General features: G+C 64.6%; 53 protein-coding genes and 1 pseudogene (1 of these 54 running past the window's edge). 52 read left to right on the top strand and 2 right to left on the bottom strand.

Translation table 11 applies throughout. The features are described 5' to 3' along the window. The 11 genes from plsX to H7C19_RS32945 all read left to right on the top strand — a co-directional run. Positions 1 to 2, top strand: partial view of a phosphate acyltransferase PlsX gene (gene plsX / locus H7C19_RS32995; protein ID WP_185673339.1) — a 2-nt sliver only. The gene continues 988 nt to the left of window position 1, outside the view; only 2 of the gene's 990 nt are visible here; its start codon lies off the left edge, out of view; only part of the stop codon is in view: it crosses the left edge, with 2 bases visible at positions 1 to 2. A gap of 10 nt (positions 3 to 12) precedes the next feature. Continuing rightward, positions 13 to 999 carry a beta-ketoacyl-ACP synthase III gene (locus H7C19_RS32990; protein ID WP_221469602.1) on the top strand — a complete coding sequence of 329 codons (987 nt, stop codon included), beginning with the start codon at positions 13 to 15 and terminating at the stop codon, positions 997 to 999. Between the two features lie 24 nt (positions 1,000 to 1,023). Continuing rightward, positions 1,024 to 1,953, top strand: coding sequence for an ACP S-malonyltransferase (gene fabD / locus H7C19_RS32985; RefSeq protein WP_185673338.1), 930 nt, complete (start codon positions 1,024 to 1,026; stop codon positions 1,951 to 1,953). Positions 1,954 to 2,027: 74 nt separating this feature from the next. Then, positions 2,028 to 2,780: a 3-oxoacyl-[acyl-carrier-protein] reductase gene (gene fabG / locus H7C19_RS32980; protein WP_185673337.1), complete on the top strand. Its 753-nt coding sequence runs from the start codon at positions 2,028 to 2,030 to the stop codon at positions 2,778 to 2,780. Positions 2,781 to 2,924: 144 nt separating this feature from the next. Beyond that, positions 2,925 to 3,158: an acyl carrier protein gene (gene acpP, locus H7C19_RS32975; protein ID WP_090117455.1), complete on the top strand. Its 234-nt coding sequence runs from the start codon at positions 2,925 to 2,927 to the stop codon at positions 3,156 to 3,158. A gap of 183 nt (positions 3,159 to 3,341) precedes the next feature. Next, on the top strand, positions 3,342 to 4,583 hold the full coding sequence (gene fabF / locus H7C19_RS32970; protein WP_185673336.1) for a beta-ketoacyl-ACP synthase II: 1,242 nt from the start codon (positions 3,342 to 3,344) through the stop codon (positions 4,581 to 4,583). Between the two features lie 92 nt (positions 4,584 to 4,675). After that, entirely contained in the window at positions 4,676 to 5,401 is a 726-nt protein-coding gene (rnc, locus tag H7C19_RS32965) for a ribonuclease III (RefSeq protein ID WP_185673335.1), read from the top strand. Positions 5,402 to 5,417: 16 nt separating this feature from the next. Beyond that, positions 5,418 to 8,987 carry a chromosome segregation protein SMC gene (gene smc / locus H7C19_RS32960; protein WP_185673334.1) on the top strand — a complete coding sequence of 1,190 codons (3,570 nt, stop codon included), beginning with the start codon at positions 5,418 to 5,420 and terminating at the stop codon, positions 8,985 to 8,987. Positions 8,988 to 9,084: 97 nt separating this feature from the next. Next, a complete protein-coding gene (ftsY, locus tag H7C19_RS32955; RefSeq protein ID WP_185673333.1) occupies positions 9,085 to 10,080 on the top strand; it encodes a signal recognition particle-docking protein FtsY in 996 nt (331 codons plus the stop codon). Positions 10,081 to 10,262: 182 nt separating this feature from the next. Then, positions 10,263 to 10,715, top strand: a complete 453-nt coding sequence (locus H7C19_RS32950) for a MarR family winged helix-turn-helix transcriptional regulator (RefSeq protein WP_185673332.1) — start codon at positions 10,263 to 10,265, stop codon at positions 10,713 to 10,715. Continuing rightward, positions 10,708 to 12,225: a DHA2 family efflux MFS transporter permease subunit gene (locus H7C19_RS32945; RefSeq protein ID WP_185673331.1), complete on the top strand. Its 1,518-nt coding sequence runs from the start codon at positions 10,708 to 10,710 to the stop codon at positions 12,223 to 12,225. The genes H7C19_RS32950 and H7C19_RS32945 overlap by 8 nt, the downstream gene beginning before the upstream one ends. 820 nt (positions 12,226 to 13,045) lie before the next feature. Here the strand turns inward: H7C19_RS32945 and H7C19_RS32940 are convergent. Both H7C19_RS32940 and H7C19_RS32935 read right to left on the bottom strand, forming a co-directional pair. Beyond that, positions 13,046 to 14,770 carry a glycine betaine ABC transporter substrate-binding protein gene (locus H7C19_RS32940; RefSeq protein WP_185673330.1) on the bottom strand — a complete coding sequence of 575 codons (1,725 nt, stop codon included), beginning with the start codon at positions 14,768 to 14,770 and terminating at the stop codon, positions 13,046 to 13,048. After that, positions 14,763 to 15,971: a quaternary amine ABC transporter ATP-binding protein gene (locus H7C19_RS32935; protein ID WP_185673329.1), complete on the bottom strand. Its 1,209-nt coding sequence runs from the start codon at positions 15,969 to 15,971 to the stop codon at positions 14,763 to 14,765. The genes H7C19_RS32940 and H7C19_RS32935 overlap by 8 nt, the downstream gene beginning before the upstream one ends. A gap of 294 nt (positions 15,972 to 16,265) precedes the next feature. Between H7C19_RS32935 and ggt the strand changes: the two genes are divergently transcribed. From ggt to H7C19_RS32730, 41 genes and pseudogenes are all read left to right on the top strand, one after another. Further along, positions 16,266 to 17,861: a gamma-glutamyltransferase gene (gene ggt, locus H7C19_RS32930; protein ID WP_185673328.1), complete on the top strand. Its 1,596-nt coding sequence runs from the start codon at positions 16,266 to 16,268 to the stop codon at positions 17,859 to 17,861. A 43-nt stretch (positions 17,862 to 17,904) separates the two neighbouring features. Then, a complete protein-coding gene (locus tag H7C19_RS32925; protein WP_185673327.1) occupies positions 17,905 to 19,332 on the top strand; it encodes an 8-oxoguanine deaminase in 1,428 nt (475 codons plus the stop codon). A 44-nt stretch (positions 19,333 to 19,376) separates the two neighbouring features. Then, positions 19,377 to 20,234, top strand: a complete 858-nt coding sequence (locus H7C19_RS32920) for a C45 family peptidase (RefSeq protein WP_185673326.1) — start codon at positions 19,377 to 19,379, stop codon at positions 20,232 to 20,234. Then, positions 20,231 to 20,968 (top strand): SDR family NAD(P)-dependent oxidoreductase, encoded by a 738-nt coding sequence (locus tag H7C19_RS32915; RefSeq protein WP_185673325.1) that lies wholly within the window; start codon positions 20,231 to 20,233, stop codon positions 20,966 to 20,968. The genes H7C19_RS32920 and H7C19_RS32915 overlap by 4 nt, the downstream gene beginning before the upstream one ends. Positions 20,969 to 20,994: 26 nt before the next feature. Next, complete coding sequence (locus H7C19_RS32910) at positions 20,995 to 22,332, top strand: amidohydrolase (RefSeq protein ID WP_185673324.1); 1,338 nt, start codon at positions 20,995 to 20,997, stop codon at positions 22,330 to 22,332. A gap of 108 nt (positions 22,333 to 22,440) precedes the next feature. Beyond that, positions 22,441 to 23,649 carry an aromatic ring-hydroxylating oxygenase subunit alpha gene (locus tag H7C19_RS32905; protein ID WP_185673323.1) on the top strand — a complete coding sequence of 403 codons (1,209 nt, stop codon included), beginning with the start codon at positions 22,441 to 22,443 and terminating at the stop codon, positions 23,647 to 23,649. Positions 23,650 to 23,654: 5 nt separating this feature from the next. Further along, the gene (locus tag H7C19_RS32900; RefSeq protein ID WP_185673322.1) at positions 23,655 to 24,470 is read left to right on the top strand and encodes an alpha/beta fold hydrolase; all 816 of its coding nucleotides are present in this window, start codon (positions 23,655 to 23,657) and stop codon (positions 24,468 to 24,470) included. A 66-nt stretch (positions 24,471 to 24,536) separates the two neighbouring features. Further along, positions 24,537 to 25,895, top strand: coding sequence for a RidA family protein (locus H7C19_RS32895; RefSeq protein ID WP_185673321.1), 1,359 nt, complete (start codon positions 24,537 to 24,539; stop codon positions 25,893 to 25,895). A 5-nt stretch (positions 25,896 to 25,900) separates the two neighbouring features. Further along, entirely contained in the window at positions 25,901 to 26,623 is a 723-nt protein-coding gene (locus H7C19_RS32890) for a maleate cis-trans isomerase family protein (RefSeq protein WP_185673320.1), read from the top strand. 29 nt (positions 26,624 to 26,652) lie between these two features. Beyond that, positions 26,653 to 27,906 carry an amidohydrolase family protein gene (locus H7C19_RS32885; protein WP_185673319.1) on the top strand — a complete coding sequence of 418 codons (1,254 nt, stop codon included), beginning with the start codon at positions 26,653 to 26,655 and terminating at the stop codon, positions 27,904 to 27,906. A 178-nt stretch (positions 27,907 to 28,084) separates the two neighbouring features. Beyond that, positions 28,085 to 29,698 carry a PucR family transcriptional regulator gene (locus tag H7C19_RS32880; protein WP_185673318.1) on the top strand — a complete coding sequence of 538 codons (1,614 nt, stop codon included), beginning with the start codon at positions 28,085 to 28,087 and terminating at the stop codon, positions 29,696 to 29,698. A 134-nt stretch (positions 29,699 to 29,832) separates the two neighbouring features. Continuing rightward, positions 29,833 to 31,164: a 5'-deoxyadenosine deaminase gene (locus H7C19_RS32875; protein ID WP_185673317.1), complete on the top strand. Its 1,332-nt coding sequence runs from the start codon at positions 29,833 to 29,835 to the stop codon at positions 31,162 to 31,164. A gap of 12 nt (positions 31,165 to 31,176) precedes the next feature. Continuing rightward, the gene (locus H7C19_RS32870) at positions 31,177 to 32,214 is read left to right on the top strand and encodes an XdhC family protein (protein ID WP_185673316.1); all 1,038 of its coding nucleotides are present in this window, start codon (positions 31,177 to 31,179) and stop codon (positions 32,212 to 32,214) included. Continuing rightward, a complete protein-coding gene (locus H7C19_RS32865) occupies positions 32,174 to 32,752 on the top strand; it encodes a nucleotidyltransferase family protein (protein ID WP_221469601.1) in 579 nt (192 codons plus the stop codon). Before H7C19_RS32870 ends, H7C19_RS32865 begins: the two co-directional genes overlap by 41 nt. Positions 32,753 to 32,948: 196 nt before the next feature. Then, on the top strand, positions 32,949 to 34,121 hold the full coding sequence (locus H7C19_RS32860; RefSeq protein WP_185673314.1) for a BMP family ABC transporter substrate-binding protein: 1,173 nt from the start codon (positions 32,949 to 32,951) through the stop codon (positions 34,119 to 34,121). Between the two features lie 127 nt (positions 34,122 to 34,248). Continuing rightward, entirely contained in the window at positions 34,249 to 35,793 is a 1,545-nt protein-coding gene (locus tag H7C19_RS32855; protein ID WP_185673313.1) for an ABC transporter ATP-binding protein, read from the top strand. Continuing rightward, positions 35,790 to 36,905, top strand: coding sequence for an ABC transporter permease (locus tag H7C19_RS32850; RefSeq protein WP_185673312.1), 1,116 nt, complete (start codon positions 35,790 to 35,792; stop codon positions 36,903 to 36,905). The genes H7C19_RS32855 and H7C19_RS32850 overlap by 4 nt, the downstream gene beginning before the upstream one ends. A gap of 17 nt (positions 36,906 to 36,922) precedes the next feature. Further along, complete coding sequence (locus tag H7C19_RS32845) at positions 36,923 to 37,852, top strand: ABC transporter permease (RefSeq protein ID WP_185673311.1); 930 nt, start codon at positions 36,923 to 36,925, stop codon at positions 37,850 to 37,852. 78 nt (positions 37,853 to 37,930) lie between these two features. Continuing rightward, on the top strand, positions 37,931 to 38,848 hold the full coding sequence (locus H7C19_RS32840) for an FAD binding domain-containing protein (RefSeq protein WP_185673310.1): 918 nt from the start codon (positions 37,931 to 37,933) through the stop codon (positions 38,846 to 38,848). A 7-nt stretch (positions 38,849 to 38,855) separates the two neighbouring features. After that, the gene (locus H7C19_RS32835; protein WP_185673309.1) at positions 38,856 to 41,255 is read left to right on the top strand and encodes a molybdopterin cofactor-binding domain-containing protein; all 2,400 of its coding nucleotides are present in this window, start codon (positions 38,856 to 38,858) and stop codon (positions 41,253 to 41,255) included. 67 nt (positions 41,256 to 41,322) lie between these two features. Then, positions 41,323 to 41,829, top strand: a complete 507-nt coding sequence (locus H7C19_RS32830; RefSeq protein ID WP_185673308.1) for a (2Fe-2S)-binding protein — start codon at positions 41,323 to 41,325, stop codon at positions 41,827 to 41,829. Then, entirely contained in the window at positions 41,826 to 42,311 is a 486-nt protein-coding gene (locus H7C19_RS32825) for a nucleoside deaminase (protein WP_185673307.1), read from the top strand. The genes H7C19_RS32830 and H7C19_RS32825 overlap by 4 nt, the downstream gene beginning before the upstream one ends. After that, complete coding sequence (gene uraD / locus H7C19_RS32820) at positions 42,308 to 42,823, top strand: 2-oxo-4-hydroxy-4-carboxy-5-ureidoimidazoline decarboxylase (RefSeq protein WP_185673306.1); 516 nt, start codon at positions 42,308 to 42,310, stop codon at positions 42,821 to 42,823. The genes H7C19_RS32825 and uraD overlap by 4 nt, the downstream gene beginning before the upstream one ends. Positions 42,824 to 42,851: 28 nt before the next feature. Next, entirely contained in the window at positions 42,852 to 43,856 is a 1,005-nt protein-coding gene (gene pucL / locus H7C19_RS32815) for a factor-independent urate hydroxylase (protein WP_185673305.1), read from the top strand. Beyond that, complete coding sequence (uraH, locus tag H7C19_RS32810) at positions 43,853 to 44,206, top strand: hydroxyisourate hydrolase (RefSeq protein ID WP_185673304.1); 354 nt, start codon at positions 43,853 to 43,855, stop codon at positions 44,204 to 44,206. The genes pucL and uraH overlap by 4 nt, the downstream gene beginning before the upstream one ends. A 12-nt stretch (positions 44,207 to 44,218) precedes the next feature. Continuing rightward, the gene (gene allB / locus H7C19_RS32805) at positions 44,219 to 45,616 is read left to right on the top strand and encodes an allantoinase AllB (RefSeq protein WP_185673303.1); all 1,398 of its coding nucleotides are present in this window, start codon (positions 44,219 to 44,221) and stop codon (positions 45,614 to 45,616) included. After that, positions 45,613 to 46,905, top strand: coding sequence for a Zn-dependent hydrolase (locus H7C19_RS32800; protein WP_246470177.1), 1,293 nt, complete (start codon positions 45,613 to 45,615; stop codon positions 46,903 to 46,905). The genes allB and H7C19_RS32800 overlap by 4 nt, the downstream gene beginning before the upstream one ends. Next, positions 46,902 to 48,140: a (S)-ureidoglycine--glyoxylate transaminase gene (locus H7C19_RS32795; RefSeq protein WP_185673302.1), complete on the top strand. Its 1,239-nt coding sequence runs from the start codon at positions 46,902 to 46,904 to the stop codon at positions 48,138 to 48,140. Before H7C19_RS32800 ends, H7C19_RS32795 begins: the two co-directional genes overlap by 4 nt. Before the next feature lie 271 nt (positions 48,141 to 48,411). Next, positions 48,412 to 48,546: pseudogene (locus tag H7C19_RS35845) on the top strand (hypothetical protein); the annotation flags it as partial. 135 nt (positions 48,547 to 48,681) lie between these two features. Further along, positions 48,682 to 49,515, top strand: a complete 834-nt coding sequence (locus tag H7C19_RS32785; protein WP_185673300.1) for a sugar phosphate isomerase/epimerase family protein — start codon at positions 48,682 to 48,684, stop codon at positions 49,513 to 49,515. 158 nt (positions 49,516 to 49,673) lie between these two features. Next, positions 49,674 to 50,003: a YlxM family DNA-binding protein gene (ylxM, locus tag H7C19_RS32780; RefSeq protein WP_221469603.1), complete on the top strand. Its 330-nt coding sequence runs from the start codon at positions 49,674 to 49,676 to the stop codon at positions 50,001 to 50,003. Between the two features lie 33 nt (positions 50,004 to 50,036). After that, the gene (gene ffh, locus H7C19_RS32775; protein WP_185673298.1) at positions 50,037 to 51,422 is read left to right on the top strand and encodes a signal recognition particle protein; all 1,386 of its coding nucleotides are present in this window, start codon (positions 50,037 to 50,039) and stop codon (positions 51,420 to 51,422) included. Between the two features lie 50 nt (positions 51,423 to 51,472). Continuing rightward, positions 51,473 to 51,745, top strand: coding sequence for a 30S ribosomal protein S16 (gene rpsP / locus H7C19_RS32770; protein ID WP_185673297.1), 273 nt, complete (start codon positions 51,473 to 51,475; stop codon positions 51,743 to 51,745). Positions 51,746 to 51,772: 27 nt separating this feature from the next. Further along, positions 51,773 to 52,006, top strand: a complete 234-nt coding sequence (locus H7C19_RS32765) for a KH domain-containing protein (protein ID WP_185673296.1) — start codon at positions 51,773 to 51,775, stop codon at positions 52,004 to 52,006. A gap of 111 nt (positions 52,007 to 52,117) precedes the next feature. Further along, positions 52,118 to 52,639: a ribosome maturation factor RimM gene (gene rimM, locus H7C19_RS32760; protein ID WP_313732056.1), complete on the top strand. Its 522-nt coding sequence runs from the start codon at positions 52,118 to 52,120 to the stop codon at positions 52,637 to 52,639. 1 nt (position 52,640) lies between these two features. Then, entirely contained in the window at positions 52,641 to 53,459 is an 819-nt protein-coding gene (gene trmD / locus H7C19_RS32755; protein WP_185673294.1) for a tRNA (guanosine(37)-N1)-methyltransferase TrmD, read from the top strand. A 230-nt stretch (positions 53,460 to 53,689) separates the two neighbouring features. Further along, entirely contained in the window at positions 53,690 to 54,031 is a 342-nt protein-coding gene (rplS, locus tag H7C19_RS32750; protein WP_185673293.1) for a 50S ribosomal protein L19, read from the top strand. Between the two features lie 194 nt (positions 54,032 to 54,225). Further along, positions 54,226 to 54,879 carry a signal peptidase I gene (gene lepB / locus H7C19_RS32745; RefSeq protein ID WP_185673376.1) on the top strand — a complete coding sequence of 218 codons (654 nt, stop codon included), beginning with the start codon at positions 54,226 to 54,228 and terminating at the stop codon, positions 54,877 to 54,879. A gap of 90 nt (positions 54,880 to 54,969) precedes the next feature. Continuing rightward, positions 54,970 to 55,842, top strand: a complete 873-nt coding sequence (ylqF, locus tag H7C19_RS32740) for a ribosome biogenesis GTPase YlqF (RefSeq protein ID WP_185673292.1) — start codon at positions 54,970 to 54,972, stop codon at positions 55,840 to 55,842. Between the two features lie 138 nt (positions 55,843 to 55,980). Then, positions 55,981 to 56,835, top strand: coding sequence for a ribonuclease HII (gene rnhB / locus H7C19_RS32735; RefSeq protein ID WP_185673375.1), 855 nt, complete (start codon positions 55,981 to 55,983; stop codon positions 56,833 to 56,835). A 66-nt stretch (positions 56,836 to 56,901) separates the two neighbouring features. Beyond that, positions 56,902 to 57,671 (top strand): TP0910 N-terminal domain-containing protein (locus tag H7C19_RS32730; protein WP_512698982.1); only part of this gene is annotated, 770 nt, incomplete at its 3' end.

The following is a 57,671-nucleotide window of genomic DNA, read 5'->3' as shown; positions in this document are numbered from 1 at the left end:
GAGAGATAACGGATGAATGGAATTCCCGTCGGCATTCTGGGGACCGGCAAGTACGCTCCCGAACGCCGCTTAACGAACCAAGATCTCGAACGCATCGTCGACACGAACGACGAGTGGATCGTCAGCCGCACGGGGATCCGGGAGCGCCGGATCGCGGCGGAGCACGAAGCGACTTCCGACCTCGCCTACGAAGCGTCCGTCCGCGCGCTGGCGGCGGCCGGCATCACGGCCGACCAATTGGACCTGATCATCGTCGCGACGATCACGCCGGACATGTTCTTCCCGTCGACCGCCTGCATCCTGCAGGACCGGCTCGGCGCGAAGAAGGCGGCGGCCTTCGATCTGTCGGCGGCCTGCTCGGGCTTCATCTATGGTCTCGCCAACGCTTCCGGCTTCATCGCGCTCGGGGCGTACAAGTATGCGCTGGTCATCGGAGCGGACACGCTCTCGCGCATCACGGACTACACCGACCGCAACACCTGCGTGCTGTTCGGCGACGGCGCGGGCGCCGTCGTCATCGGCCAAGTGCCGGAGGGACGCGGCTTCCGGTCGTTCGAGCTCGGCGCCGACGGCTCCGGCGGCGAACATCTGCGCCTGCCCGGCGGCGGATCGCGCATGCCTTCCTCGGAACGCTCGATCGCGGAACGCCAGCACTTCATGCAGATGAACGGGCGCGAGGTGTTCAAATTCGCCGCCCGCATCATGGGCAACGCGGCGGACGAAGCGCTGCGGAAGGCGGGCGTGGCCAAGGAAGAGATCGATCTGCTCATCCCGCACCAGGCGAACATTCGCATCATTCAAGCCTCGCTCGAACGGCTCGATCTGCCGCAGGAGAAGTGCGTAATCAACGTGGACAAGTACGGCAACATGTCGGCGGCGTCCATCCCCCTCGCGCTGGCGGAAGCCGTAGAGGACGGCCGCGTGAAGGAAGGCGACCGGATCGTGCTCGTCGGCTTCGGCGGCGGCTTGACCTGGGGCGCCTCGGTATTGGTCTGGTAATCAAGTTCAGGAGGCTCACGACTGATGGGTAAAATCGCATTCGTATTCCCGGGGCAAGGGGCGCAAGCCGTCGGCATGGGACAAGACGCGTACGCGCAATTCGAAGCGTCCCGGCGCGTCTACGATACGGCGGACCGGGCGCTGGGCTTCCCGATCTCCAAGCTCTCGTTCGAAGGGCCGGAGGAAGAGCTGAAGATGACGGCGAACACGCAGCCCGCGCTCCTCGCGACGAGCATTGCGCTGCTCGAAGCGTTCAAGGCACGAGGCGTGAAGCCGGATTACGTAGCCGGGCATAGCCTGGGCGAGTACAGCGCGCTGGTCGCGGCGAACGTGCTGGACTTCGAAGACGCGGTGCGGCTCGTTCGCGCGCGCGGCCAGTTCATGGAGCAGGCCGTGCCCAGCGGTCAAGGCGCCATGGCGGCGACGCTCGGCGCGGACCGCGAAGCGCTGGACGCGCTGTGCCGGGACATCTCGGCTAAGGTCGGCCAGGTCGAGCTCGCGAACGTGAACTGCCCCGGCCAGATCGTCGTATCCGGCACGGCGGCGGGCGTCGCGGCCGTCGGCGAGCGGGGCAAGGAAGCGGGCGCGAAGCGCGTCATTCCGCTCGACGTGAGCGGACCGTTCCATTCGTCGCTGATGAAGCCCGCGGCCGATCGTTTGGCCGGCGAACTGGCCGACGTCGCGTTCCGCGATGCGGCCGTGCCGGTCGTGGCGAACGTAAGCGCGACGGCGGTCTCTTCCGGCGAAGCGCTGCGCGGGCTGCTGGTCGATCAGGTCGTCTCCCCCGTCCTGTGGGAGGACGGCATCCGCTACCTGATCGGCGAAGGCGTCGATACGTTCGTCGAGATCGGCTCGGGCACCGTCCTGGCCGGTCTCATCAAGAAGATCGACAAGGCCGTTCAGGTCATCTCGGTGAACAGCGCGGCTGCGGCCGCCGAAGCGGCGCTGGCTTAAGCGGCTGCGCCCCGCGGCTCCGCGCCGCGAACGGCCGCCGCTCCTGAACGCCCAAAGCGAAAGGGGAAATTCACATGGCACAGTGGGATTTGACGGGCAAGACCGCGCTCGTGACGGGCGCTTCGCGCGGCATCGGCCGGGCGATCGCCATCGCGCTGGCGGAAGCGGGCGCGGACGTCGCCGTGAACTACGCCGGCAGCGAAGCGGCCGCCGCGGAGACGGCGAAGGCGATCGTAGCGCTGGGACGCCGAGCGATCCTCGTCCAGGCGAACGTCGGCAAAGCGGCGGAATTCGACGCGATGGTCCAGACGACGCTCGAATCCTTCGGCAAGCTGGACATCCTCGTGAATAACGCCGGCATCACGCGTGACAACCTAATCATGCGGATGAAGGAAGAAGAGTTCGACGCCGTCATCGAGACGAACCTCAAAGGCGTGTTCAACGGCATCAAAGCCGTGACCCGCCCGATGATGAAGCAGCGCGCCGGCCGGATCATCAACATCTCTTCGGTCGTGGGCGTGCTCGGCAACGCCGGGCAAGCCAACTACGTCGCCGCCAAGGCCGGCGTCATCGGTCTCACCAAGTCGGCGGCGCGCGAGCTGTCGTCGCGCGGCATCACCGTCAACGCGGTGGCGCCGGGCTTCATCGAGACCGATATGACGGACAAGCTGTCTCCCGAGCTGCGGGAGGGCATGCTAAAGGACATCCCGCTCGGCCGCATGGGCAAGCCGGAAGAGATCGCGTCCGCGGTGCTCTACCTCGCGTCCGATGCGGCGGCGTACATGACCGGCCAGACGATTCACGTCGACGGCGGCATGTACATGTAAACGCGGCGGGAAGCAAGGCTGCCGTACCCCGGCGACTCCGTTCGCGGGCGTGCGGCGCAAGGCAATAGGGCATACGCGGTAACCGTTTACGCTATGGCTTTTTGTCCCTCAATCTCGTATAATACGAAAAGGGAGGTGAACCGGATGTCCGATGTATATGATCGCGTGAAACGCATCGTGGTCGAACGCCTGGGTGTTGAAGAGGCGGAAGTAACCAATGAAGCGAACTTCAAGGATGACTTGGGCGCTGACTCTCTCGACGTGGTTGAACTCGTGATGGAGCTCGAAGACGAATTCGACTTGGAGATCTCCGATGAGGATGCAGAGAAGATCACAACGGTGGGAGAAGTCGTAAATTACATACAATCTCATGCCTAATGATCTGCCTAGTCCCGTTCGTCGTAACGGGACTTCTCCACATTCAAGCGTCATTTTTTGACGGTTCCGGGAGGATATGCTTCACCTATTCTTTTCTGAATCGACTTCGATAAAAACGCGCTCGTCCTCCTTTCGAGGAGGGCGACCCCGTTTTTACTTGCTGCCGAAGAGGTGAATGGAGCTTTGAATCAACGCGTCGTGGTTACCGGCATGGGGGTCGTGACTTCCCTCGGTACCGATTTAGATACGTTCTGGAACAACCTGCTCGAAGGCAAATCCGGCGTCAGCCTGATCGAAGCCTTCGACACGAGCGATTACCCGACGAAGATCGCGGCCGAAGTGAAGAACTGGGATCCGGAGGCGCACGGCGTCGACAAGAAGGAAGCGCGCCGCATGGACCGCTTCGTCCAGTTCGGCATGGCCGCGAGCCTTAGCGCGGTGCGGGACGCGGGTCTTGCCATCGGCGAGAACGCGGATCCCGAACGGGTCGGCGTCATCGTCGGCTCCGGCATCGGCGGGCTCGGCACTTGGGAAGACCAGCATACGATTCTGATGGAGAAGGGCCCGCGCCGCGTCAGCCCGTTCTTCATTCCGATGATGATCGCGAACATGGCGAGCGGCCAAGTGTCCATCGCCACGGGCGCCAAGGGTCCGAACACGACCGCGGTGACCGCCTGCGCGACGGGGACGCACTCCATCGGCGATTCGTACAAGATGATTCAGCGCGGCGACGCGGACGTCATGATCTGCGGCGGCGCCGAAGCGACGATCCGGCCGATCGCCGTCGCCGGCTTCTCGAATATGCGGGCCATGAGCACGCGCAACGAAGAGCCGGAGAAGGCGAGCCGTCCGTTCGACGTCGACCGCGACGGCTTCGTCATGGGCGAAGGCGCGGGCGTGCTGATCCTCGAATCGCTGGAGCACGCGCAGAAGCGCGGCGCCCGCATCTACGCCGAAGTGATCGGGTACGGGATGAGCGGCGACGCCCATCACATGACCGAGCCCGATCCGGACGGCGCGGCCCGCTGCATGACGCGCGCGATCAAGGACGCCGGCATCGCGCCGGAGGAGATCGGCTATATCAACGCGCACGGAACGTCCACGCCGGTCGGCGACAAGTCGGAGACGACGGCGATCAAGACCGCGTTCGGCGAGCATGCCTACAAGCTGGCCGTCAGCTCGACCAAGTCGATGACGGGCCATATGCTGGGCGCCGCCGGCGGCGTGGAGGCGGTCATTCTCGGCCTCGCGCTGAAGAACGGCGTTTTGCCGCCGACGATCAATCTGGATCAGCAGGATCCGGAGTGCGATCTCGACTACATTCCGAACGTGCCGAGACAGGCCGACATCAACGTCGCCTTGTCGAACTCGTTCGGATTCGGCGGACACAACGCCACCATCATTTTGCGTAAATACGAAGCCTAATCGGCGCGAACGTGTGACGCAGGCGGCGCAGCCGCCTGCGTCTTGTTCGTCTAAGGCGCCGGCAAGGACCGAACGATGAGGAGGTTGCCGATATGAGCGACGCTTTTCGCCGGCTGCAGGAGCGGGCGAACGTCCGTTTTCGCAGCAGTGCGCTGCTTCGCCAAGCTTTTACGCATACGTCTTACGTGAACGAACAGCGGGGCTCGCGCGTCGAGCATAACGAGCGGCTCGAATTTCTGGGGGACGCGGTGCTGCAGCTCACGGTATCCGAAGCGCTGTATCGCATGTATCCCGACCGGCCCGAAGGGGAGCTCACGCGGCTGCGCGCGGGCATCGTCTGCGAGCCGTCGCTTGTCCGTTTTGCCGAGGCGCTCGATTTCGGGCAGGTCGTGCTGCTGGGCAAAGGGGAGGAGCAAACGGGCGGACGGACCCGGCCGTCGCTGCTCGCGGACGCGTTCGAGGCGTTCGTGGGCGCGCTGTACCTGGACCAGGGCCTCGACGAGGTCCGGACGTTCCTCGACCGCCATCTTTTCGCCCATCTGCCCCGAGAAGGACAGGCGCCGCTGAAGGACCACAAGACGGAGCTGCAGGAGCGGGTCCAGCATCTGAGCCTGGGGCCGCTGGACTACCGGATCGTCGAGGAGCGGGGGCCGGCGCACGACCGCGAATTCGTGGCGGTCGTGCACGTCGGGGACAAGAGCCTCGGCCAGGGCGTGGGCCGCTCGAAGAAGGAAGCCGAGCAGCAGGCCGCGTCCAAAGCGCTGCGCTACTTGCGCGAAGAAGGCGCGCAGGGCTTCGGGAATGCGAAGGGAACTTGAGAGGTGAGAGACCGACATGTACTTGAAAGGGATCGAGCTTGCCGGCTTCAAGTCGTTCGCCGACCGGACGCAGCTGGAATTCGGACGCGGCATCACCGCCGTCGTCGGACCTAACGGCAGCGGCAAGAGCAACATCTCGGACGGCATCCGCTGGGTGTTGGGCGAACAGAGCGCGAAGAGCTTGCGCGGCGGCAACATGCAGGACGTCATCTTCGCCGGCAGCGACGCTAGGCGCCCCGTGAATTTCGGCGAAGTGTCCATTACATTCGACAATACCGACAAGGCGCTGCCCCTCGATTTTGCCGAGGTGACCGTCACCCGGCGGGTCCACCGCAGCGGAGACAGCGAGTACCTGATCAACAAGCAGCCCTGCCGGCTGAAGGACATCACCGAGCTGTTCATGGACACCGGCATCGGCAAGGAAGCGTACTCGATCATCGGGCAAGGCCGGATCGAAGAGATTCTCAGTACCCGCTCGGAAGACCGCCGCGGCATCTTCGAGGAAGCGTCCGGCATCGTGAAGTACAAGGCGCGCAAGAAGGAAGCCCAGAAGAAGCTCGAAGACACCGAGTCGAACCTGCTGCGGATCAACGACTTGGTCGTCGAGCTGGGGGATCAGGTCGAGCCGCTGCGGATTCAGTCGGAGAAGGCGGAGACGTTCAAGCGGCTGAAGGAAGAGCTGAAGTCCAAGGAGATCGCGCTGTACGTGCATCAGATCGAAGGCGTGCACCGCTCCTGGGCGGAGACGAACGAGAAGCTCGCGAAGCTGAAGGAAGAAGAGCTGCGCCTATCGACCGAAGTCAGCGCCCACGACGCCAAGCTCGAGGAAGATCGTCAGGCGCTGCAGCGGCTGGAGGAGACGCTCGAGAAGCTGCAGGACGAGCTCCTGCACACGAGCGAAGAGACCGAGAAGAGCGAAGGATACGGCGAGCTGCTCAACGAGCGGCAGACGAACCTGGAGCGTACGCGCATTAGCTTGGCGGAGAGCCTGACGGCGGCCGAAGAGCGGCTCGCGGCGGCCTCTACGGAGGGCGAAGGGCTCATGCAGCGCCAAACCCAGGTCGAAGCCGAATTGGCCGAGCTGGGCGCGAAGCTCGCGTCCGAAGAAACGAAGCTCAGCTACGTCGACGGAAGCGGGGACGCCGAAGAGCGCTTGAAGGCCGAGCTATTCGATACGATGAACGCGATGGCGCAGGCGCGCAACGACATTCGGTACTGCGAGCAGCAGCGCGAAGCGCTCGAACGCCGCCTCTCGCGGGCCGAGGGCGAACGGGCGAAGTGGCAGGAACAGCACGAGGCGCTGCTCGCCCGCCGCGCGGAGCTGGAGGAGCGGATCGCGGCCTGCGCGGCATCGGTCGCCGAAGTGCGAGACCGCTACATCGCCGAGGGGACGCGCTCGTCCGACCTGACGCGCCGGCTGGAGGAAGCGCAAGGCGACGCCCGCCGCTGGGATCAGAAGCGGGAGTCGCTCGTGTCGCGGCGCGATACGATCAAAGAGCTGCAGAACGACTACGACGGGTTCCAGCACGGAGTCCGCGAGGTGCTCAAGGCGGCGAAGCGCGGCCAGCTGCACGGGGTGCACGGAGCCGTCGCGGAACTGCTCACGGTGCCGGCCCATCTCGAAGTCGCCGTCGAAACGGCGCTCGGCGCGGCGATGCAGAACATCGTCATGGAGAACGAATCGACGTCCCGGACGGCGATCGGCTATTTGAAGCAGCGGCAATCGGGCCGCGCGACTTTCTTGCCGCTCGACGTCATCAAGCCGCGCAGCGTCGGCGAAGGGGACCGGCGCGCCATCGGCGACATGGAGGGGTTCGTCGGGATCGCCTGCGAGCTGGTCTCCTTCGAATCGCGGTACGCCGGCATCTTCGGCAGCATGCTCGGCAACGTGCTGATCGCGCAAAAGCTGGAGCATGCGAACCGCATCGCCTCGAAGCTGCAGTACCGCTATCGGGTCGTCACGCTGGACGGAGACGTCGTGAACGCGGGCGGTTCGATGACGGGGGGGAGCCTTGCGCGCAAGGCGTCCAATCTGCTCGGCCGGCAGCGTCAGCTCGAAGAGCTCGACAAGGAGATCGGCGAGGCGGACCAAGCCCGCACGGCCGCCAGGGAGACGGCCGACGATCTGAAGAAGGAGCTCGCGATCGTCGGACAGAACATCGAACAGCTGCGCGAAGCGGGCGAGCGGGAGCGGCTGGCGGAGCAGCAGGCGGTGGCGGAACGGCAGCAGCTGTCGGTCGAAGAGAAGCAGCTCGGCGAGCAGCTCGCGGCGCTCAGCGGCGAGCGCGAAGGGCTGGGCACGGAGACGACGGATCTGGATGCCGCCCGCGCCGAAGCCGAAGCCCGGCTCGCCGCGCAGGCGCTCGAAGAAGCGCGTCTGCAGGAGAGCATCCGCGAGGCCGAGGAGCTGCGCCGCCGCAGCCAGTCCGCGAAGGAGGAGCTCCAAGCCTCGCTCACCGAAGTGAAGGTCGCGATCGCCCGGATGGAGCAGGAACGGCAGTCCATCGGCGAGCAGACGGCGCGCTACCGCGGCGAGCTGTCCCGGCTGCAGGCCGAGAAGCGGCAGCTGCAGGAAGCGCTGGCGCAGAACGCGGCCGACGCGGAGCGCACGGCGGCGGAGCTCGTGGCGCAGCGCGAGCGGCTGAACGAGCTGCGGCTCGCGAAGCGGGAGTTCACGGAAGGGATCGAGTTCAAGCGGTCCGACCGCGCGGAACGCCACCGTCAGCTGGAACTGAAGGAGAGCGAGACGAAGGAGCAGCGGGCGGCGCTGCGCCAAGTCGAAGAGCAGCTGCGCCAAGCGGAGATCTCCTCGAACCGGATGGACGTCGAGCTCGACAACCTGCTGCGCAAGCTGAGCGAGGAGTACGAGATCGGCTTCGAATGGGCGAAGGAGAAGTACGCGGTCCCGGACGACGTGCCCGCCGCGCAGAACGAGGTGCGGGAGCTGAAGCGTCGCATCACGATGCTCGGCGACGTCAACATGGGCGCCATCGAGGAGTACAAGCGGGTCAGCGAGCGCTACGAGTTCCTGGACGCGCAGAAGAACGACCTCATGGACGCGAAGTCGAAGCTGCACGCGATCATTCGCGAGATGGACGAAGAGATGTCCAAACGGTTCCGCACGACGTTCGACGAGATTCGGGGACACTTCGTCGTCGTCTTCTCGAAGCTGTTCGGCGGCGGCCGGGCCGATCTGATCCTGAGCGAGCCGGACCGTCCGCTCGAGACGGGCATCGAGATCGTGGCCCAGCCGCCGGGCAAAAAGCTGCAGAACCTGCAGCTGCTGTCCGGCGGCGAGCGGGCGCTGACGGCGATCGCGCTGCTGTTCGCGATCCTGAACGTGAAGCCCGTCCCGTTCTGCGTGCTCGACGAAGTCGAGGCGGCGCTGGACGAGGCGAACGTGGCCCGCTACGCGCACTACATGCGCGAGTTCTCGGAGCTGACGCAGTTCATCGTCGTCACCCACCGCAAGGGGACGATGGAGGAAGCGGACATGCTCTACGGGGTGACGATGGAGGAAGGTGGGGTGTCGAAGCTCGTCTCCGTGAAGCTGGAGGAAGGCGAAGCGATGACGGCGACCGCTTGACGCGCAAGACCGCAAGCATAGATAGACAACGCCAAAGGGATGGGAGACGGACCGTTCGCGCAAGCCGGACGGCCGCCCTCAGGAGGTAGGAAATCGAATGAGCTTTTTCAAAAAGCTGAAGGAAAGCATCGCGGCCAAGACGGAAGCGGTGACCAGCAAGTTCCGCGATGGCCTCGCGAAGACGCGGGACGCGTTCGTCGGACAAGTGGCCGATCTGTTCTCGCGCCGCAAGAAGATCGACGAAGCGTTCTTCGAGGAGCTGGAAGAGATTCTGATCGGCGCGGACGTCGGCGTGAATACGGTGATGACGCTGATCGACGAGCTCCGCGACGAAGTGAAGAAGCGCCGCATCGAAGAGCCCGCGCAGCTGCAGCCGATTCTGTCCGAGAAGCTCGTCGGCCTGCTGAAGGGCAGCGGCGAGGAAACCGGACTGAAGATGAACCCGGACGGCATCACGGTCATTCTGTTCGTCGGCGTCAACGGCGTCGGCAAGACGACGACGATCGGCAAGCTGGCGCACCGCTTCAAGCAGGAAGGCAAATCGGTCCTGTTGGCCGCGGGCGATACGTTCCGCGCGGGCGCGATCGAACAGCTCGAAGTATGGGGGCAGCGGGTCGGCGTGGACGTCATCCGCCAGGCTGCGGGCTCGGACCCGGCCGCGGTCATGTTCGACGCGGTACAGGCCGCGAAGCAGCGGAACGTGGACGTGCTGCTCTGCGATACGGCCGGACGGCTGCAGAACAAGGCGAATCTGATGGAGGAGCTCTCGAAGATCTACCGGGTCATCCAACGTGAGATCCCGAGCGCGCCGCATGAGACGCTGCTCGTGCTGGACGCCGCGACGGGCCAGAACGCGCTGCAGCAGGCCAAGCTGTTCGGCGAGAAGAGCGGCGTATCCGGCCTCGTGCTGACGAAGCTCGACGGCACGGCCAAGGGCGGCATCGTCATCGCGATCCGCAATGAGCTGTCTCTGCCGGTGAAGTTCGTCGGCCTCGGCGAGAAGATGGACGATCTGCAGGCGTTCGACGCCGAGCAGTTTGTGCACGCGTTGTTCGCGGGTCTGGCGGCGGACGAACCGGAAGCGAGCGAATAACGACGTTAGAACGCGATTCGGGCACTTTACGGGCCGTGACATTCCCTTTCATGAAGGAATGCCACGGTTTTTTCGTTATTTTTGAGCAAACTATGGGTTGACGGTTGTGCGCTTTCACGATTAAGATAGTTCGTATGCGAAATATTCGTAGCATAACTATTGAGAAGTAAAGGATGGGGCATATGGAGGAGCAGCAGCGAATCCTTGCGATCTTCACGTCTTTTCGGGAGGTCAACCAAGCGTTCTACCATTCGATGTCGAAGTCCGCATACAATCAGGGCATCACCCCGATTCAATTTCTGGTGATGAAAGCTTTGGCGGAGCAGCCGCAGATGGGGTTGTCCGAGCTGTCGGAGTGTCTTCACACCGGGAAGAGCACGATGAGCGGCGTCGTCGATCGGTTGGTAAGAGCGGGGTTCGTCCTCCGCGAACGACCGGAGAATGACCGCCGCGCCATCGCTTTAAGATTGACTCCGAAGGGGGAGGAGCTCTGGAAGCGAACGAACACGATGCGCGTTAACCGTTTAGCGCCCATTTTGGAATTATCCGATGAAGACCAGGCGCATCTGCTCCGCATTCACGGACAGATCGTCGACATCCTACAGAGAGTGAGAGAGGAATCCAACGATGAGTAACGCAATCACAAATACGATAAAAAGAGGGCCGATCGTCGCGGCGCTGCTGATCGGCGCGTTCGTGGCGATCCTGAGCCAGACGCTGTTGAACGTAGCGTTGCCGAAGATGATGGAGGATCTGAATATCGGGCCTAACACGATTCAGTGGCTCTCCACCGGCTACATGCTGGTGAACGGCGTCGTCATCCCGGTCACCGCCTTCCTGATCGCTCGGTTCAGCACGAGACAGCTGTATATGGTCGCGATGGGGCTGTTCACGATCGGGACGATCGTCGCCGCCGTCGCGCCGGGCTTCGAGCTCGTCCTGACGGGCCGCCTGATTCAAGCGGTCGGCGCCGGCATCATGATGCCGCTCATGTCCGTCGTCTTCCTGACCATCTTCCCGATCGAGCAGCGGGGCAAGGCGATGGGGATGATGGGTCTCGCGATGATCTTCGCGCCCGCCGTAGGACCGACGCTGTCCGGTTGGATCGTCGAACACCAATCCTGGCGCGTCCTGTTCTATATCATCCTGCCGATCGCGGTATTCTCCCTGATCTACGGCGCGTTCGCGATGAAGAACGTCACCCGCAATTCGAAGCCGAAGCTGGATACGCTTGGCGTCGTCTTCTCGACGCTCGGCTTCGGCGGTCTGCTCTACGGCTTCAGCGACGCCGGCAACGACGGCTGGGGCAGCACCCGCGTCATCGTCAGCCTGGTCGTCGGCGCCGTCGCGCTAATCTTGTTCGTCTGGCGCGAGCTGGTCATCAAGTCGCCGATCCTGGAGATGCGCGTTTTCAAGTACGGCATGTACTCGCTGACGACCGTCATCAACGTCGTCGTCACGATGGCGATGTTCTCCGCGATGATCCTAATGCCGATCTATCTGCAAACCATTCGCGGCTTTACGCCGCTTGAGGCGGGCCTCCTGCTCTTGCCGGGCGCCATCCTGATGGGCATCATGTCGCCGATCACGGGTATGATCTTCGATAAAGTCGGCGCACGTTGGCTCGCAGTCGTGGGTTTGCTGATCACGGCGTTCACGACGTTCGAGCTAAGCAGGCTGGCGCTCGACTCCAGCTACGGCCATGTCATCTTCCTCTACACCCTGCGCATGTTCGGGATGTCGATGCTGATGATGCCGATCCAGACGGCGGGGATGAACCAGCTGCCGCAGACGTTGAACTCTCACGGCTCCGCGATGTCGCAGACGCTGCGGAACGTCGCCGGCGCGCTGGGTACCGCCCTGTTGGTGACGATCATGTCGAACAAAGCGGCCGCGCACGGCAAAGAGCTCGTGCTGGCCGCGAAAATCGATCCGCAGGATGCCGCCAACGCGGCGCAAATGGCGGAGATCGGCAAGCAAGCGACGCTCTACGGCATTCAGCACGCTTTCGTCGTCGCAACTTGGATTACCGTTCTTGCGCTGGTGCTCGCCTTCTTCATCAAGAAGGTGAAGCCGCATCACGAGACGGTGAAGAGCCTCGATGCCGAAGGCAAGAAGGAAGCGGCTGCGCAGCCGGCCAGATAATCGATAGCAAGGAAAAACGGGCTCGCCTTCTTGGATGAAGGCGAGCCCGTTTTTGATTGAAGGGCGGTTCGGAGGCGGCGGATCGAGGATGGACGCCCCAGCCGTGCCGTCGGCCCAAAGAAGTGCCAGCGGTCAAGTGATGTACGGGGTTGTTAACCAAATTACCTACATTGGCGGTTGGCGGGCTGAAGCGGCGAATGTACGGAAATAAATGACCTACATTGGCGGTTGGCGGGCTGGAGCGGCGAATGTGAGGAAATATATTACCTACATTGTTGGATAGCGGGCTGGAGCGGCGAATGTGCGGAAATAAATGACCTACATTGATTGGCGGTTGGCGGGCTGGAGCGGCGAATGTGAGGAAATATATTACCTACATTTTTGGATAGCGGGCTGGAGCGGGCGAATGTGCGGAAATAAATGACCTACATTGGCGGTTGGCGGGCTGGGACGCGATCGTTTGCATCTGCTGCGGCAAGTTCGATCCAGCCTTTCCATTGCTCGCCGAGCCGACTCTTGTCCGTGCCTGAACCTCCACCGCTTTGATCATGCTATTTTGGCAGGCGCGGCAGGGGATGAACAGGCGGCTGAGGTATGACGTATAGCGCCGTCGCGGGCATTCGCCTCTTTCCGCACCCAGCACTCTCGCACCTCCGCACCCGCACGCCGCGCGCCCCCGCACCCCCGTATCCCCGCACCCCCCGCACCCCCGTATCCCCGCACCCCCCGCACCCAGCACTCCCGCACCCAGCACTCCCGCACCCCGCACCCCGCACGCCGCATCCGCGCCCGCTGCGCCAACGGCGCCTCCTTCATCCCCTCACTTCAAATCCTCGATCGATTGAACGTCCATATAGGAAGGAACGACCAGCCCGAGCTTGGTGCCGGACAGATTCGCGCCCAGATCGTCGACTTGGCCCTTGTACTTGTCGTAATAATCCTTGGACGTCGTCGGCAGCCAAGCGGCGACCATCGCATCCGCGTCTCCGCCCGCGATGCCGGCCCACATCGGGCCGATCTCCACCTGAAGCATCTCCGGGCTGTATCCCAGCTTCGCGAGGACGGATCGGACGACGTTCGTGCTGGCGATCTCGGAATCCCATGCGACGAAGGCGAGCTTGATCTTCTGTCCCTTGGGGGCGGGGGCGATGCCTTCGGTCCACTTCGCCACCAGATCCGCGTGCTCCTGCACCCACGCGTCGGCCGCATCCTTCGGCTGGGCGCCGTCCGCGATCTTGTTCATGACTTCTTCCATATCGGATGCCTGCCAAGCAAACCGATCCAAGAACGCGTAAGCGGAAGGCAGATCCGCTTGCAGCCCCTTGCGCGCGATCGTGTGGATCTCCTCGCTGCCGCCGAACGAGCCCCGCGGGTCGTCCAGATATTTCAAGTCGTACTTGATGAACATCCAGTGCGGCGTCCATCCGGTCACGATGATCGGTTCTTTGCTGCGATAGGCTTTGTCCAACGCGGCGGTCATGGCCGTGCCGGAGCCTTCGACCAGCGTCCACCCTGCCAGATCGTAGTCCTTGATCGCTTGGGCGGCGGCCTTCATCAAGCCGGAGCCCGGATCGATGCCGATGATGCGGGAATTGACCGATTGCGCCACGCCGCTGCTTCCGCCGGCGCCGCCCCGCATCGACTCGTACAGACCAGAGGCGACCAGGACGACCACGACCGCGGCGGCGATCCAGGGCACCCGGCGAAGCCATGACTTGCCCCGGCTGTTGCGGCCGGCGAGCCGCTGCGACAGACGGTCCAGCAGGATCGCCAGAATGACGACGGCGAGGCCCGCCTCGAAGCCTTGGCCCGTATTCAGCTGGGTGACGGCCCGGTAGACGTCCGCGCCGATCCCCTGCGCGCCGATCATGGAGGCGATGACGACCATGGACAGCGAGAGCATGATCGTCTGGTTGATACCCGCCATCATGTTCGGCAGCGCGAGCGGAAGCTGAACTTGCATGAGCTTCTGGCTCGGCGTCGAGCCGAACGAATCGGCCGCTTCGATCAGATCCTCTGGCACCTGTCGAATCCCCAGATTGGTGAGGCGGATGGTAGGCGGGATCGCGAAGATGACCGAGGCGATGACGCCCGGCACCACGCCTAGCCCGAAGAACGTAACGGCGGGGATCAGGTACACGAATGCCGGCATCGTCTGCATGAAGTCCAGCAGCGGCGTCAGCACGCCACGGACGGACGGGTTGGCCGCGCACCAGATGCCGAGCGGAACGCCGAGCACGATCGAGACGAGCGAGGACGTCAGCACGAGCGCCGAGGTGTCCATCGTCGGGCTCCAATAGCCGAGGTTCCAGATCAGCAGCAGCCCGATCAGAGCGAACAGGGCGAGCGTCCAACGACCCAGCCGGTAGGCGAGCAAGACCAGCAGGGCGATCAGCAGCCAAGGCGGGAGCAGGTGGAAAAACGCGGAGAACGCGTACACCGTCCCGCCGATCGCGGCGGAGAGCAGATCGAACAAGAAGCTGAGGTTCGCCCCGAGCCAGTCGACGATCGATTCGATCCAACTGTCCAAAGGAAGCTTAGGCATCGGCGTCTCCCTCCACGTTGATATGATCGACGCTGCCCGTGAGGGCGGCCAGCACGGCGCCCCGCACGATGATGCCGAGCAGCCGGCCGTCCTCGTCCGTCACGGCGACGGGAATGCGGGCGCCCCCGACCGTATCGAACAGTTCGTTCAAGTGCTGATCCGGACGGGCCGTCGGGACGTCGCGGATGATGATTTGCGGCAGCGTCTGACCGCTCTTGATCGCGTTCAGGGCGTCTTCCGCCGTGATGGCGCCGAGCAGCTTCTTGGACTTGTCCACGACGTACAGATTGGAGATGCCGCTACCCTGCATGAGCTGCAGCGCGACCCGCGGTCCGCGGTCCATCCCGATCGTCTCCGGCCGGCGCATGACATGGGAGGCGGTCAGCACGCGCGACAGGTCGACGTCCTCGACGAACCGCTCGACGTACTTGTTGGCCGGGTTGATGAGGATCTCTTCGGGCGTTCCGATCTGGACGAGCGAACCGTCCCGGAGCAGCGCGATCCGGTCGCCGATCCGCAGCGCTTCGTTCAGATCGTGCGTGATGAAGATGATCGTCTTCTTCATCTTCTGCTGCAGATCGAGCAGCTCGTCCTGCATGTCCTTGCGGATTAGCGGGTCGAGCGCGCTGAAGGCTTCGTCCATGAGCAGGATGTCGGGCTCGTTCGCGAGCGCGCGGGCCAGTCCGACCCGCTGCTGCATGCCGCCGCTGAGCTGATCGGGATAGCTCGTCTCGAGCCCCTTCAGTCCGACGAGCGCCAGCGACTCCATCGCCCTGGCGCGACGCTCTTCGCGGGGCATCCCGCGGATCTCCAGACCGAATTCGACGTTGGCGATCAGATTCTTGTGCGGGAACAGCGCGAACTTCTGAAAGACCATCGCCATGCTGCGCCGCCGGAAATCCCGCAGCTGGTGCGCGTTCATCTTGGTCACGTTTTCTCCGCCGCACCAGACTTCTCCGCCGGTCGGCTCGATCAACCGATTCAACAGCCGAATCAACGTGGACTTTCCGCTGCCCGACAGTCCCATGATGACGAAGATCTCGCCCTCCTCGATATCGAAGCTGACCCGGTTCACCCCGACGGTGTGCCTCGTCTTTTCGTGAATTTGCTTTTTTGTCAGCCCCTGATCGAGCATGGCCAGCGCCTTCTCGGGCTCCGATCCGAAGATCTTCGTCAGGGCTTTCACCGATACGATCGACATAAGCGCCTCCGTTCCACATCGCATGGAGATTTGTTCCTTAGCGTCTGCCAACGACGACCAAATTACTCGCTCCTCGCCGGTCGATCCGATCGGAACATAAGCGAAGGATTTTCAGTCTACGTGATGTTATATTACGTATTTTTCCGATAATTCCGTGCGCGACAACCAAAAACAATACATGATGTTATTAAATCTAACAAATCATTGCGGCGTTCATTGTCGCTCCGCCGGACCGCCTCTAGAATGGAACCAATCGGATCTATTCCAATACCGAAGGCCGAGGGAGGGAGTCGTATGTTCAATCTGATGCCCCGAGTCCATCGTGCGATGGTCGCGACCCCCCATTACTTGGCCAGCGCCGTCGGGAGTCAAATCCTCCAGCAAGGCGGCGGCGCGTACGATGCGGCCGTGGCGATCAGCGCCGCGCTCGGGGTCGTCTATCCGCATATGACCGGACTCGGCGGCGATGCTTTTTTTCTGGCGTACGACGCCAAGACCCGACGAATCGAAGGCTATAACGGAAGCGGTCGCGCCGCCGCGGCGGCTACCCCGGCGCACTTCGCCGCCTTGGGCGCGGACGCCATTCCCTACCGCGGCGCGCTGGCCGCCTTGACGGTGCCCGGCATGGCGGACGCTTGGTGGCACGCGTGGCGGCGGGGCGGCAAGCTGGCTTGGGCGGAGCTGCTCGCCCCGGCGATCCGCTACGCGGAAGAGGGCTTCCCGGTCTCCCGCAATCTGCGGAATTGGATCGTCCGGGATCGCGACGTGCTGTCCGCCGACGCGCGGATGGCCGCCGTCTATCTGCCGAACGGGCAGGTGCCGCGGGAGGGAGAGCGGCTCGTGCAGTCCGCGCTGGCGGAGAGCCTTAAGCTGCTGCAGCTTGAAGGGCGTTCCGCTTTTTACGAGGGGGAGCTGATGCGGGAACTGACGCGCGCTTCCGAACGGGACGGCGGGCTGCTGCGGGAGGAAGACTTCCGGCGGCATCGCGGAGAGTGGGTCGCGCCGATCTCCGCTAGCTACCGCGGCTATGATCTGTACCAGATGCCGCCCAACTCGCAAGGGTTCGCGGCGCTGCTCATGATGAACATGCTGGAGCATACCGAGCTCGCCGGCATCCCCCGGCACTCGCCGGCGTTCTACCATCTCGTGACCGAAGTGGTGAAGCTCGCGTTCGCCGAACGGGACCGCTACTTGACGGACCCGGCGTTCCGCCAGATCCCGCTGGAGATGCTGCTCTCCAAGCCGTTCGCGAAGCGGCTGTTCGAACGCATCTCGCTGCAGCCGCCGAAGGCGGAGACCTTCCTGTCCCAGGCGATGGGCCAGGATACGGCATACGCGGCGGTCGTGGACGAGGAAGGCAACGCCGTCTCGTTCATCCAGAGCTTGTACTTCGACTTCGGTGCCGCCTGCATGGGCGGCGATACCGGCATCATTCTGCAGAACCGGGGCTCGTTCTTCTCGCTCGATCCCGCTTCGCCGAACGTGCTGGAGCCGCGCAAGCGCTCCTTCCACACGCTCATGCCCGGGATGGTGCTGAAGGACGGCAAGCCGTTCCTCCTCGTCGGCACCCAAGGCGGGGAGGGCCAGCCCCAGACGACGCTGTCGGTGCTGACCGGCGTCCTGGATTACGGACTGACGATCCAGGAAGCGATCGGACTGCCGAGATGGGTATACGGCCGGACGTGGGGCGTCTCCGCGGATACGCTCAAGGTGGAGGGCCGCTGCGGACCGGAGGTGGCGGAGCGGCTCGCCGCCTGGGGGCACCGGGTCGAAGTGCTGCAGGATTGGGACGACGCGACGGGCCAATCGCAAGGGATCCTGATCTCGCCGGACGGCACGATCAGCGGCGCAGCGGACCCTCGCGGGGACGGCAGCGCCGTCGGCTGGTAGCCGGATCGCGGAATCGAGCGAACTAGGGGAGGGGGAGGCCGGCATGGGAACGCTGCTGATCAAAAACGCGAAAAACATCATCACGATGGACGAGGAACGAACGAGATACCCCGGCGGGAGCTTGTACGCCGTGGATCAGCAGATCGTCGCGATCGGCCGGGATCTGCCTTGCGAGACGGCGGACACGGTCATCGACGCGACCGGCAAGATCGTCTATCCGGGCCTGATCAATACGCATCACCACCTCTATCAGAATCTCACGCGGAACATTCCGTTCGTCCAGAAGACGGAGCTATTCGACTGGCTCGTGACGCTATACGATATTTGGCGCCATCTGCGTCCCGAAGACATCTACGTCAGCGCCATGGTCGGACTCGGCGAGCTGTTGAAGAGCGGCTGCACGACGGCGGCGGATCATTTCTACTGCTTCCCGAACGGCGTGTCCGGCGAGCTGATCGACGAGGAGATCCGGGCGGCGGGCGAGCTGGGCATCCGGTTTTTCCCGACGCGCGGCTCGATGTCGCTCGGACGTTCCAAAGGCGGACTGCCGCCGGACGAAGTGTGCCAGAGCGAAGAGACGATCCTGCGCGACTCGAGGCGCCTCATCGAACGGTATCACGACGCCGGGCGGTTCGCGATGCTGCGGGTCGGGGTCGCGCCTTGCTCGCCGTTCTCGATCACGGCGGATCTCTTGCGGGAATCCGCCAGCCTCGCGCGCAGCTACGGCGTGAGAATGCACACCCATCTGGCCGAGACGAAGGATGAGGACGACTTCTGCAGGGAGAAGCTCGGCATGCGCCCGCTGCAATTCATGGAGGAGAACGGCTGGGTCGGTCCCGACGTCTGGTACGCGCACGGCATCTACTTCGACGACGGCGAGATCGGAAGGCTGAGCCGTCACGGGTGCGGGGTCGCGCATTGTCCGTGCAGCAACATGAAGATGGGCTCGGGCGTCATGCCGATCGTGAAGATGCTGCAGGCCGGCGTCAAAGTCGGGCTCGGCGTGGACGGCTCGGCCTCCAACGACGGGTCGAACATGCTACAGGAAGTGCGGACCGCGCTTCTGCTGCACAATCTGATGCACGGCACGACGGCGATCGGCGCGGAGGATTGCCTCCGGGTGGCGACGAGGGGCTCGGTGCGCGTGCTCGGATGGGAAGACGACATCGGCTCGCTAGAAGTCGGCAAGGCCGCGGACTTGTTCCTGATCGATTCGCGCCAGCTTGCCTATGCCGGAGCGCTGCACGACGAGGCGACGCTGCCCGTGCTGACCGGTCTCTCGCAGAACGTCGACATGACGATCGTCGGCGGCAAGGTCGTCGTGAAGGAAGGGCGTCTCGTCGGCATCGACGAAGAAAAGGTGGCGGTCGCGGCGCAAGCGGCCTCTAATCGGCTGCTGAACGAAGCGGCGCTGCGGACGAAGATCGACTACGGCCGCATGCGCAGCGAGAACCGCTATCCGAATTTCTAATCGCCGCCGGCGCGGCCAAGCGCAGGCAGAGGAGGTTGACCGGAATGTGTACGATCGGAGCCGTGGTCTGCCGGGACGAGGCGGACGAGTGGCGGGTGCTGGGCTTCAAAAATTCGGATTCGCCTCCGGTCGGATTTTGGCACGGCCGGACCGGCAGCGAGGGCGGATACAGCTCGCTCGCCTACGGCATTCTGCCGCAGACGGGCGTGAACGCGGGGGTGAACGAGCAAGGCTTGCTGTTGATCAGCAGCTACTTCGGCTGCACGGACCCGGAGGACCGCGGCGGGAAAGCCGACAGTTACTGGACGGGAGACCTGCGGGGGACCGTTCAAGCCGAAGCGCTCGCGCGGTGCGAATCGGCGGACGAGGCGTTGGCGCTCATGCAAGAGCGGTACGCGTCGGCCGAGGCGATCACCGTCGGCGGCAGCCACATCCTCGCGGACCGTACCGGCCGGCTGCTCGCTTTCGAGCATCTGGGACGCGCCGCCGCGAGCCAGGATGCTTCCGGGCAAGGCTGGATCGCCCGCAGCAATCAGGCGTTCGGCATCTGCGAAGCTTCCCAGCGCCAGCTGAGCGAGCCGATCCGCGCGGATCGGTCGCTTCGGCTCGCGAGAGCGGAGGAAGCGCTGAAGCCGATCGCGGGCCGGCGGCTGGAGCGGGAAGCGGCGATCGGCGCGCTGAAGTCGCTGTTGTCGTCCCATCGGGGCGAATCCGGCGAGGCGCCGGGCAGCGTATGCGCGCACGGCGTCGTGCTCGGCCGCTCGAACGCGGCGCTGCCGCACGTGACGCTCAGCGGTCTCATTTGGGACGCGACGGCGGGCGAGATGCACTATACGCTCGGCCGGCCGTGCGCGTCCGACTGGCATCGGATCGGCTTCGGGGCGGGAGGCTTGCGGACATGACGGACTGGCAAGGCAAAAAAGTATTGATCGCAGGAGGCGCATCCGGCATCGGCGCGGCGACGGCGGAGGCCTATCGGCGCGCGGGCGCCGTCACGGCGGTGTTCGATATCGCTTATGCGGCGGACACGATCGCGGAGGACCGCATCGAGCTAGCCGTCGACTTGGCCGACGCGGCCGCGGTCGAGGCCGCGTTCGAACGGCTGTGGGCGCATTGGGATGCGCTAGACGTCCTCGTGAACAACGCGGGCGTCGAGCTCGTCGCTTCGCTCGAAGAGACGAGCGAGGCGGCGTGGGACCGCGTGATGAACGTGAATCTCAAGAGCATGTTTCTCTGCTGCAAAGCGGCGCTGCCCAGACTCAAAGCGTCCGGGGGGAACATCGTCAACACCGCTTCCCAGTTGGCGTTCGTAGGCGCGGCTTCGTTCACGGCTTATACCGCTTCGAAGGCGGCGGTCGTCAACTTCACCCGCAGCCTGGCGCTGGAGACGGCGGCCGCGGGCGTACGCGTGAACTGCGTATGTCCGGGGGCGATCGATACCCCGCTGCTGAGACGCCAATTCACAGGCCGGCTCGGCCCGCAAGGGTCGCTGGACGATCTCGTGGGCATGCACCCGCTCGGCCGGCTCGGCCGCCCGGAGGAGATCGCCGCCTGCATCCTGTTCCTGAGCGGCGGCGCGGCCTCCTTCGTGACGGGCAGCGCGATGCTGGCGGACGGCGGCTATACGATTCATTAAGAGATAACGAAGGAGCGTGACGTTGCATGTCATCCGGCTTGCTGATCGCGAGAGCGACGATCTTGACGGTTAACGCGGACGACGAAGTCATCGACGAAGGCGCGATCCTGATCGAGCGCGGGCGAATCGCGGACATCGGACCTTCGGCGGCGCTCGAAGCCCGGTACCCGAACGCCGAACGGCTCGATGCTGCCGGGCACGCGGTGCTGCCGGGTCTCGTGAACCTGCACCTGCATTCCGGCCTGATCCGGGGGACGGCGGAGGATCTGCCCGTCTTCGAATGGCTGACCAAGTACGTCGACCCGAAGCACCGGGCGCTGACGGACGAGCTCGCGCACGCGGCAGCGCGTCTCAGCTATACGGAGGCGATCCTGTCCGGCACGACGTGCGTGATGGACATGTACCGCTTCATGCACCGGTGCGCGGACGCGGCCGACGAGTTGGGCTTGCGCGCGACGCTGGCTCCCTACGTGGTCGACAAACCCGGCATGGATTACTTCGAATCGCTGGACAAAAACGTCCGGCTCGTGCAGGAGCGCAACAACACCTCGAACGGACGGATCCAGGTCTGGTTCGCGCTCGAGCATCTCGCCTACTGCACCGAAGGGGCGTACCGGCAGGCGGCCGCGCTCGCCGAGAAGTACGACACCGGCATCCATACCCACGGCGAAGAGTCGATCGAGATGGCCAGACGCCTGAAGGCGGAGACGGGGCGGTGGCCGGTCGAGCTGTTCTACGACAGGGGGATTCTCGGGCCGCGCACGGTGCTCGCGCATTGCGTCTGGCTCCGGGACGAGGAGATGGAGCTGCTCGCGCGGACCGGCACGTCGGTCGCCCACTGCCCGGTCAGCAACTTGAAGCTGGCATCCGGCATCGCGCCGGTCAAGGAGCTGCTGGATCTGGGCGTCACGGTCGGGATCGGCACCGACGGCGTCAAGGAGAACAACAACCTCGACATGCTGGAGGAGCTGAAGTTCGTTCCGCTCCTGCAGAAGGCGAGGCTGCTCGACGCAACCGTCATCAAGGCCGAGCGGGCGCTGCGGATGGCGACCATCGACGGCGCGAAAGCGCTCGGGCTGGATCGCGAGATCGGATCGCTCGAGATCGGGAAGAAGGCCGACCTCATCGCCGTCGACTTCCGCAAGCATCATTTGACTCCCGTCATCGGCGGCCGATATCACAACGTCGTGAGCAACCTCGTCTATTCGGCTTCGGGCGCGGACGTGAACCACGTCGTCATCGACGGCCGCGTCGTCATGCGCGACCGCCGGCTGCTGTCGGCGGACGCCGAAGAGATCCGCCAGTCCGCGCAGGCGGCGGCCGAGCGGCTGTTCGCGCTGCGCGAGCCTTTCATTCCCGTCTAACGGATGCGAGGAAGCGAATGCAGGCGATTGTCTTCGCGCCGGTTTGCCGCGCAACTCCGTTTGTCAGTCGTCCGTTTGTTCGCATCGACCATCCAAGGAGGAACCGCGATGAGCTATAAGGTCACCGAAGACGTCATGGAAGTGCTGTCGCAGCTGGGCCCGTCTCTGATCGAATCCAAGGAGGCGCGGTCCATGCCCGCGGAGTGCTACACGTCGCCGTCCTTCTTCGAATTCGAGAAGGAGGCGGTGTTCGCCCGCAGCTGGCTGTGCGTCGGCCGTCAAGAGCAGGTGCCGAATCCCGGCGATTACTACACGATATCCGTCAACGACGATCCCCTCATCGTGACGCGGGACAAGGCGATGAACATTCGCGTCATCTCCGCCGTATGCCAGCACCGCGGCCATCTGGTTGCGGAAGGCGCCGGCAATTGCAAAAATTTCCGCTGTCCGCTGCATTGGTGGACCTATGGGCTGGACGGCGATCTGATCTCCGCGCCGGAGATGATCCGCATCGAGCCGTTCGATATTTTGCGCCACGACCACAGCCTACCAAGCCTGAAGGCGGAGATCTGGAACGGGTTCATCTTCTGCCACTTCGATCCCGACGCGGCGCCGCTCGCGCCTACGCTCTCCAAGCTCGACGAGGAGATGACCAACTACCGGATCGGCGATCTCGTCTCGATGCCGTTCGTGGACATCGAAGGCGATTGGAACTGGAAGATCATGATCGAGTCGTCGATCGAGCCCTACCACACCAACTATTTGCACAAAGGCCCGCACGACTTCGCCCCGAGCCAGCTCGCCGGATTCGTGGACTACGAGGACGGGGACGGCCAGATCATGCATCCGACCGGGTTCACGCACATCGACGCGGGCTTCTCCCCGGATATGACGGCCAACTTCCCGCCGATCTCCACGCTGACGCCGGAGCAGCGCCGGCGCATGACGATCGCCGCCGTGCCGCCGATGCTGACGCTCGGCCTAATGCCCGACCAGGTGTTCTGGAACATCATCCTGCCGATGGGGCCCGGCCGCATCCTGTTCCGTTCCGGGCTGCTGTACCCGCCGGAGACCGTCGCGCTGCCGGACTTCGAAGCCCGCTACCGGCAGGCGAACGACAGCATCCAAGAGATCAACGCCCAGGATCTGGCGGCGAACGCTTCTTTGCAGAAGGGGCTGACCTCGCGCTTGTCCCGACGCGGGCGCTACGCCGCGCTGGAGCGGACGCTGCCGCAGCTTAACAAGTGGTTGGCGAAGCGCTATCTCGGCTATCTGGAAGCCTCGGGCATCCCGCTCGAGGTTCCGGCGAAAGGCTGAAGCCGATGGCGATATCCGAAGCGCCGGGTCTCCGCGAGATCTTCGTTCAAGGGCCGTCGGCGCGGCTGCGGCTCCTCGCGAGCGGCAATCCGCAAGGGCGCCCCGTCCTGTTCCTGCACGGCATCACGGAGAACGCCCAGTCGTTCGAGCCGATCCTGCTGGACTTGCCCGCGCATCTGTCCGTCTTCGCCCTCGATCTGCGCGGCCGCGGCCTGTCCGGCAAGCCCGCAAACGGTTACCGGATGGAGAACTATCTGGAGGACCTGCTCGCCGTGTGGAACCGCTTCTCCGGCCATGCCGACCGGCCCGTGCTCGTCGGCCATTCGATGGGCGCCCGCATCGCGGCGGCGTTCGCCGCCCGCTATCCCGCCCTGGTCGAAGGCGTCATGCTCCTCGATCCGCCGCTCAGCGGTCCGGGGCGCCCGGCGTTCCCGCTGCCGCTGACGCGATTCACCGAGCCGAAGCGGGCCATCGACGGCGGCGACTACGACGCGTTCCGCGCCTTCTATACGGCGCCCGGCTTCGACTACGAACGGAAGGCGCTGGAGCTGCAGTCCTGCGCGATGGAGGCGATCGAGCAATCGTACGCCGCGATGAACGCGGAGCCGTTCCACGTCGATTACCGGATGCTGCGGGTGCCGGCGCTCTTGCTGGCCGCGGACCTGGCGCCGTTCATCTCGACGGAAGACGAAGACGAGCTGCGCGCGATGAACCCGGCCGTGGCGATCGTCCGCTTGCCCGACGTCGGTCATGAGATCCACAAGCTGGCGCCCGACCGGCTGTTGAACGAATTGACTTCGTTCCTGGCCGAATTGTCCTAGCGGCGCCGCTGCAGCCCCAGTCGCGCTCGATTCCGGCATGAGCTTATCCCAACGGAGGTGTTCCCCTTGCAAGAAATCCAAGAAATATGGCCGGAAGGCATGCCGCGTCCCGCCATCCCCTACAGCCCGGCCATTCGGGCGGGCGACTGGCTGTTCGTGTCCGGCCAATCCGCTTCGGACCTGGTCGCGGGGCTGGCGCCCGAAGCGGCCGTGCCCGAAGCTTTCCCTTACTATCAGAACGCCATGGAGAAGCAAGCGGGCTATCTCTACGGGCGCGTAGGCGCCATCCTCGCGGCGGCCGGCGCCTCGCCCGAGCAAGTCGTGCGGGTCAATCAATGGTATGCGGCCGAGATGAAGTCCGCGGATTATAAAGTCGGAGATTTGACGGTCAACAACAAACGTTACGTACAGGTGAAGCGCCGCTTCTTCCCGAAGCTGAGCCCGCCGAGCACCGGCATCGGCGTGCGCGGCACGCTGGTGGAAGGCGCGAAGATCGAAGCGGACTTCACGGTCCGGATCGGCGCGGACGGCGAGCTTCCCGCGCCGGTATCGGCGCCCGGGCTGCCGAAGCCGGCGGCGGGCTATTCCGAAGGCGTGCGCCAGGGCCATTGGCTGTTCCTGTCCGGCGATCTCGCCTCGGACTGGAAGGGCAACTGGGGCGGAGCCGGCTATGAGGGCGAAGTGAACGCGCTGGCGCCCGAGGCGAAGACGAACGGGCTGTACTGGGGCGACGAGCCGGTCGCGAAGCAGACGGAATATATTCTCTCGCGGCTCGATCAAGTCGCGCGGGCGGCGGGAACGAGCCTGTCGCTCGCCGTCAAGGCTTATGTCTATCTGGCCGACCCGTCCGATTACGCGGCGTTCGAGGACGTCTGGGCGAAGCGGTTCCCGCACGCGGCGGAGGCGCCGGCCCGCATCCTGGTCCCGAACGTCGAGATCGGGGCGAAGGGCTGCCGCGTCGAGATCGGGATGGACCTGCTGCTGCCGGAAGCCGCGCATCTGCGTGCGCCCGTGACCGGAGGCTGGGCGCCGAAGAGCAAGGAGCCGGCCGCCGTGCGCGCGGACGATCTGGTCTTCTTCAGCGGTCTGATGGCCACCGACCCGGCGGTCGGGCTGGCCGAGGAAGCTTCGCTTGCGCCCGGACTGCCGTATTTCGGCTCCGCCGGCAAGCGGCAGATGGCGTTCATCCTCGAGAAGGCGAAGCGCATCTGCGACGCGGCCGGAATCGGGCTGGCGCAGACCGTCAAAGCGACGCTGTACTTCACTGATCTCAACCTGTATGCGGGCGCGATGGAGGCGTGGGCGGAAGCGTTCCGCGACGGCCACAAGCCGGCCGTCACCGCCGTCGAGATCAACCGGGGGCTGTGGGTGCCGGGCTGCGGCATCCTCGCGGATCTCGTCTTCTACGATCCGCGGGAGGCGTGAGCGGCATGGCGAGAATCGGCATGCTGACGCCGTCGTCGAACACGATCCTGGAGCCCGTCACGGGAAAGCTGCTGAGCGGCATTGCGGGCGTGACCGCCCACTTCTCCCGGATTCGGGTCACGCAGATCGCGCTGGACGACGCCTCGAGCGCCCAATTCGCCGCGGAACCGATGCTCGGCGCGGCGGGCCTCCTGGCGGACGCGCGCGTCGACGCGATCGTCTGGAACGGCACCTCCGGCAGCTGGCTCGGCCTGGATCGCGACCGCGAGCTGTGCCGCCTCCTCCGGGAGGCGACCGGCATGCCGGCGACCACGTCCGCGCTGGCGATGACGGCCGCGTATGAGGCGCTGGGCGCGAAGCGCATCGCCCTGGTCACGCCGTATACGGCGGACGTGAATGCGCGAATCGCCGAAGGCTACGGCCGGGCGGGGCTGACGGTCCCCTTGCGCCTCGCGAGCGGGCTATCCGCGAACGAAGCGTTCGCGAACGTGCCGGCCGAAGCGATCGCCGGCATGATCGCGCGGGCGGCGGAGACGCCGGGCGTCGACGCGGTCGCCGTCGTCTGCACGAACTTCGGCGCCGCCGGGCTGGCCGCGGATGCGGAGCGCCGCTACGGCGTGCCCGTGCTGGACTCGGTCTCCGTGACCGCGTGGCAGGCGCTGCGTCTGCTCGGCATCGACGGCCGGCCGCTCGCGGCCGAATGGGGCCGAATCTTCGAAATCGTCTGAAGCCGTAACGGCGGAAAGGGAGGAACGCTGTGGACACACTCATCCGAGAGGCGTTCGATCCGTATGCGGGCGAACGCGTCGACGTCGGCGTACGCGACGGCGTCATCGCTTTCGTCCGTCCGAGCGCGGGCGGGAGCGGCGACGCATCGCGGGAAGCGGGGGAGACGGTCGACGCCCGCGGCTGGCTGCTGATCCCGGGATTGACGGAGACGCATATCCATCTGGACAAGGCGTTCCTCGCTTCGCGTCTGCCCCGCGCCGCGTCGGACGTCAAGGACGCCATCGCGATGACGGCGGCGCTGAAGTCGGGCTATACCGTCGCGGATATCGCGGAAAGGTCCGGCAGAGCGCTGGACCGGGCGGCGCGGTTCGGCGTGACGCGGATGCGGGCGCACGTCGAGATCGATCCGGTGCTGGGCTTGACCGGCTGGGAGGCGGCGCTGGCGCTTCGGGAAGCGCGGGCGGGGGAGATCGATCTCCAACTGGTGGCCTTCCCCCAGGAAGGCATCCACCAGGCGCCCGGTACGGCCGCGCTCCTCGAAGAAGCGGCGAGGCGCGGCGCGGACGCCGTCGGCGGGGTGCCCTACAACGACAAGGACGCTATGGCGCATCTGGAATACGTGTTCCGGCTGGCGGCTTCGGCGGGGCTCCCCGTCGATCTGCATCTGGACTTCTCGGACGACCCGGAGCAGCTCGCGATTCTGGACGTGATCGCGCTGACCGAGCGATACGGAATGCAGGGGCGCGTCGCGGTCGGGCATCTGACGTCGCTCGGTTCGGTTCCGCCCGATCGGGCGCGGCTCATCGCCGCGGGTATCGCTGCGGCGGGCATCAGCGTGTTCGCGCTGCCTGCGACCGATCTGTATCTGAACGGCAGAGGTGATGCGTACCGGCACCGGAGAGGGTTGACCGCCGTCGGCATTCTGCTGGAGGAAGGCGCGAACGTCTGCGTCGGGACGAACAACCTGCGCAACGCCTTCACTCCTTTCGGGACGGGAGATCCGCTCGATATGGCGCTGCTGCTGGCGCAGACGGCATACCTGGGGTCCGAAGCGGACGCGATGCGGCTGCTGGGCATGTGCACGGGGCGCGCCGCCGAAGCGTTGGGCGTCTCCGATCCCGGCATTCGTCCGGGCGCGCCGGCGAACATGCTGCTCGTGCGGGCGGACGGCGTGCAGGATTTGATCTACGACCGGCCGCGGGAGCGCGTATTGTGGCGGAAGGGAAAACGGGTGGCCGAGACAAGCTTGTGTAGTCAAATCTTTCGTCCTCTCAACGGTTGATCATGAGATCAGCCGTTTTTCCATATGATTTCTTGATAAACGTCTTATTTCATGTAATAAAACATAACATTAACATCTTGTTATTTCTCCACAATCGCTCTAAAATGTTAATTATATTAACATAAATGCGGGTCGTTCCTGCAAAGCAGGGCGTGTCTCATCCAAAGGAGGGTCCTCCATGCATATGACCGTCGAACAAGCGTTGTCCGTCTACCCGCTGTCGGAAGGCAGACTCATCGCCGGGAGCGCGGGGAGGAACCGGATCGTCAAGTCCGTCAACGTGATGGACGCGCCGGATATTACCGACTGGATCAAGGAAGGCGAGATGCTGTTCACGACCGCCTATCTGATCAAGGACGACCCCGCCGACGCGATCGAACTTCTCCACAAGCTGAACCTGTGCGGCGCCTCGGGCCTCGGCATCAAGCTGGGGCGATTCTGGACCGCCGTCCCCGAAGCGTTAATCGCCGAAGCGGACGCGCTGGGTTTTCCGCTCATCGAACTGCCCTACCCCTTCACCTTCTCCGACCAGATGAACGGCCTGTTCCATGCCGAGATGCGCCGCAGCACGGGATTGTTGCAAGAGGTGCTCGACAAGCAGGTTAGGCTGATGCGGTTCGCGCTGCGATCCGACCATGTCCGGGAGCTGTTCGATACGGTCGCCGAGGTGATCGGGGAGCCGATCGCCGTCGTCGGCTCGCGGGGGCAGATGGTCTACAACGCCTCGCCGGCGGACGACGGCGCGCTGCTCGGCGACTGGCCGTGGCCGCAGTACCACAAGTGGGTCAAGACGCCCGGCTGGCAGGCGTTCCGGGTTCCGCTCATGAAGCAGGGGCAATGCACGGGCCACGTTTTCTTTTTCACGCCGCGCGTCTATCTCTCCGCCATCGAAGAGAGCCTCTACTTTCAAGCGGCGGAGCTGCTCTCCTTCCATTTAAACTTCAACTACGAGGACTACTTCGAGCTGTCGGTCCAGCGGGACTTCGGCGTGCTCGTCAAGCGCCACTTGAAAAACGGCTTGTCGGCCGAGCGAGTGACGGAGTATGCCAAGCGGTGGGAGCTCGATCTGTTCGACGGGGCTTACCGCTGCGCGCTGACCGACTATCCGCGGCTCGCGGGCGCGGAAGCGCGCATGGAGGAGCTGGAGGCGCTGAAGGCGGAGTTCTTGAGCCATACCCGCATGCAGGCGTTGAAGGGAACGCATATCGTCATGGAAGAGGGGCTGCTGTCGCTCTTCCCGAACGCGGCGGACGACGGCGGAGATGCGCTGGCGGATGCGTTCGAAAGCTGCTTCGCCGGCCGGAAGGCCGACCCGCGCGGCGAGCCGCGGGCGGCGATGAGCGGCAGGAAGAGGCAGGTGGAGCAACTGGCCGAAGCGTTCGGGGAGTGCAAGGAGACGCATCGGCTGTCCGGCGATTGGGGCATCGGAGAGCGCATCTTGAAGTTCGAGACGCTCGACCTGGCCTTCATCTTCGAACAGGTGCCGCGGGAGCGGATGCAGACGTACTGCAACCGGCTGCTCGGCGGCCTGATGGGCAAGGATCCGGATTACGTGCAGGAGATGATGCGGACGCTCGAGACTTATCTCGACAACGACGGACAGTTGAACGAGACCGCGAAGAAGCTGTTCATCCACCGGAACACGGCGACGTATCGGATCGAGAAGCTCGGCGAGCTGCTCGACGTCGACTTCAAGCGGATCAACGATCTGCTGCGGCTCAAGATGGTATTCCTGTTCCGGAAAATGCTGAGCCAGGAGCCGGCGAATCAGCCGGAGCGGCTGCGGGGTTAAACGGAGCGCGAGGCCGTCGGAACGTAGGAGCGAGGGATGGAACGTAAATCGATATATACGGCTTTTACGGCGTTCGGATCGAAATAGGCGCCGGATCCGAGCGCAGGGAAGAGAGACGATCGGGGGACAATCGGATGACAACGAAGTGGATACGCAATGCCGTCATCTTGACGATGAACGCGGAATTGGAAGTGGTGGAAGGCGACGTCTTCATCGAAGACGGACGCATCGCCCGAATCGGACCGAATCTGGAGGCGCAGGCGGACGAGGTGATCGACGCCGGAGGGCGGGTGCTGCTGCCGGGCTTCGTGCAGACCCATATTCACCTCTGCCAGACGCTCTTCCGCGGGAGGGCGGACGACCTGGCGCTCATCGATTGGCTGCGCAAGCGGATCTGGCCGCTCGAAGCCGCGCACTCGGAGGAATCGGTCTATTATTCCGCGTTGCTGGGGTTAGGCGAGCTCATCCGGAGCGGCACGACGACCATCCTCGACATGGAGACCGTGAATCATACGGACGCGGCCTTCCGGGCGATCGCGGAGAGCGGCGTGCGCGCGCTGTCCGGCAAGGTCATGATGGATCACGGCACCGAGGTGCCGCCGGCGCTGCAGGAGGATACGGACCGCTCGCTCCAGGAAAGCGTGGATCTACTCGAGAAGTGGCACGGCGCCGCAAACGGCCGGATCCAATACGCGTTCTGCCCGCGATTCGTCGTCTCCTGCACGGAACGGCTGCTCGCAAGCGTCCGCGACTTGTCGGCCCGATACGGCGTCCGGGTGCATACGCACGCCTCGGAGAACCGGGACGAGATCGCGCTCGTCGAAGCCGAACGCGGCATGCGCAACGTCGTCTATCTCGATCATATCGGCCTCGCGCGGCCTAACCTGATTCTCGCGCACAGCATCTGGCTGGACGAGGAGGAAAAGCGCATCATTCGCGAGCGGGGCGTGAAGGTCACCCATTGCCCGGGATCGAACCTGAAGCTGGCTTCCGGCATCGCCCAAGTGCCCGATCTGCTGTCGATGGGCGTGCCCGTCGGCATCGGAGCGGACGGGGCGCCGTGCAACAACAACCTGGATATGTTCCAGGAGATGCGGCTCACGGCTTTTATCCAGAAGGTGCAACACGGACCGACGGTGATGAACGCGCGGCAGGTGCTGCGGATGGCGACGATGGGCGGCGCGGAGGTGCTCGGCATGGAATCGGAGATCGGCAGCGTCGAAGTGGGCAAGAAAGCCGATCTGCAGCTGCTCGACCTGGAAGACTTCCACGTCTATCCGTCGTACGATACGGACCTCTTCTCGCGCGTCGTGTACGCAGCGACGCGGGGGGACGTGGATACGGTGCTGATCGACGGCGAAGTGGTGATGGCGGGCAAGCGGGTGAAGACGATCGATCGCGCGTCGGTGCTGCGGGCATCCGACCGGACGCTGCGCGAGCTGCTGTCGCGGGCGGCCGTCATCTAAGGAGGGGACCGCATGGAAACGTTCGGGATCGTGGATCGGGCGCTGCGATGCGAAGGGGCCGTCGTCTTGGCGACGGTAATCGGCGTGAAAGGGCATGCTTACCGCAAGCCGGGGGCGGCGATGCTGTTCCTCCCGGAATCGGCGGAAGGGCGGATCGGCAGCATCAGTCCAGGATGTCTGGAGTCGGATCTGCAGGCGCGGGCCGCGGCCGTCTGGGCGTCCGGCGAATGCGAGATCGTACGCTACGACATGCGGCCGGAGACGGATGCGATGTGGGGCGAGGCGATCGGCTGCGGCGGCGTCATCGAGGTGCTGCTCGAAGCGGTGTCCGGAGAGCTGCGGCGCGCGCTGGCGGAAGCCCGCAGCCGCGCTTGGCGCGGCGTAGCGTCGAAGCTCGTCCGCGAGCGCCGGGGCCGCGGCATTCATTATCGGCTGGCGGAACCGGGCCGGGCCGAGCCCGGGGCGTCCGGAGCGGCGCCGCTGTTCGAATGGCGGATCGCGCGGCAGGACCGCCTCGTGCTGTTCGGCGCCGGCACGGATGCGGATCCCGTCTATCGGCTGGCGGCCGGACTGGGCTTCCGCGTCGCCGTGGCGGACTGGCGTCAATCGCTGCTGACGACGGAGCGGTTCCCGGACGCGGAGCTGGCCTCCGGCGGCGCGTCCGAACTCGTCCGCGCGCTCGGGATCGGCGAAGGAGATTACGTCGTGGTTTGCGGCCATCAGCTGCAGCGGGACCGGGCCATGATCGAAGCGCTCCTGCCGCTTCGGCCGGCGTATGTCGGCGTGATGGGTTCGGCCCGCCGCATCCGCCATCTGTTCGACGGATTGCCGATGCCGGACTTCGTCAAAGCGCCGGTCGGGCTGCCGATCGGGGCGGAAGGGCCGGAAGAGATCGCGGTCAGCATCGCCGCGGAGTTGATCGCCGTTCGCCGTGGAAGACGGACAAGGGAAGCGAGGGAGTCGCATGCGGATTACGGGTCTCTATCTGGCGGCAGGCCGGAGCAGCCGGATGGGGCGGCCCAAGCTGTCCCTGGAGCTTGCCCCCGGTAGACGATTGGGCGGCGTCGCGCTGCGAAGCCTGCTGGACAGCCGCGTCGCGCGGCCGGTCATCGCCGTCGTTCGGCCGGACGATCCGCTCGATTGGCTGGACGGCGCGAGCGGCGAAGTGCGGGCGGTGCCTTGTCCCGAAGCGGAACGAGGCATGTCCCATTCCATCCGCCGCGGCCTGCGCGAAGCAATGGACGCCGATGCCGACGCGATCCTCGTCGCGCTGGCGGACCAGCCCTTCGTGCATGCGGCCTGTCTGCGCGGTTTGGCCGCGACGGCAGCGGCCGACCCCGCGCTGGACTTCGTCGCCTGCCGGTATGCCGGCTACGACGCGCCGCCCGCCCTCTTCCGGCGGTCGATGTTCCCCGCGCTTGCGGCCTTGGAAGGCGATAAGGGCGCGCGGGCCTTGTTGACGGACGAGGCTTTCCGCGGCCGCTGCGTCGCGGTGACCGAGGCCGAACGGGCGTTGGATGTGGACACGCCCGAAGGATGGGTCCGGGCGCGTGAGGTTTATTCGCGAATGTTCGGAAGTGAAGGGTAGACTTGCTATAAATGTTAGAAAATCTTACGTAAAATAGAGGTAAAAGTGCACGATGCACAATGTCTGCTTGTCATATTAGATGATAGACCAATTAAATGTAATATAAGTTGACGTTAAAATTACGCAAAAGTATATTGGAGGTACGTCATGGTCGCAACCAAGATGTAAATAGAACAGGGAGTCGGGGAGGAACGGTATGAAAAAGAGGAAAAGCTTTTGGAGCGCAAGTCTGGCGCTCGTCATGATGATGGCCGTCGTGTTGTCCGCTTGCGGCAAGTCAAACGATTCGGGCAACGCGAGCCCGTCCGCATCCGCCTCTTCGGCTTCGCCGTCCGCGAGCGAATCGCCGTCGGCTTCGCCCTCGGCCCCGGCCGGCAAGACGCCTCGGGTCGCCTTCGTGTACATCGGCCCTCCGGGAGACGGCGGCTGGACGTACCAGCACGATCTCGGCGTGAAGTATATGGAGAAGGAGCTCGGCATGAAGGCCGACACCGTCGAGAACGTACCGGAAAGCGCGGACGCCGAGCGGATCATCACCGAGCTCGCGCAGAATCACGACATCATCTTCACGACCAGCTTCGGCTACATGGACTACACGTTGAACGTCGCCAAGAAATTCCCGAACGTGAAGTTCGAGCACGCCGGCGGCTACAAGACGAACGACAACATGGCCACCTACTTCGGCAAAAACTGGGAAGCCAGCTATCTCTCGGGTATCGCCGCGGGCAAGATGACCAAGAAGAACCACCTTGGCTACGTCGCCGCTTTCCCGATCCCCGAATTGATCTACAACATCAACGCCTTCACGCTGGGCGCGCAATCCGTAAACAAGGACGTCAAAGTCGACATCGTCTGGACGAACACGTGGTTCGATCCGACGACGGAGCGCAACGCGGCCATCAGCTTGCTGGACAAAGGCGCCGACGTTCTGATCGCTTACCAGGATTCGCCGGCCTCGCTCCAAGCGGCGAACGAACGCGGCGCGATGGCGGGCGGCAACGACTCCGACATGACCCGTTACGCGCCCAAAGCTTATCTGACCAATCCGGTCTGGAACTGGGGTCCGTACTACGCCAAGAAGGTCAAGGCGCTCACGGACGGCACTTGGACGAACGAGCAATACTTGGGTTCCTTCAAGGACGGCATGGTCGACATCGCGCCGCTCGGGGAGAGTATCCCGGACGACGTGAAGAAGCTGGTCGAAGACCAGAAGGCCAAGTTCGTCGCGGGAGAAGACAACATCTTCACCGGCCCGATCGTCGATCAGAGCGGCGCGGAGAAAGTGGCTTCCGGCCAATCGTTGACGGACGCGGAGATCCTCGAGATGAATTGGCTCGTCAAAGGCGTCGAAGGCACGATTCCGAAGTAAGCCTCGTTCCATAACGCGCCCAACAAATCCCTTTCAACGAGGGATTTGTTGATTTATCCCCACGAACACCGCGGAACACAGCCCGGCGGGAGGGTCGCCTCCCTCCCGCGATAGAGGAGGCAGCCTCATGACAACGAACGCGATCAACGCCATCGAGATGCGTCAGATCGTCAAGCAATTCGGATCCGTCGTCGCCAACGACCGCGTCGACTTCAGCGCCGGCGCCGGCGAGATCCACGCGCTGCTCGGCGAGAACGGCGCGGGCAAGAGCACGATGATGTGCATGTTGAGCGGCGTATACCGCCCGACGAGCGGAGACATCCTGCTCCGCGGCGAGCGGGTGCGGATCCGCTCCCCCAAGGACGCCGCGAAGCTCGGCGTCGGCATGGTCTTCCAGAACTTCCGGCTCGTGCAGACGCTGACGGCCGCCGAGAACATCGTCCTCGGCGAGAAATCGTCCTTCTGGCGCGGTCCGAAATGGATGAAAAACAAGCAAGAAGAGATCGCGTCGATCGCCGGCCGGTTCGGCCTCGCGTTCCCGGTCGATCGTCCGGTGTGGCAGCTGTCGGTCGGCGAGCAGCAGCGGGTCGAGATCGTCAAGACGCTGTACCGCGGCGCGCAGTTCATCATCCTCGACGAGCCGACCTCGGTCCTCACGCCGGGCGAGGCGGAGCAGCTGTTCGCGACGCTCGCGATCATGAAGGCCGAGGGCAAGACGGTCATCATGACGACGCACAAGCTGAAGGAAGTGATGGCGGCCGCGGACCGCATCTCGGTCATGCGCAAAGGCCGGATGATCCATACGGTCGACAAAGCGCACACGAACGAGCGGGAGCTCGCGCGGCTCATGGTCGGCAAGGACATCGCGGCGCATCGCGAGCTCCCGGACCGCAGCCCGGGCAAGGCGCTGCTCGCGGTCAGTCAACTCGACGTCTACGCGGACCATGGTCGCAAAGCGCTGGACGGACTGGAGCTGCACATCCGCGAAGGCGAGATCGTCGGCGTCGCCGGCGTCGCCGGCAACGGGCAGAAGGAGCTGGCGGAGGTGCTGACCGGCCTGCGCGCATGGAAGCGGGGAAGCATCGTCTTCGACGGCCGGCCGTTCAAGCGCGCCTCCGTTCGCGGCGCCATCGAAGCGGGCATCTCGCACGTGCCGGAGAACCGGATGAAGAGCGGTCTCGCCGGCAGCCTCGGCCTCGTCGACAATCTGTTGTTCAAGTCCTACCGCTCCAAGGAGCGCGCCAAGCTCGGCTTCCTGCGCATCGGACGCAACCGAACCTGGTCGCAAAGCCTCGTGGAGGAGTTCGACGTCAAGACGGCGGGTCTCGACACGCCCGTCCAGCAGCTGTCCGGCGGCAACCAGCAGAAGCTGCTGTTCGCGCGCGAGATTCACCATCGCCCGAAGCTGATGGTGGCGGTGCATCCGACGCAAGGCCTCGACGTCGGCGCGACGGAGGGCGTTCACCGGCTGCTCGCCCAGTTGCGCAGCGAAGACCGGAGCGTGCTGCTCATCTCCGAAGACCTGGACGAAGTGATGCAGCTGTCCGACCGGATCCTCGTCCTCTACGGCGGCCGGATCGTCGGCGAGATGCCGCGGGGCGAGGCCGACCGGGAGCGCATCGGCATGTACATGGCCGGATTGCATGGGGAGGAGGAGGAGAGGGCCGTATGAGCGAACGACAAGCCGCGGCGGCGGTCCCTCTGGAACCGCCCAAGCCGTCCTCGCGCCGCATGTGGGCTTATCGGCTGGAGATCGATCCTTCCCGCACGGGCAGCCCGTGGTGGATGACGATCGTCTCGGTCCTGCTCGCGCTCCTCCTGTGCGGCATCTTCATCGCCGCGAACGGCATGAACCCGATCGCCGTCTACGACAAGATGATCAGGGGCGCGTTCGGCTCCTCCTTCGGGATCGCCGAGACGCTCGTGAAGGCGATCCCGCTGCTCCTCTGCGGCTTGGGCGTCTCGATCGCCTACCGCATCTCCGTCTGGAACATCGGGGCCGAAGGCCAATTCATGGTGGGCGCCATCGCCGCCACCGCGGTTACGATTTATTTTCCGAATCTTCCGATTTACGCGACGATTCCGCTCATGATCGTCTTCAGCCTCGCGGCGGGCGGCGTCTGGGGGCTGCTCACGGCGATTCCCCGGACGTATTTTCAAGTGAACGAACTGGTCACCTCCCTGATGTTGAATTATGTCGGCTTGCTCGCGCTCGACTATGTCGTCTTCGGACCGTGGAAGGACCCGAAGGGCTTCAACTTCCCGGGCACGCCGATGTTTAACGAGGCGCAGTCGCTGCCCGTTCTGGGCGACACCCGGCTTCACATGGGGCTGCTGTTCGCGCTGGCCGCCGTCGCGATCTACGCGCTCCTCGTCAAGTACACCAAATGGGGCTACGAGCTGCGGCTCATCGGCGCCAATCCGGAGGCCGCGAGAAACGCCGGCATCCCCATCAAACGCCACATCCTGCTCGTCATGCTGATCAGCGGCGCGCTCGCCGGACTCGCCGGGATGAGCGAAGTGTCCGGCGTGTCCCACCGCCTCATGTACGGCATCTCGCCGGGCTACGGCTATACCGCGATCATCGTCGCCTGGCTCGCGAAGCTTCATCCGGTCGGCCTCGCGGTGTCGGCCGTCCTGTTCGGCGGTCTCATCGTCGGCGGCTACAGCGTCCAGACGATCGGCCTGCCTTCCTCGATCTCGAACATGATCCAAGGCGCGATCCTGTTCTTCCTGATCGCCGGCGGCATGCTCAGCAAATTCAGATTGCGCCGCAACGGCTGAGAGGAGCGGATCAACCTATGGAACTCCTTGCGCAAATCATCGCGGCCGCCATCTCCTCCGGCACGCCGCTGCTGTTCGCCGCGCTGGGCGGCATCCTGATCGAGCGTTCCGGCATCATTCAACTGGGCGCCGAAGGCATCATGCTGCTCGGGGCCGTCATCGCCTGCATCGCCTTTATCCACACGGGCAGTCTGGCGGTTACGCTGCTCGCCGTCGCCGGCATCAGCATCGCGCTCGGTCTCGTTCACGCCTTCATGTGCGTCACGCTGCGCGCCAATCAGACGGTCAGCGGGCTCGCCATGACGCTGTTCGGATCCGGCCTTAGCGCCTACCTCGGCAAAAAAGTCAGCGGCACGCCGATTCCGGGCTCCGTACCGAAGCTGAATCTGAACTTCCTGGACGGCGTACCGTTCCTCGGACCCGTCTTCGCGCACCTTGACGTCCTCGCCTGGTTCAGCTTCGTCCTCGTCGTCGCGATGCATCTGTATATCCATCGGACGTCGTGGGGCCTGCATCTGCGGGCGATCGGCGACAATCCCCCGACCGCCGACGTCATGGGCATCCGCGTGCAGACGTTCCGCTACGGATACGTCATCGCCGGCACGATCCTGATCGGCCTCGCCGGGGCGGATATGCTGCTTGTCTACTCGCCGACCTGGACGGAAGGCATGACCGCGGGACGCGGCTGGATCGCGGTCGCGCTCATCATCTTCGCCCGCTGGAATCCGGTCCGCGCGCTGTTCTGCGCGTACTTCTTCGGGGCGATGGATACGATCGGCTTCAAGATTCAGTTGATCGGCAGCGAGATTCCGTCCTACTTCCTGAAGATGATTCCTTACGCGGTCACGATCCTGGTGCTCATGTTTCTCGGCTGGCGGAGCCGCAACAAGCCTTCCGGCTCGCCGCAATCGCTCGGGTTGCCCTATATCCGCGAGCAGAGATTCTGATCGGGGCGGATTCGATGCCGCCCGGCGCAAGACAGCGCACGGAAATGTACGACCGTTTAGAGGAAGGAGGGGATGAACATGGCGATGGAGCAAGATGAGATTCTCCGGACTCCTGCCGTCTGGCATCCCGGAGATGCCCGGGAAGCTTGGCGCTTGAAGGAAGCGTTCGGTCCGGCCGGCGTCTACGTCGCCGGCGGCACGCTGCTCCGCACGCAATGGGAAGCGGGCGTCGCGGAGCCGCCGGCGCATCTGATCGACCTGACCGCGATCGCGGGGGCCGGCGAGGTCGAAATGGACGGAGAAGAGGCCGCGCTCGGCGCGCTCGTCCCGCTGTCCGTCTGCCGGAGCCATCCCGCCATCCTGGCGCGATACCCGCTCCTCGCGGAAGCGGCGCGCGTCATCGCGGCGCCGTCCGTCCGGAACCTGGCGACGATCGGCGGCAATGTCGTCTCCCGCGTCGGAGACGCGCTGCCGGCGCTGCTCGCGCTCTCGGCGCAGCTCGTCTGGCAGGCCGGACCGGAGCCGCACGCCTGCAGTCTGGCCGATTGGCTGGAGCGGGAGCGGCGCGCGCCGACGCCCGCGTCCGGCGTGCTGGTTCAGATCCGTCTGCCCGTGCCGCCGGACGATACGACTTCGAACGCGGCGCGATTCTTCGCTTACCATAAAGTCGGCCGGCGCGAGGCGTTCATGCCTTCGCTGGTGACGGTCGCGCTGACCGGCCGCATCGGCGCGGACGGCGCGGTCGAGGAGATCCGCGTCGCGGCGGGCGGCGGCCAGACGGTCCCGTACCGCCTAGACGCATCGGAAGCGGCGCTGCGGGGGCAGACGCCGGACGGCAAGACGCTCGCGGCGTTCCAAGCGTGCGTCGAGGAGGAGTACGAGCCGAAACCCGATCTTTTCGCGACCGAGGCCTACCGGAAGCGCGCGGCCGCGAATCTGGCGGCGGCCGCCGTCTGGCAGGCCGCCCGGGATGCCGCGGCAGGACGAAAGGGGTGAGGGGCGCATGCTGTTGAACCGGACGACGAGCGGGAGCCGATGGCGCACCCGGCCGGACGGTCCCGGCAAAGTAACCGGCGGCCTGTCTTATTTGACCGATCTGTCTCTTCCGGGCATGCTTCACGGCCTAGTGCTGCGCAGTCCGCATCCGCATGCGGCTATCGTCTCGATCGATGCGTCGAAGGCGATGGCGCTCCCCGGCGTGCTTGCGGTGCTGACCTACGCGGACGTGCCGGGATTGAACCGCTTCGGCATCGCCCGGCCGGACCAGCCCGTCTTCTGCGAGGACCGGGTCCGCTACATCGGCGACGCGGTGGCGGCGGTGGCGGCCGAGACGCCGGAGATCGCCGTGCTCGCGCTCCGCGCGATCGAAGTCGCGTACGAGCCGCTCCCGGTCGTCGACGATCCCGAACGCGCGCTGCTGCCGGATTCGCCGCTCGTCCACCCCGAAGGCAACGTGCTGCACCGGAACGACTACCGGACGGCAGACGTCGCGCCCGGCTTCGCCGCGGCGGCGCATATCGTCGAAGAGACGTACGTCACGCCGCGCCAGATGCACACCTATATGGAGACGGAAGGCGGGCTGTTCGTGCCGGAAGCGGACGGACGGCTCGCCGTCTATTCCGCCACCCAGCACGGATTCATGGACCGGATGCAGCTCGCGCGCATTCTCGGCCGGCCGGAAGCGGACATCCGGGTCGTCTCGAGTCCGATCGGCGGCTCGTTCGGCGGCAAGGACGAACTGAACGTCCAGCCTTACGGCGCGCTGCTGGCGCTCGCGACGGGCAAACCGGTGAAGGTTCACCACTCCCGCTGGGAGTCGGTGCGCGCGGGGCTCAAGCGCCATCCGATGAAGATCCGGATGAAGACCGGCGTCGACGCGAACGGACGCCTCCTGGCGCACGAGGTCGAGATCGTCGCGGACAAAGGGCCTTACGCGACGCTGGGCGCGGAAGTGTTGAACTTCGCGGTCGAGCATGTCATCGGGCCTTACCGGTACGACGCGGTCGACGTGAAGAGCGTGAACGTGTACACGAACAACGGCATGTCCGGCGAGTTCCGCGGCTTCGGCGGCAATCAGGCGATCTTCGCCCTGGAAGGCCAGATGGATCGGCTGGCCGACAAGCTCGGCATGGATCCGTGGGCATTTCGGCGGCTGAACCTGCGGAAGACGGACGATGCCGGACCGCTCGGACAGCCGATCGCGGTCACGGCGGGCGCGAGCCAAGTCTGGGAAGCGCTGGCGGAGAGCGAGCTGTGGCGAAGCGGCACAGGCAGAGGCAGCGCTGGATCTGGCCCGGGGATTGGCGCGACCGGAGGGAAGAGCGCCGGACATGACGGATCCGGGGAGGAAGGAATCGGGTTGGCGGCTGCTAGGGTAGAGGCGAAAACCGCGTCCGACCGGGGGCAAGCGACGGCCGGGACGCCGGCGCCGCCCTGGATCCGCAGAGGGGTCGGCGCCTCGTTTGTCATGCACGGCGCCGGCCTCGGCGTCGGCATTCCCGATCCGGCGGGCGGCCGCCTGCGGCTCGCCGCGGACGGCAAGATCGACGCTGTCTTCGGCTATGAGGAGTTCGGTCAAGGTCTTATCGCTTCTCTCGAACAGATGCTGATCGAGCAGTTCGGCTTCGCGGCGGAGGACGTCCGGATCGTCATCGGCGATACCGACGTCGTGCCGGACAGCGGGTCGAGCACGGCCTCCCGGTCCACGAGCATGATGTGGCAGTCGCTGCGCCGGCTGCGGGGACCTTTCGCGGGGAAGCTGATCGCCGCGGCGAGCGCGGCGCTGGCGATGCCGGCGGACCGGCTGCGCGTCGGGGCCGGCGGCATCCGGGACGCCGATGGCGGCGAGCTGCTGCTCCCGTATGCCGCGCTGGCCGCCGCGACGGCGAAAGCGCCCGTCATCGCCGAGACGCGGTTCGAATTCCCGCGATCGCCGGTCGACCGGGTCGGCGCGCATTTTCTCTACACGTATTCGGCCGTCGCCGTCGCCGTGGAGGTCAATCTGCTGACCGGCCGCGTCCGCGTCGCCGATCAGTACCATACCGTGGCTGCCGGTCCGGTCGTGAACCCCCAGGGCTTCCTTGGCCAGATCGAAGGCGGCAGCGGCATGGCGCTCGGCTTCTCGCTCACCGAAGACGCGGTCATGTCCGGCGGCCACTATCTCACCGAGAACTTGGACACCTATCTGATCCCGACCGTCGCGGAGCTTGGCGGGACCTTCGAGGTCGAGCCGATCGAGACGCTGCCGGAAGGGGACGAATACGGTCCCCGGGGGATCGGGGAAGTCGGTTCGGTCGGTCTCGCGCCGGCGATCGCTTCCGCCGTCTACCGGGCGGTCGGGAAGCGGGTGAACCGGCTGCCGATCGACCCCGCGCTGCTGCAGGAGACGGATGGCTGGTACTGACCGGCGCAGGCTGTCTAGCTCATCTGCATATTCATCGAAGCGGAAACAGGACGGGAGGGGATGGAAGATGATCGACCGGACGGAAGCGCGTCGAGCGAGCGGGGATGCGCTGGCTTGCGAGATTAACGGAGACGCGGTTACGGTCCGCGTGCCGCCGTCCAAGCGGCTGCTGTCCGTGCTGCGGGACGATCTGGGGCTGACCGGCACGAAGCGGTCGTGCGAGATCGGCCGCTGCGGCGCCTGCATGGTGCTGGCGGACGGCAAGCCCGTCAACGCCTGCTTGACGATGGCTTACCAATGCGAAGGCAAGCGAATCACGACGATCGAGGGACTGTCCAAGGGCGGTCTGCACCCCGTGCAGCAAGCGTTCCTCGAGGAAGGCGGCTACCAGTGCGGGTATTGCACGCCCGGCATGATCATCTCCGTGACCGCGCTGTTGCGCGAGCAGCCGTCGCCGACGGCGGATCAGATCGAAGAAGCGCTGTCGGGCAATCTGTGCCGCTGCACCGGATACGGAGGCATTCTGCGTTCCGTTCAACGGGCGATCGATTTGACGAAGGAGGCCCAGCCATGAGCGAGAGAGAACGGCATTTATCCTATATTCGCCGCTGCATCGAAGTATCCAGAAAGGCGCGGGCGTCGGGCAATACCCCGTTCGGCTGCATCCTGGTCGGGCCGGACGGCGAGGTGCTCCGGGAGCAAGGCAATGTCGAGATTACGGAGCATGTGTGCACGGGACACGCGGAGACGTCGCTCATGCAGGCGGTATCGAAGCAGTTTCCGAAGGACGTTCTCTGGCGGTGCACGCTGTATTCCACGGCGGAGCCTTGCGCGATGTGCACGGGGGCGATCTATTGGGGAAATGTCGGGCGCGTCGTATACGGCATCTCCGAGCGCCGGCTGGCCGAGCTGACCGGGGACGACGAGCAGAATCCGACCCTCGACATGCCCTGCCGCGAGATCTTGGCCCGGGGCCGCAAGGCGATCGAAGTCATCGGTCCTTTCCCCGAGATCGAGGCGGAAGTGGTCGCGGTGCACGAAGGGTACTGGAAATGAGCGCGGCGCCCCATAAAATCCCGATGCTCGTCGTCAGCAAGATGAGCCGCGCGCAGTTCGTCGGCGTCCTTGGCGGCATTTTCGAACATTCGCCCTGGGTCGCCGAACAAGCGTGGGAAGCGCGCCCGTTCCGCACGCGGGAGGCGCTGCATGAAGCCATGATGACAGCGGTCGCCGCGTCGCCCGAAGCCCGCATCCTCGAACTGCTGTGCGCGCACCCGGATCTCGGGACGCGGCTTGCGGTAACGGACTATTCGGCTTCGGAGCAGCAAGGGGCCGGACTCGACCGCCTGACGCCGGAGGAATACGGGACGTTCTCCGCGGCCAATCGGGCCTACGTAGACAAATTCGGCTTTCCGTTCATTCTGGCCGTCAGGGGCAAGACGAAGGACGACATTCTGGAAGCGATGAAGGCGCGGCAAGCGAACGAACCGGCCGCCGAGCGCGCCGAGGCGCTGGCGCAGATCAAACAGATAACCGGCTGGCGGCTGGCCGACCTGCTCGGCGCCTGAACCCGACGATTCGATCCAAGAGAGGAAGATGCTCGTGCTCAAACTATCCGACGGACGTACCCTGTACTACGGAAAAGGCGACGTGCTGTCTTACCGGACCTACGCGACCCCGCTCGACGTGCAGCCGATTCCGGAGTCGGCGTTCGCCGGCAGCGGCAACGTCATTTTCGCGCACAACATCAAGTTCTCCGTCAGCAGCGAGCGATTGCTCCCTTCGTTCACCGAAGGCGGCAACGCGCTCGTCGTCGCAACCGATTCGATGAAGAACTTCATCCTCCGCGAGACCGCGCGTTACGAAGGCAGCACGACGGAAGGGCTGCTGGCGTTCATCGGCGAGCTGTTCCTGGAAAAGTACCCGCACGTAACGGCGATCGAAGCGGAAGGCCATCGGCTGCCATTCGAAACCGTACAAGTGAGGGACGGCGAAGGCTTCGCGGACAGCCCGCTGGTCTACCGCCCCTCGCACAACGACCGCGCAAGCGCAAATCTGGCGCTGGACCGCGCGGCGGCAGTCGGCGCCCGTATCGTCTCGCATGAATGCGCTTTGTCCGATCTTCAACTGATCAAAGTGAGCGGGAGTTCATTCTACGGCTTCATCCGCGACGAATATACGACGCTGCCCGAGAGCTACGACCGGCCGCTATTCATCTTTCTCGATATCTTCTGGACGTACGCGGACGCGCAAGATGCCCTGCACGCCGAGCGCGGCAGGTACGTCGCCGCGGAGCTCGTCCGCGATCTCGCGCACCACGTGTTCCACGAATTCAAGACGCCCTCGATCCAATATCTGATCTATCGGATCGGGCTGCGCATGCTGAAGCGGTTCCCGCAGTTGTCGCAAGTGCGGTTCGAGTCGAACAACCGGACTTGGGAGACCGTCGTGGAGCCGGTTGGCGGGCTGCATGCCGGCGTCTACACGGAGCCGCGCCCGCCTTTCGGCTTCCAGGGCTTCACCATGACGCAAGCGGATCTGGCCGCCGCGGAGTCGAACGGATCGGAGGCGCGGGACGAGGAGAGGGGAGCGGGCGCGTGAGCGGGAGGCTGACGACGCACGTGCTCGACACGTCGATGGGCAAGCCGGCGGCCGGGATGCGCGTGCAGCTGTGGCGGCTGGAGACGTCCGCCGACGGCGCGAAGACGCTGTTGCGGGAAACGTTCACGAACGAAGACGGGCGCCTCGACGCGCCGCTGCTCGAAGGAGAAACGTTCGCGGCCGGTACTTACGAGCTGACGTTCGGGGTCGGGGATTATTATCGGGGCTTGGCGCATGCCGTCTTCCTCGAGGGGGTCCCCGTCCGCTTCCAGGTTTCCGACCCGGAATCGCATTATCACGTACCTCTGCTGGTCGCGCCCGGCGGGTACAGCACATATCGCGGGAGTTAGGGGGAGCGGCGGATGGACGACGGCTACGAGAAGATCGTTCGCGGCGGGCAGGTGGTCCTGCCCGGCGAGGTGCGCGAATGGGACATCGGCATCCGCGACGGCCGCATTGCGGCGCTGGCGGAGCGGCTGGAAGCCGGCGAGGAGACGGAGACGATCGATGCGTCCGGATTATGGGTGCTGCCGGGGATGGTCGACGCGCACGTTCATTTGAACGAACCGGCGATGGGACATTGGGAAGGCTTCGCCACCGGCACCGCGGCGCTCGCCGCGGGAGGGTGCACGAGCTTCGTCGATATGCCGTTGAACGGCTTGCCGCCGACCGTGAACATCCCGGCGCTGCGGCTGAAGGAAGCGGCCGCCGAGGGGGCGTGCGCGATCGATTATGCGTTCTGGGGCGGCCTGGTGCCGGGCAATCTTGATCAGTTGGAGACGCTGCACCGCGAAGGGGTAGCGGCTTTTAAGGCGTTCCTCTCCAACCCGGGCGGCGAGGCGGAAGAGCGGTTCCGCGAGATCGACGACGTGACGCTCTACGAGGGCATGAAGCGAATCGCCTCGTTCGGCGGCCTGCTCGCGCTGCATGCGGAGAGCGAGGCCATCACGGCGCGGCTGTCCGCCGAAGCGCTCGCGGCCGGCCGGAACGGTCCGCTCGACTTCGCGGCGACGCGGCCGGCGATCGCGGAGCTCGAGGCGGTCGGACGCGCGCTGCTGTTCGCCCGCGAGACCGGGTGCCGTCTGCACTTCGTCCATATCAGCACCCCCGAGGCGGCGGCGCTGATCGACAAGGCGAAGCGCGAAGGCCAGGACGTGACGGTGGAGACGTGCCCGCACTACCTCGCGCTGACGGAGCGGGACATGGCCGCGCTGGGACCGGTCGCGAAGTGCGCGCCTCCGCTGCGCGACGAGGTCCGGCAAGAGAGACTGTGGGCGCTGGCGTCGGCGGGCGGGATCGATCTCGTCGCTTCGGACCATTCGCCGTGTCCGGAGGCGCTGAAGTCGCCGGCGGACGGCTCCTTCTTCGGCGCGTGGGGCGGCATCGCCGGCGCACAGAGCAGCCTGGAGGTCATGCTGCACGAAGGCGCGTTCCTGCGGGGCATCCCGCTGCAGCGGATCGCTGCGCTGGTCGCCGGGATGCCCGCCAAGCGGTTCGGGCTGTACCCGCGCAAAGGCGAGATCGCCGTCGGGTTCGACGCCGATCTCGCGCTCGTCGATCCGAAGCGGGCTTATACGCTCCGCAAGGAAGACTTGCTGCAGCGCCATCCGCACAGCCCGTACATCGGGCGGACGTTCTCCTGCCGGGTGACGGCTACGTACGTCCGCGGCAAGCTGGTCTACGCGCTCGGCAGCGGCATCGTCGCGCCGGGCGGCGGCATCCGGCTGCGGCCCGAGACGAGAGGGAAGGTGCCGGGATGAGCGAAGATTGGCAAGAAACGAGCCTGGAGATGGCGGAGCCAAGCGGGGGCGGGCTGCGGGATGAGATCTCGCGGCTGCTGGAGGAGCTGGCGCGGCATGGCGGAGGGCCGGCGGAAGCCGGAGTGACCCGCTTGTTGTACGATTCGGCCTGGAGCGGCGGTCAGCGGTACTTGGCGGAGGAGATGCGCGCTGCCGGTCTGGAGGCGCACTTCGACAACGTCGGCAATCTGTACGGCAAACTTCCGGGACGCGACCCCGCGCTGCCGGCGGTCTTGACCGGCTCCCACGTCGACACCGTCCGGCATGGCGGCAAGTACGACGGCGCCTACGGCATCGCGGCGGGCATTGCGGCGCTGGCCGAACTGAAGCGGAAGTTCGGAACGCCGCTGCGGCCGCTGGAGGTCGCCTCGTTCTGCGAGGAGGAAGGAAGCCGATTCCCGCTCGCCTATTGGGGCTCCGGCAATGCGACCGGACGCTATGAATGGCGAAGCGGCGGCGAATACGCGGATTCGGCCGGCACGACGCTCTCCGAGGCGATGACGGCGGCGGGCTTCGGCTTGCCGGACCGGGACGACTGCCGCCGATCGGATCTGGCCGCGTTCGTGGAGCTGCATATCGAGCAAGGCATGGTGCTCGAATACTTCGATAAGCGGATCGGCATCGTCGATACGATCGTCGGCCAACGCCGGTACGCGGTGTCCTTGGAGGGGGCGGCCAACCATGCGGGCACGACGCCGATGACGCTGCGGCAGGATGCGATGACGGGCGCCGCCGAGATCGCGGTCAAGCTGGAGTCGCTCGCTTCGCAATGGGGCGAGCCGCTGGTCGCGACCGTCGGGCGCCTCGAGGCGCGGCCGAATACGCCGAATGTCATCGCGGGATCGGTCGACTTCACGATCGACATCCGGCACGCGGACGAGTGGAAGCTGTCGGCGTTCAGCGAACTGATCCTCTCCGAGGTCGAGCGCATCGCGACGCGCCGCCGGCTGCGGTTCGCGGTCAAGCCTTGGCTGACGACGAAGCCGGTGCCGCTCAGCGCCGCGCTGGCCGCCCGGACGGAGGCGATCTGTAGAAGCTTATCTCTGCCCTGCAAACGGATGGTCAGCGGAGCGGGGCACGATGCGCAGCTCTTCCCGCCGCTGTGCCCGACGACGATGATCTTCGTCCCGAGCCGCGCCGGCATCAGCCATTCGCCGCAAGAATATACTTCGCCGGAGCAGCTCGCGGACGGCGCGGCCGTCCTCTTCAATCTGCTGTACGAACTGGCCTATAAGGAGCAATCGCCATGAGAGCCTATGCCGAATTGTCGCCCTCCCCGCGCACCATCATGACGCCCGGACCCGTCGAGGTCGATCCTCGCGTGCTTCGGGCGCTCTCCTATCCGATCCTGGGACAATTCGACCCGGAGTTCACCGCGCTCATGAACGATACGATGGAGATGCTCCGCGAAGTGTTCCGCACGACGAACGAATGGGCGTATCCGGTGGACGGCACTTCCCGCTCCGGCATCGAAGCGGTGCTGGCGAGCTTGATCGAGCCGGGCGACCGGGTGCTGATCCCGATCTACGGCCGCTTCGGCCATCTGCTGCACGAGATCGCCGAGCGGTGCGGCGGCCGCGCGGTCACGATGGAGAAAGAGTGGGGCGCCGTATTCGATCAGGCGGAGGTGATCGAGGCGATTCGCCGGGAACGGCCGAATCTCGTCGCCATCGTGCACGGGGAGACGTCGACCGGACGCGTGCAGCCGCTCGACGCGATCGGCCGCGCCTGCCGCGAGGCGGACGCGCTGCTCGTCGTCGACGCGGTGGCGACGCTCGGCGGCGTGCCGGTCGAGACCGACGCCTGGTGTCTGGATGCGGTCATCGGCGGCACGCAGAAGTGCTTGTCCGTCCCTTCGGGCATGGCTCCGGTCACCTACAACGAACGGGCCGAGCGGAAGATTCTCGCGCGCAAACGCGTCGAGCGGGGACTGCGGGCGCCCGGGCAGCCGAACGTCGAACCGGCGGAGGGCCGTCGCCCGATCCAGAGCAACTATCTGGATCTCGCCCAATTGCAGGATTACTGGAGTCCGGCCCGGTTGAACCACCATACGGAGATGACCTCGATGCTGTACGGCCTGCGGGAGGGGCTGCGCCTCGCGCTGAACGAAGGGTTGGAGGAACGGTTCGCCCGGCATCGGCTGCACGAGTCGGCGCTCGTCGCCGGCCTCTCGGCGATGGGCGTCGCTTTGTACGGCGATCCCTCCTGCAAGCTGCCCGTCGTCACCTGCGTCGAGATTCCGGACGGGTTGGATGGCGAATCCGTCCGCGCGATGCTGCTGCGGCTGTTCAACATCGAGATCGCCAGTTCCTTCGGACCGCTGAAGGGGCGCATCTGGCGGATCGGCACGATGGGCTACAGCTGCCGCCGCGACAACGTGCTGCATCTGCTCGGTGCATTCGAGGCCGTGCTGCTGCGTCATGGCGTGAAGCTGCCGGCCGGCGCGGCGCTGCAGGCGGCGTTGGACGTGTACGAGGAAGGGTGAGGTCGGAGTAAACGCGTCCCGGGTCGAAGACGACCGCGGGGCGCCGTTTTTATGTCTGAGAGGTTTTTTCCGCACAAAGCTTTCGTCGATTTCCTCCCTTTGGCGTTGGATGAAGAGGCGATGTGCGAAATAAGATGAGCAGTACGCTTCCGATCGCTCCAATCCCGTTCAGCCTTTGGTGTTGGGGAGCTGGCATCTGTTAAAATGAAGTTAGCAGCTGCGACCTAACGATTAAGTTAAGGAGAACCTCTTTGAAAATGTCTGCGGCTCCGACAAATGGTTCTGGCACGTGAAGGAGCCGTCCGACTACGTCGCAGGCCGCGAAGCGGCAGAGCGAGTCGTTGCGGTCGGTCCCGGCGCGAACCGATTGAAACCGGGAGGCCGCGTCGCCGTAAACAACGTGTAGGGCTGCGGGGGAGAGCCATGTGGGCCGATGGCGGATTGCTCAAAGCGATCGTCGTCCGCGCGTGAAGGCGGGAGGGTCTGCAAGATCGCAATGGCATTTCGTATACTCTAATGAAGAAACAGGGGGAGACGCGTCATGAGATTGGGCGGACAACTGTTTGGAGATATGCGCGATCCGGAACGCTGGGCGCAGGCGGTGCTGAACCACGGATTCCGGACGGCCGTATGCCCGATAGGCGCCGAAGCGGGCGAGGAGGAGGTTCGGGCGTTCGTGCGGATCGCGGAGAAGCACGACATCTCGATCTCCGAAGTCGGGGCGTGGAGCAATCCGATCAGCCCGAGCGCCGACGTCCGGTCGGCGGCGCTGGCCCACAGCAAGCGGCAGCTTGCGCTCGCCGAGATCGTAGGCGCACGCTGCTGCGTGAACATCGCCGGATCGCGCGGCGAGCAGTGGGACGGACCGCATCCCGACAATTTCTCGGACGAGACGTTCGAGATGATCGTCGATACGGTGCGCGAGATCATCGACGAAGTACGGCCGGCGCGGACGTTTTTCGCGCTGGAGACGATGCCGTGGGTGTTCCCGGATTCGGCGGATACGTATCTGGCGCTCCTGAAAGCGATCGACCGCAAGGCGTTCGGCGTCCATCTCGATCCGGTCAATATGATCTCGAGCCCCCGGACGTATTACCGCAACGGGGAGATGATCCGGGACTTTTTCGCGAAGCTAGGACCGTATATCCGCAACTGCCATGCCAAGGACATTCGCCTCTCCGGCCATTTGACGGTGCATTTGGACGAGGTCATCCCCGGTCAAGGCGCGCTGGATTACCGGACATTCCTGCGGGAGCTGAACAAGCTGGATCCCGATACGTCGCTCATTATCGAGCACCTGCAGAACGCCGAGCAGTGCGCGGAGGCGGCGGCCTATATCCGACGGACCGCCGGCGAGATCGGCATCGCGCTTTAAGGCGGATATCCTGTTAAGGTATTTTCCTTGACATCCGATCCGGAATTGCTTAAGATAAGAAACGAAGTTAGGCTGTAAAGTGGTTTCCCTTGACAGCAGGCAAAGGAGTGACCTTTGTGCACGGGGACAACGCGCTCGCCAAGACGAATCGGGTGAACATGCTGTTCGACTTCTACGGTCCGTTGTTGACGGAGAAGCAGCAGACGTTCCTGAAATATTACTTCCACGACGATTATTCGCTCGGAGAGATCGCCGCCGACGCGGGCGTAAGCCGGCAAGCGGTGTACGAGCACCTGAAGCGCGCGGAGCAAGTGCTGGAATCGTACGAGCGCAAGCTCGGCCTCGTCTCCAGGCACGACCGGCTCCAGGAGGGGCTAGACCGCTTGGAGCGGGAGATCGGCGGGCTGCCGGACGAATGGCGGCGCATGCTGGCCGAGACCGCCGCGCTGCTGCGGGGCTCGGAAGAAGAAGGCAATGAGAGAGAGTAGACACCCTTTCCTAAGCGAAGGAGGGATCGGCATATGGCGTTCGAAGGATTGACAACCCGGCTGCAGAACGTGTTCGGCAAGCTGCGGGGCAAAGGCAAGTTATCGGAAGACGACGTCAACGACGCGATGCGCGAAGTTCGGCTCGCGCTGCTCGAAGCCGACGTGAACTTCAAGGTCGTCAAGGAATTCATCGCAAAGGTCAAAGAGAAGGCCGTCGGCCAAGATGTGACGAAGAGCTTCACGCCTGGCATGGTCGTCATCGACATCGTGAACAAAGAGCTGATCGAGCTGATGGGCGGCACGCAGGCGAAGCTGGCCAAGTCGAACCGTCCGCCGACCGTCGTGCTGATGGCGGGCCTGCAGGGCGCGGGCAAGACGACGCTGACCGGCAAGCTGGCCAAGCTCCTGCAGTCGCAGAACCACAAGCCGCTGCTCGTCGCGGGCGATATCTACCGTCCGGCCGCCATCAAGCAGCTGCAAGTGCTGGGAGATTCGATCAACGTTCCGGTATTCACGCTGGGCGACCAGGTGAGCCCGGTCGAGATCGCGCGTCAAGGCGTGCAGCAGGCGAAGGAGCAGGGCAACGACTACGTCCTGATCGATACCGCCGGCCGCCTGCAGATCGACGAAGCGCTCATGGAAGAGATCAAGCGCATTCACGAGGCCGTGAAGCCGGATGAAGTGCTGCTCGTCGTCGACGCGATGACCGGCCAGGAAGCCGTCAACGTAGCGAAGAGCTTCCACGAGCAGCTCGCCCTGACCGGCGTCGTGCTGACGAAGCTCGACGGCGACACCCGCGGCGGCGCCGCGCTGTCGGTCAAGGCCGTCACCGGCTGTCCGATCAAGTTCGCCTCCACGGGCGAGAAGATCGACCAGCTCGAAGCGTTCCACCCGGATCGGATGGCCTCGCGGATTCTCGGCATGGGCGACATGCTGTCCCTCATCGAGAAGGCGCAGACCAATATCGACGCGGAGAAGGCCAAAGAGATGGAGCGCAAGATGCGCACCGCCGAATTCACCTTCGACGATTTCCTGGAGCAGATGGAGCAGGTTCGCAAGATGGGGCCGATCGATCAACTCCTCGATATGATGCCCGGCATGAACAAATTGAAGGCCAATCCGAACTTCAAGATCGACGAGAAGCAGATCGCCCGCACCGAAGCGATCGCCAAGTCGATGACGAAGGTCGAGAAGCAGAAGCCCGACATCATCAACTACAGCCGCCGCAAGCGGATCGCGGCCGGCAGCGGCGCGACGATCGCCGACGTGAATCGTCTGCTCAAGCAGTTCGAGGACATGAAGAAGATGATGAAGCAGTTCTCGGGCATGATGGGGCCGAAGGGACCGAAGGGCGGCATGAAGGGCCTGAAGAACCTGCTCGGCGGCAAGGGCGGCAAGAACATGAAGTTTCCTTTCTAACAGGAAGGATTCCCATACCGATGATTAAGTCAAGGAGGTGAAAGTTTACAATGGCAACTCGCATCCGTCTGAAACGTATGGGCGCTCACAAAGCCCCTTTCTACCGCGTAGTGGTAGCTGATTCCCGTTCCCCGCGCGACGGCCGCTTCATCGAGGAGATCGGCATCTACAACCCGGTCGCTCAACCGGCCGAAGTGAAGATCGACGAGGAGAAAGCGCTGAAATGGCTGCAATCCGGCGCGCAAGCGTCCGATACGGTCCGCAATCTTCTGAGCAATGCAGGCGTTCTGAAAAAATTCCACGAATCCAAGCTCTCGAAGTAATACGTCTCATTCCCGGAGGCAAAGACCATGGAACAACTGATTCGGGTTATCGCCCGGGCGTTGGTGGATCATCCGGAAGACGTACAGATTCAGGTCAAGGAAGACGCGAGAGGCCTGGTGTACGAGCTTTCCGTTCATCCGGGCGATGTCGGCAAAGTGATCGGCAAGCAGGGGCGCATCGCGAAAGCGCTGCGTACAGTCGTTACTTCCGCCTCGGTCAAGGAGCGGAAGCGCGTCATCGTGGACATCGTATCGGAATAAGGGAAGAGGGTCCGGGGCGCAGGTTGGCCTGTCCGGGCCTTTTTTCGCTCCGTTTAGGTCATGCTATCCTACATAAGACTACATCTCTTTGACATAAAGGAGGCTGCTTCCGTGGCGGAACAGCAATGGTTGAACGTCGGCAAGATCGTCAATACCCACGGGGTCCGCGGCGAAGTGAAGGTGTATCCGCAGACCGACTTCCCGGACGTGCGGTTCCGCGGCGGAAGCCGCCTGCTGCTCGTGCCGCCGGAGCGCGGAGAGCCGATCGGCGTCGAGGTGCTTAGCGCCCGCGAACAGAAGAACCTATTCGTCGTCAAGCTGAAGGGCTGGGACGATATCAATTACGCGGAGAAATTCAAAGGCTGGGAACTGAAAGTGACGGCCGACGAACGCGTTGAACTCGAAGAAGACGAGTACTACCTGAGCGATATCGTCGGCTGCTCGGTCGTCACCGACGAGGGCGAGACGATCGGCGTCATTTCCGACATTCTGTCGCCCGGCGCGAACGACGTCTGGGTCGTCAAACGCCCGAAGGGTGCGGACCTGCTGCTCCCGTTCATCGACGAGGTCGTGCTCGACGTAGACGTTGCCGGGCGCGTCGTCAAAGTTCATCTCATGGAAGGGCTGCTCTAAGATGCGGGTAGACGTGCTGACGCTGTTCCCGGAGATGTTCGAAGGCGTCTTCGGCAGCAGCATTCTCGGCAAGGCGCAGGGGCGCGGATTGGTGTCGCTGAACACGGTGAACTTCCGGGATTACGCGAACAACAAACACAACACGGTGGACGACACGCCCTATGGCGGCGGAGGCGGGATGGTGCTCAAGGCCGAGCCGATCTTCGGCGCGGTGGAAGATGTCGTCGGGCGGCGCGCGGGAGAGACGGCGGACGGCGCCGAAGGCTCTCGCCCGCCTCGGGTCATCCTCATGTGCCCGCAGGGGGAGCCGTTCTCGCAGCGCAAGGCGCAGGAGCTGTCGGGAGAGTCCCATCTGATCTTCATCTGCGGCCACTACGAGGGCTATGACGAGCGGATCCGGCAGCATCTCGTGACGGACGAGCTCTCGATCGGCGACTACGTGCTCACGGGCGGCGAGCTGCCGGCGATGGTCGTCATCGACGCGGTCGTCCGGCTGCTGCCGGGGGTGCTCGGCAACGAGACCTCGGCCGTCCGGGATTCGTTCAGCGACGGTCTGCTGGAGTATCCGCACTACACGCGTCCCGTCGATTTTAGAGGGATGACGGTGCCCGACGTGCTGATGTCGGGCCATCACGCGGAGATCGACAAGTGGCGCCGCCAGCAGTCGCTGCTGCGCACGCTGGCGCGCAGGCCCGAGCTGCTGGACCAGGCGGAACTGACGGCCAAGGAGCGCGCGTGGCTGAACGAGCAGCCGGACCGGTTGGCGCGCGAGCTGCAGGAGACGGCCGCCGGCGGCGTAGGCGAAGACGCGGGGGAATGAGGAGTTGCGCCTCTGCCCCGGGTCGGGACGCGCCATCTGCGAACTTCCGGTTGAATTCGGAGGACGGTTGTGATAAAATTTCAAATGTTGTGTATGCCGATGCCTATCCGGCGATGCGTCGCCCCGGCATCCGGCATGATTAATCGGGCGGTCCTCTGCGCGCGCGGATGCGGATCATCGAGATTCGCGGAGCGGCAAGAACGTCTATGGTGGAAGGAGGGGAAACCCCAATGAGTCTGATTCAAGCGATTACGCAAGAGCAACTGCGCAAAGACGTGCCTACGTTCCGTGCCGGCGACACGCTGAAAGTTCACGTGAAAGTCGTCGAGGGTTCCCGCGAGCGGATTCAACTGTTCGAAGGCGTCGTGATCAAGCGTCGCGGCGGCGGCATCAGCGAAACGTTTACGGTTCGTAAAATCTCGTACGGCGTCGGCGTAGAGCGTACTTTCCCGGTTCATTCGCCCCGCATCGAGAAGATCGAAGTGGCGCGCCGCGGTAAAGTTCGCCGTGCGAAGCTGTACTACCTGCGCAACCTGCGCGGCAAGGCAGCCCGCATCAAAGAAATTCGATAATGCAAACACGAGGGGGCTTGGCGGTGTTCAAGTCCTCTTTTGCATTCTCTCGGTAGAAACGATTCCACCCTACATAACTCGGAAGGTGCCCAGAAAGAGGCGAATCCCAAATGGATCAACCGCGGGAATGGAATGACGAAGCAAAATCCGATCCCCTCAAAGCTGCGCCGGCTACGCCTGAAGCGCGCGAAGACATGCCAGGAGGGCAGGCGCCTTCCGTCCTGGAGGGCGGCGCGGACGATCCCGGCAGCCCTAAGAAGCCTAACGAATCCAAGGTCGGCAAAGAAGTGATGGAGTGGGTCAAAGCGCTGGTGATCGCCGGCGTGCTGGTCATCGTCATCCGCTGGCTGCTGTTCAATCCGTTCATCGTGGACGGGCCGTCCATGCAGCCGAACTTCTGGAACGGCGAGCGGATCATCGTGAACAAGGTGGTCTACGACATTCGCAAGCCGCATGCCGGCGAAGTGATCGTGTTCCACGTTCCCGACGAAGGCCGCGACTACATCAAACGCGTCATCGGCGTGCCGGGCGATACGATCAAGGTCCAAGGCGACGACGTCTACGTCAACGGGGAGAAGATCGCCGAGCCTTACTTGGCCAAGACGTACGAACAAGCGCATGCGGCGGGCGGGCTGTACAACGAGCCGTCCGATCACAGCGACTTCCCGAACGATATCGTGTCGGAGGGCAAAGTGCCCGAAGGCTCGCTGTTCGTCATGGGCGACAACCGTCCGGACAGCAAGGACAGCCGCATGATCGGCTACGTTCCGATCAGCCGGGTTGTGGGCAGGGCGGAATTGATTTTCTGGCCGTTAGGGAAAATTCATTATATCGGACGCGGATATTAAGCGGCTTGAAGCGCAGCATCCGCCGACGAGCAAGGGACGCCGCGCGAACGGACGGCAAAGACGTCTATCGGTGCGGGCGGAGGGCGTATCATGACGATTCAATGGTTCCCGGGGCACATGACCCGGGCCAAACGGCAAATTCAAGAAAAACTGAAGCTGATCGACGTCGTGTTCGAGCTGCTTGACGCGCGGATACCGGAATCGAGCCGCAACCCGATGATCGATGAGATCGTCGGCGCCAAACCGCGCCTCGTCTTGCTGAACAAAGCGGATCTGGCCGATGCGGAAGCGAACGCCCGGTGGAGCGAGCATTACCGGGCGCAGGGGCACAGCGTCCTCGCGATCGACTCGAACACGGGGACCGGCGTGAAGGAGATCGCGCCGCGGGTGCAAGCGCTGCTGCAGGAGAAGATCGACCGGCAGATCGCCAAAGGCATGAAGCCAAGGCCGTCTCGCGCGCTCATCGTCGGCATTCCGAACGTGGGCAAGTCGACGTTGATCAACAAGCTGGCCGGCCGCGCCGCGGCCGCGACGGGCGACCGTCCCGGCGTGACCAAGGGCCAGCAGTGGATTCGCACGGGCGGCGGGCTGGAGCTGCTGGACACCCCCGGCATCCTGTGGCCGAAGTTCGAAGATCCGGAGGTCGGCTTCCGGCTGGCCGCGACGGGCGCGATCAAGGAAGAAGTGCTGATGATCGACGAGGTCGCCTGCTTCGTGCTTCGGCACTTGGCCGCCTATTACAGCGATACGCTGAAGGAGCGTTACGGGCTGGCTTCGCTGCCCGAGGCGATCCCGGATATCGCGGCGGCGGTTCCCGTGCTGGAGGAGATCGGACGGCGGCGGGGCTGCCTCGGCAGCGGCGGCCATATCGATTACGAGAAAGCCGCTGGCGTGCTGCTGCGGGATCTGCGTTCGGGCAAGCTCGGGCGCATCACGCTGGAGACGCCGGTCGACTTGGCTTGAAGACGGCTCCCCTTGAGGTCCTAGACGGGCCGAAAGGGGCGTTTTGGTAGGATCAGGTCAGCCGGAGATTTCTGGTTGGCCTCTTTTTTTGACTTGTGCGGCGGCATCCGACATGCCAAATTCCGAAACTTCGCGGGAATGGCTTGCCGGATCGGCCGTCTTGTCGGACAATGGAGAAAAAGAGCGAAGCTCGTACATAAAGGCGGAATTAAGGTGCTGGACGAGAAGGAACCGGCCCGGAACGCGCCGGTCGAGAACATAAAGGCCGAGAAGCAGCCGGAAGAGATCGGGGCGGTCGAGAAAGGAAAAGCCGAGCAATCGTCGGCTAAGACCGGTCGGGGGAAGAAGGCAAAAGACGAGACGCAGGCGGAAGAGATCGACCGTCTGGCGTTCGAGCGGGCGTTGTGGGCGGAAGGGGCGATCCATATCGCGGGCGTAGACGAGGTCGGGCGCGGGTGCCTGTTCGGCGACGTGGTGGCGGCTGCCGTCATTCTGCCGCAAGGGCTCATCCTGGACGGCGTCGACGATTCGAAGCAGCTCAGCGAGAAAAAGCGGGACGCGCTCTACGATCTCATCCTGGAAAATGCGGTGGCTTGGCACGTGGGACGCGTCGATGCCGAGACGATCGACCGCATCAACATTCGCCAGGCGTCGCGGCTCGCGATGAAGCTCGCGGTCGAAGGACTCGGCGCGGTGCCGGACCATCTGCTGGTCGATGCGGAATCCGTTTCGCTCCCGATCCCGCAGACCGCCATCGTGAAGGGCGATGCCCGAAGCCAATCGATCGGCGCGGCTTCCATCGTCGCGAAGGTGACGCGGGATCGGCTGTGCGCCGAGATGTGGGAAGCGCTGTACCCGGGTTACGGCATCGAAGTCCACAAGGGGTACGCCACCAAGACCCATCGGGAAGCGCTGCTGCGGATGGGGCCGACCCCGATGCACCGCCGTTCGTTCCTGAACGGGATATTTGCGGAACAACAGCTGTTGTTCTAAATCTAAGCGGGGAAAAACCGATACATAAGGTAGAAGCGTTTTGATGCGGGAAGAGAGGTGCGGGGCATGGACGTAAACGTCGCTTCGCTCGTTCGCGCGATGCTGAAGGACAGCCAGCCGGGCGACGCCCGAACGCTGGAGCTGCGCATCGGCCAGATCGTCAGAGGCGTGCTCGTGGAGATGCTCGACAACCATGAAGCTTTGATGAATATTAACGGAACGCCGGTGCGCGCCAAGCTGGACGCGGAGCTGCCGGTCGGACAGAGCACGCTCCTGCAGGTGCAGCCGGACGCGAAGGGCGGCCTGGTCGCGCTGAAGCCGCTGGCGGATCCGGGCGCGGCGATGCCGGACGAAGGATTGCGCGAAGGCATAAAAGCGTTCGGGCTGTCGGATCAGAAATGGAGCTTCGAGCTGCTGCGCGGCCTGAAGCGGGACGGCTATCCGATCGGACGCGATACGGCGCAATGGTTCGCGCAGGCGGCGGCGTCCATGCCTGCGGGCGCGGATGCCGAGAGCTGGATGAACGCGGCCGGCGTCGCCTTCCGGAGAGGCCTGCAGCCGTCGGAGACGACGATCGCCTCGTTGCGGCAGGCGTTGTACGGACCGCCGGTGCACGAGCAGCTGAAGCAGATGGCGGCGCTCATCGGGGAGGCGGCGAAGGGGATGGACCCTTCGTCGGAGGCGGCCGTCGCCGCCGGGCGCGTCGGTCGGCTGCTGGCGGACGGGATGGCGCTGCTGGCCCGCGGAGGGGAGGCGCTCCTGGCCGCGGGCCAGGGTGAGGCGGAAGGCGCGTTAGGCCGATCGGGCCGGGACGGCGAGGCCGCGCAGGCGACGCC

The sequence above is a fragment of the Cohnella nanjingensis genome (assembly GCF_014212125.1).
Taxonomy (GTDB): domain Bacteria; phylum Bacillota; class Bacilli; order Paenibacillales; family Paenibacillaceae; genus Cohnella; species Cohnella nanjingensis.
The sequence above is the reverse complement of the archived record's forward strand: the minus strand, read 5'-3'. Positions and strand labels throughout refer to the sequence as shown.

Bases quoted from the DNA above. Each gene is read 5' to 3' on its own strand.
- ffh (WP_185673298.1), top strand. From the start codon at position 50,037: ATGGCGTTCGAAGGATTGACAACCCGGCTGCAGAACGTGTTCGGCAAG.
- H7C19_RS32905 (WP_185673323.1), top strand. From the start codon at position 22,441: ATGAGCTATAAGGTCACCGAAGACGTCATGGAAGTGCTGTCGCAGCTG.
- H7C19_RS32830 (WP_185673308.1), top strand. From the start codon at position 41,323: ATGATCGACCGGACGGAAGCGCGTCGAGCGAGCGGGGATGCGCTGGCT.
- ylxM (WP_221469603.1), top strand. From the start codon at position 49,674: ATGCTGTTCGACTTCTACGGTCCGTTGTTGACGGAGAAGCAGCAGACG.
- H7C19_RS32945 (WP_185673331.1), top strand. From the start codon at position 10,708: ATGAGTAACGCAATCACAAATACGATAAAAAGAGGGCCGATCGTCGCG.
- H7C19_RS32765 (WP_185673296.1), top strand. From the start codon at position 51,773: ATGGAACAACTGATTCGGGTTATCGCCCGGGCGTTGGTGGATCATCCG.
- H7C19_RS32870 (WP_185673316.1), top strand. From the start codon at position 31,177: ATGGAAACGTTCGGGATCGTGGATCGGGCGCTGCGATGCGAAGGGGCC.
- H7C19_RS32840 (WP_185673310.1), top strand. From the start codon at position 37,931: ATGGCGATGGAGCAAGATGAGATTCTCCGGACTCCTGCCGTCTGGCAT.
- H7C19_RS32940 (WP_185673330.1), bottom strand. From the start codon at position 14,770: ATGCCTAAGCTTCCTTTGGACAGTTGGATCGAATCGATCGTCGACTGG.
- H7C19_RS32890 (WP_185673320.1), top strand. From the start codon at position 25,901: ATGGCGAGAATCGGCATGCTGACGCCGTCGTCGAACACGATCCTGGAG.
- H7C19_RS32880 (WP_185673318.1), top strand. From the start codon at position 28,085: ATGCATATGACCGTCGAACAAGCGTTGTCCGTCTACCCGCTGTCGGAA.
- fabG (WP_185673337.1), top strand. From the start codon at position 2,028: ATGGCACAGTGGGATTTGACGGGCAAGACCGCGCTCGTGACGGGCGCT.
- H7C19_RS32795 (WP_185673302.1), top strand. From the start codon at position 46,902: ATGAGAGCCTATGCCGAATTGTCGCCCTCCCCGCGCACCATCATGACG.
- allB (WP_185673303.1), top strand. From the start codon at position 44,219: ATGGACGACGGCTACGAGAAGATCGTTCGCGGCGGGCAGGTGGTCCTG.
- uraD (WP_185673306.1), top strand. From the start codon at position 42,308: ATGAGCGCGGCGCCCCATAAAATCCCGATGCTCGTCGTCAGCAAGATG.
- lepB (WP_185673376.1), top strand. From the start codon at position 54,226: ATGCCAGGAGGGCAGGCGCCTTCCGTCCTGGAGGGCGGCGCGGACGAT.
- H7C19_RS32925 (WP_185673327.1), top strand. From the start codon at position 17,905: ATGGGAACGCTGCTGATCAAAAACGCGAAAAACATCATCACGATGGAC.
- acpP (WP_090117455.1), top strand. From the start codon at position 2,925: ATGTCCGATGTATATGATCGCGTGAAACGCATCGTGGTCGAACGCCTG.
- H7C19_RS32875 (WP_185673317.1), top strand. From the start codon at position 29,833: ATGACAACGAAGTGGATACGCAATGCCGTCATCTTGACGATGAACGCG.
- H7C19_RS32900 (WP_185673322.1), top strand. From the start codon at position 23,655: ATGGCGATATCCGAAGCGCCGGGTCTCCGCGAGATCTTCGTTCAAGGG.
- H7C19_RS32860 (WP_185673314.1), top strand. From the start codon at position 32,949: ATGAAAAAGAGGAAAAGCTTTTGGAGCGCAAGTCTGGCGCTCGTCATG.
- H7C19_RS32935 (WP_185673329.1), bottom strand. From the start codon at position 15,971: ATGTCGATCGTATCGGTGAAAGCCCTGACGAAGATCTTCGGATCGGAG.
- rnc (WP_185673335.1), top strand. From the start codon at position 4,676: ATGAGCGACGCTTTTCGCCGGCTGCAGGAGCGGGCGAACGTCCGTTTT.
- smc (WP_185673334.1), top strand. From the start codon at position 5,418: ATGTACTTGAAAGGGATCGAGCTTGCCGGCTTCAAGTCGTTCGCCGAC.
- ggt (WP_185673328.1), top strand. From the start codon at position 16,266: ATGTTCAATCTGATGCCCCGAGTCCATCGTGCGATGGTCGCGACCCCC.
- rpsP (WP_185673297.1), top strand. From the start codon at position 51,473: ATGGCAACTCGCATCCGTCTGAAACGTATGGGCGCTCACAAAGCCCCT.
- H7C19_RS32825 (WP_185673307.1), top strand. From the start codon at position 41,826: ATGAGCGAGAGAGAACGGCATTTATCCTATATTCGCCGCTGCATCGAA.
- trmD (WP_185673294.1), top strand. From the start codon at position 52,641: ATGCGGGTAGACGTGCTGACGCTGTTCCCGGAGATGTTCGAAGGCGTC.
- H7C19_RS32850 (WP_185673312.1), top strand. From the start codon at position 35,790: ATGAGCGAACGACAAGCCGCGGCGGCGGTCCCTCTGGAACCGCCCAAG.
- H7C19_RS32915 (WP_185673325.1), top strand. From the start codon at position 20,231: ATGACGGACTGGCAAGGCAAAAAAGTATTGATCGCAGGAGGCGCATCC.
- H7C19_RS32800 (WP_246470177.1), top strand. From the start codon at position 45,613: ATGAGCGAAGATTGGCAAGAAACGAGCCTGGAGATGGCGGAGCCAAGC.
- pucL (WP_185673305.1), top strand. From the start codon at position 42,852: ATGCTCGTGCTCAAACTATCCGACGGACGTACCCTGTACTACGGAAAA.
- ftsY (WP_185673333.1), top strand. From the start codon at position 9,085: ATGAGCTTTTTCAAAAAGCTGAAGGAAAGCATCGCGGCCAAGACGGAA.
- ylqF (WP_185673292.1), top strand. From the start codon at position 54,970: ATGACGATTCAATGGTTCCCGGGGCACATGACCCGGGCCAAACGGCAA.
- H7C19_RS32950 (WP_185673332.1), top strand. From the start codon at position 10,263: ATGGAGGAGCAGCAGCGAATCCTTGCGATCTTCACGTCTTTTCGGGAG.
- H7C19_RS32865 (WP_221469601.1), top strand. From the start codon at position 32,174: ATGGGGCGGCCCAAGCTGTCCCTGGAGCTTGCCCCCGGTAGACGATTG.
- H7C19_RS32845 (WP_185673311.1), top strand. From the start codon at position 36,923: ATGGAACTCCTTGCGCAAATCATCGCGGCCGCCATCTCCTCCGGCACG.
- fabD (WP_185673338.1), top strand. From the start codon at position 1,024: ATGGGTAAAATCGCATTCGTATTCCCGGGGCAAGGGGCGCAAGCCGTC.
- H7C19_RS32785 (WP_185673300.1), top strand. From the start codon at position 48,682: ATGAGATTGGGCGGACAACTGTTTGGAGATATGCGCGATCCGGAACGC.
- rplS (WP_185673293.1), top strand. From the start codon at position 53,690: ATGAGTCTGATTCAAGCGATTACGCAAGAGCAACTGCGCAAAGACGTG.
- H7C19_RS32855 (WP_185673313.1), top strand. From the start codon at position 34,249: ATGACAACGAACGCGATCAACGCCATCGAGATGCGTCAGATCGTCAAG.
- H7C19_RS32990 (WP_221469602.1), top strand. From the start codon at position 13: ATGAATGGAATTCCCGTCGGCATTCTGGGGACCGGCAAGTACGCTCCC.
- rnhB (WP_185673375.1), top strand. From the start codon at position 55,981: ATGGCTTGCCGGATCGGCCGTCTTGTCGGACAATGGAGAAAAAGAGCG.
- H7C19_RS32835 (WP_185673309.1), top strand. From the start codon at position 38,856: ATGCTGTTGAACCGGACGACGAGCGGGAGCCGATGGCGCACCCGGCCG.
- H7C19_RS32920 (WP_185673326.1), top strand. From the start codon at position 19,377: ATGTGTACGATCGGAGCCGTGGTCTGCCGGGACGAGGCGGACGAGTGG.
- H7C19_RS32910 (WP_185673324.1), top strand. From the start codon at position 20,995: ATGTCATCCGGCTTGCTGATCGCGAGAGCGACGATCTTGACGGTTAAC.